The sequence below is a fragment of the Helicobacter turcicus genome, assembly GCF_019711685.1.
Classification (GTDB): Bacteria; Campylobacterota; Campylobacteria; order Campylobacterales; family Helicobacteraceae; genus Helicobacter_D; species Helicobacter_D turcicus.
Genome location: NZ_JAIGYQ010000005.1, coordinates 1 through 57,671 on the forward strand (window position 1 = coordinate 1; position 57,671 = coordinate 57,671).

Annotated in this window: 54 protein-coding genes, 2 tRNA genes, 1 other RNA gene and 2 pseudogenes (1 of these 59 running past the window's edge); 32 read left to right on the plus strand and 27 right to left on the minus strand. The window is 35.1% G+C overall.

Annotated elements, in window-relative coordinates; all coding sequences use genetic code 11:
- Positions 1–161, plus strand: a pseudogene (locus K4G57_RS09390) (sugar transferase); the annotation flags it as partial.
- 214 nt (positions 162–375) lie between these two features.
- Here the strand turns inward: K4G57_RS09390 and galE are convergent.
- Genes galE through gap form a run of 5 tightly spaced genes read right to left on the minus strand, consistent with a single transcriptional unit; the run spans position 376 to position 6,576 of the window.
- Positions 376–1,362, minus strand: coding sequence for a UDP-glucose 4-epimerase GalE (gene galE / locus K4G57_RS04335; protein WP_221532092.1), 987 nt, complete (start codon positions 1,360–1,362; stop codon positions 376–378).
- Between the two features lie 41 nt (positions 1,363–1,403).
- The gene (locus K4G57_RS04340) at positions 1,404–3,167 is read right to left on the minus strand and encodes a hypothetical protein (protein ID WP_221561810.1); all 1,764 of its coding nucleotides are present in this window, start codon (positions 3,165–3,167) and stop codon (positions 1,404–1,406) included.
- Positions 3,160–4,212: a ferrochelatase gene (gene hemH / locus K4G57_RS04345; RefSeq protein WP_236033226.1), complete on the minus strand. Its 1,053-nt coding sequence runs from the start codon at positions 4,210–4,212 to the stop codon at positions 3,160–3,162. The genes K4G57_RS04340 and hemH overlap by 8 nt, the downstream gene beginning before the upstream one ends.
- A gap of 1 nt (position 4,213) precedes the next feature.
- Positions 4,214–5,569, minus strand: a complete 1,356-nt coding sequence (locus K4G57_RS04350) for a M99 family carboxypeptidase catalytic domain-containing protein (protein ID WP_221532090.1) — start codon at positions 5,567–5,569, stop codon at positions 4,214–4,216.
- A complete protein-coding gene (gene gap / locus K4G57_RS04355) occupies positions 5,566–6,576 on the minus strand; it encodes a type I glyceraldehyde-3-phosphate dehydrogenase (protein ID WP_221532089.1) in 1,011 nt (336 codons plus the stop codon). Before gap ends, K4G57_RS04350 begins: the two co-directional genes overlap by 4 nt.
- A 112-nt stretch (positions 6,577–6,688) precedes the next feature.
- On the opposite strand from gap, the gene K4G57_RS04360 reads away from it, so the two are divergent.
- The 5 genes from K4G57_RS04360 (at position 6,689) to hypE (ending at position 9,873) form a co-directional block, all read left to right on the plus strand.
- A complete protein-coding gene (locus tag K4G57_RS04360) occupies positions 6,689–7,405 on the plus strand; it encodes a Bax inhibitor-1/YccA family protein (RefSeq protein ID WP_221532088.1) in 717 nt (238 codons plus the stop codon).
- Between the two features lie 28 nt (positions 7,406–7,433).
- A complete protein-coding gene (locus K4G57_RS04365; protein WP_221532104.1) occupies positions 7,434–7,820 on the plus strand; it encodes a thiamine-phosphate pyrophosphorylase in 387 nt (128 codons plus the stop codon).
- 10 nt (positions 7,821–7,830) lie between these two features.
- Entirely contained in the window at positions 7,831–8,478 is a 648-nt protein-coding gene (locus tag K4G57_RS04370) for an HAD family hydrolase (RefSeq protein WP_221532087.1), read from the plus strand.
- A gap of 45 nt (positions 8,479–8,523) precedes the next feature.
- Positions 8,524–8,849: RNase P RNA component class A (rnpB, locus tag K4G57_RS04375), an RNA gene on the plus strand.
- A 7-nt stretch (positions 8,850–8,856) separates the two neighbouring features.
- Positions 8,857–9,873, plus strand: a complete 1,017-nt coding sequence (gene hypE / locus K4G57_RS04380) for a hydrogenase expression/formation protein HypE (RefSeq protein ID WP_221532086.1) — start codon at positions 8,857–8,859, stop codon at positions 9,871–9,873.
- 68 nt (positions 9,874–9,941) lie between these two features.
- Here the strand turns inward: hypE and K4G57_RS04385 are convergent, their stop codons facing one another.
- From K4G57_RS04385 to rpmE, 8 genes are read right to left on the minus strand one after another with little or no spacing between them, the layout of a single operon-like run.
- The gene (locus K4G57_RS04385; RefSeq protein ID WP_221532085.1) at positions 9,942–10,151 is read right to left on the minus strand and encodes an alkylphosphonate utilization protein; all 210 of its coding nucleotides are present in this window, start codon (positions 10,149–10,151) and stop codon (positions 9,942–9,944) included.
- Positions 10,152–12,560, minus strand: coding sequence for a heavy metal translocating P-type ATPase (locus K4G57_RS04390; protein WP_221532084.1), 2,409 nt, complete (start codon positions 12,558–12,560; stop codon positions 10,152–10,154).
- A complete protein-coding gene (locus K4G57_RS04395) occupies positions 12,560–13,771 on the minus strand; it encodes an LL-diaminopimelate aminotransferase (RefSeq protein WP_221532083.1) in 1,212 nt (403 codons plus the stop codon). Before K4G57_RS04395 ends, K4G57_RS04390 begins: the two co-directional genes overlap by 1 nt.
- Before the next feature lie 13 nt (positions 13,772–13,784).
- Positions 13,785–14,630 carry a hypothetical protein gene (locus tag K4G57_RS04400; RefSeq protein ID WP_236033224.1) on the minus strand — a complete coding sequence of 282 codons (846 nt, stop codon included), beginning with the start codon at positions 14,628–14,630 and terminating at the stop codon, positions 13,785–13,787.
- Positions 14,624–15,541 carry a hypothetical protein gene (locus K4G57_RS04405; RefSeq protein WP_221532082.1) on the minus strand — a complete coding sequence of 306 codons (918 nt, stop codon included), beginning with the start codon at positions 15,539–15,541 and terminating at the stop codon, positions 14,624–14,626. Before K4G57_RS04405 ends, K4G57_RS04400 begins: the two co-directional genes overlap by 7 nt.
- The gene (locus tag K4G57_RS09310; RefSeq protein WP_221532081.1) at positions 15,528–16,214 is read right to left on the minus strand and encodes a TrmH family RNA methyltransferase; all 687 of its coding nucleotides are present in this window, start codon (positions 16,212–16,214) and stop codon (positions 15,528–15,530) included. Before K4G57_RS09310 ends, K4G57_RS04405 begins: the two co-directional genes overlap by 14 nt.
- A 33-nt stretch (positions 16,215–16,247) precedes the next feature.
- Positions 16,248–17,072: a 16S rRNA (cytidine(1402)-2'-O)-methyltransferase gene (rsmI, locus tag K4G57_RS04415; protein ID WP_221532080.1), complete on the minus strand. Its 825-nt coding sequence runs from the start codon at positions 17,070–17,072 to the stop codon at positions 16,248–16,250.
- 29 nt (positions 17,073–17,101) lie between these two features.
- Positions 17,102–17,305: a 50S ribosomal protein L31 gene (gene rpmE / locus K4G57_RS04420; protein ID WP_221532079.1), complete on the minus strand. Its 204-nt coding sequence runs from the start codon at positions 17,303–17,305 to the stop codon at positions 17,102–17,104.
- A gap of 140 nt (positions 17,306–17,445) precedes the next feature.
- Between rpmE and hisS the strand changes: the two genes are divergently transcribed.
- Positions 17,446–18,750 (plus strand): histidine--tRNA ligase, encoded by a 1,305-nt coding sequence (hisS, locus tag K4G57_RS04425; protein ID WP_236033223.1) that lies wholly within the window; start codon positions 17,446–17,448, stop codon positions 18,748–18,750.
- 98 nt (positions 18,751–18,848) lie between these two features.
- Here hisS and K4G57_RS04430 read toward each other — a convergent pair whose 3' ends face one another.
- From K4G57_RS04430 to K4G57_RS04445, 4 genes are read right to left on the minus strand one after another with little or no spacing between them, the layout of a single operon-like run.
- The gene (locus K4G57_RS04430) at positions 18,849–19,793 is read right to left on the minus strand and encodes a thiamine pyrophosphate-dependent enzyme (RefSeq protein ID WP_221532078.1); all 945 of its coding nucleotides are present in this window, start codon (positions 19,791–19,793) and stop codon (positions 18,849–18,851) included.
- 10 nt (positions 19,794–19,803) lie between these two features.
- Positions 19,804–21,021, minus strand: a complete 1,218-nt coding sequence (locus K4G57_RS04435) for a 2-oxoacid:ferredoxin oxidoreductase subunit alpha (RefSeq protein ID WP_221532077.1) — start codon at positions 21,019–21,021, stop codon at positions 19,804–19,806.
- A 2-nt stretch (positions 21,022–21,023) separates the two neighbouring features.
- Positions 21,024–21,422 (minus strand): 4Fe-4S dicluster-binding protein, encoded by a 399-nt coding sequence (locus tag K4G57_RS04440; RefSeq protein ID WP_221532076.1) that lies wholly within the window; start codon positions 21,420–21,422, stop codon positions 21,024–21,026.
- A 12-nt stretch (positions 21,423–21,434) separates the two neighbouring features.
- Positions 21,435–21,995 carry a pyruvate flavodoxin oxidoreductase subunit gamma gene (locus K4G57_RS04445; protein WP_221532075.1) on the minus strand — a complete coding sequence of 187 codons (561 nt, stop codon included), beginning with the start codon at positions 21,993–21,995 and terminating at the stop codon, positions 21,435–21,437.
- A 291-nt stretch (positions 21,996–22,286) separates the two neighbouring features.
- Here K4G57_RS04445 and K4G57_RS04450 point away from each other — a divergent pair, with 291 nt between their 5' ends.
- Positions 22,287–23,129, plus strand: a complete 843-nt coding sequence (locus tag K4G57_RS04450) for a ferritin-like domain-containing protein (RefSeq protein ID WP_221532074.1) — start codon at positions 22,287–22,289, stop codon at positions 23,127–23,129.
- A 20-nt stretch (positions 23,130–23,149) separates the two neighbouring features.
- On the opposite strand, the pseudogene K4G57_RS04455 reads toward K4G57_RS04450, so the two are convergent.
- The 9 genes and pseudogenes from K4G57_RS04455 to K4G57_RS04495 form a co-directional block, all read right to left on the minus strand.
- Positions 23,150–23,736: pseudogene (locus K4G57_RS04455) on the minus strand (anthranilate synthase component II).
- On the minus strand, positions 23,736–25,505 hold the full coding sequence (locus K4G57_RS04460) for a bifunctional chorismate-binding protein/class IV aminotransferase (RefSeq protein ID WP_221532073.1): 1,770 nt from the start codon (positions 25,503–25,505) through the stop codon (positions 23,736–23,738). The pseudogene K4G57_RS04455 and the gene K4G57_RS04460 overlap by 1 nt, the downstream one beginning before the upstream one ends.
- 43 nt (positions 25,506–25,548) lie before the next feature.
- Positions 25,549–25,625, minus strand: a tRNA-Arg gene (locus K4G57_RS04465).
- A gap of 5 nt (positions 25,626–25,630) precedes the next feature.
- Positions 25,631–25,706: transfer RNA gene (locus tag K4G57_RS04470), tRNA-Ala, on the minus strand.
- A gap of 53 nt (positions 25,707–25,759) precedes the next feature.
- Complete coding sequence (coaE, locus tag K4G57_RS04475) at positions 25,760–26,353, minus strand: dephospho-CoA kinase (protein WP_221532072.1); 594 nt, start codon at positions 26,351–26,353, stop codon at positions 25,760–25,762.
- The gene (locus K4G57_RS04480) at positions 26,350–27,153 is read right to left on the minus strand and encodes a spermine/spermidine synthase domain-containing protein (protein WP_221532071.1); all 804 of its coding nucleotides are present in this window, start codon (positions 27,151–27,153) and stop codon (positions 26,350–26,352) included. Before K4G57_RS04480 ends, coaE begins: the two co-directional genes overlap by 4 nt.
- Before the next feature lie 329 nt (positions 27,154–27,482).
- The gene (locus tag K4G57_RS04485; RefSeq protein WP_221532070.1) at positions 27,483–28,349 is read right to left on the minus strand and encodes a peptidyl-prolyl cis-trans isomerase; all 867 of its coding nucleotides are present in this window, start codon (positions 28,347–28,349) and stop codon (positions 27,483–27,485) included.
- Positions 28,350–28,404: 55 nt separating this feature from the next.
- The gene (locus K4G57_RS04490) at positions 28,405–29,757 is read right to left on the minus strand and encodes a M20/M25/M40 family metallo-hydrolase (RefSeq protein WP_221532069.1); all 1,353 of its coding nucleotides are present in this window, start codon (positions 29,755–29,757) and stop codon (positions 28,405–28,407) included.
- A complete protein-coding gene (locus K4G57_RS04495) occupies positions 29,757–30,428 on the minus strand; it encodes a 3-methyladenine DNA glycosylase (protein ID WP_221532068.1) in 672 nt (223 codons plus the stop codon). Before K4G57_RS04495 ends, K4G57_RS04490 begins: the two co-directional genes overlap by 1 nt.
- A 130-nt stretch (positions 30,429–30,558) precedes the next feature.
- Between K4G57_RS04495 and K4G57_RS04500 the strand changes: the two genes are divergently transcribed.
- From K4G57_RS04500 to K4G57_RS04580, 17 genes are all read left to right on the plus strand, one after another.
- On the plus strand, positions 30,559–31,641 hold the full coding sequence (locus K4G57_RS04500; RefSeq protein ID WP_221532067.1) for an NAD(P)-dependent alcohol dehydrogenase: 1,083 nt from the start codon (positions 30,559–30,561) through the stop codon (positions 31,639–31,641).
- Between the two features lie 9 nt (positions 31,642–31,650).
- Complete coding sequence (locus K4G57_RS04505) at positions 31,651–32,652, plus strand: LLM class flavin-dependent oxidoreductase (protein ID WP_221532066.1); 1,002 nt, start codon at positions 31,651–31,653, stop codon at positions 32,650–32,652.
- The gene (locus tag K4G57_RS04510) at positions 32,653–33,639 is read left to right on the plus strand and encodes an A/G-specific adenine glycosylase (RefSeq protein ID WP_221532065.1); all 987 of its coding nucleotides are present in this window, start codon (positions 32,653–32,655) and stop codon (positions 33,637–33,639) included. It abuts the gene before it with no gap.
- 470 nt (positions 33,640–34,109) lie between these two features.
- Positions 34,110–34,592 (plus strand): S-ribosylhomocysteine lyase, encoded by a 483-nt coding sequence (gene luxS, locus K4G57_RS04515; RefSeq protein ID WP_221532064.1) that lies wholly within the window; start codon positions 34,110–34,112, stop codon positions 34,590–34,592.
- Positions 34,592–36,592 (plus strand): NAD-dependent DNA ligase LigA, encoded by a 2,001-nt coding sequence (gene ligA, locus K4G57_RS04520; RefSeq protein ID WP_221532063.1) that lies wholly within the window; start codon positions 34,592–34,594, stop codon positions 36,590–36,592. Before luxS ends, ligA begins: the two co-directional genes overlap by 1 nt.
- Before the next feature lie 292 nt (positions 36,593–36,884).
- Positions 36,885–38,213: a hemolysin family protein gene (locus tag K4G57_RS04525; RefSeq protein WP_221532062.1), complete on the plus strand. Its 1,329-nt coding sequence runs from the start codon at positions 36,885–36,887 to the stop codon at positions 38,211–38,213.
- Positions 38,214–38,215: 2 nt separating this feature from the next.
- Entirely contained in the window at positions 38,216–38,401 is a 186-nt protein-coding gene (locus K4G57_RS04530) for a hypothetical protein (RefSeq protein WP_221532061.1), read from the plus strand.
- A gap of 9 nt (positions 38,402–38,410) precedes the next feature.
- Positions 38,411–38,905: a 5-(carboxyamino)imidazole ribonucleotide mutase gene (purE, locus tag K4G57_RS04535; protein WP_221532060.1), complete on the plus strand. Its 495-nt coding sequence runs from the start codon at positions 38,411–38,413 to the stop codon at positions 38,903–38,905.
- 8 nt (positions 38,906–38,913) lie between these two features.
- Positions 38,914–39,396 (plus strand): DUF3972 domain-containing protein, encoded by a 483-nt coding sequence (locus K4G57_RS04540; protein WP_221532059.1) that lies wholly within the window; start codon positions 38,914–38,916, stop codon positions 39,394–39,396.
- A gap of 3 nt (positions 39,397–39,399) precedes the next feature.
- On the plus strand, positions 39,400–40,425 hold the full coding sequence (locus tag K4G57_RS04545) for a damage-control phosphatase ARMT1 family protein (RefSeq protein ID WP_221532101.1): 1,026 nt from the start codon (positions 39,400–39,402) through the stop codon (positions 40,423–40,425).
- Positions 40,426–40,579: 154 nt separating this feature from the next.
- Positions 40,580–42,046, plus strand: coding sequence for a cytochrome-c oxidase, cbb3-type subunit I (gene ccoN / locus K4G57_RS04550; RefSeq protein WP_221532058.1), 1,467 nt, complete (start codon positions 40,580–40,582; stop codon positions 42,044–42,046).
- A 12-nt stretch (positions 42,047–42,058) separates the two neighbouring features.
- Positions 42,059–42,742 carry a cytochrome-c oxidase, cbb3-type subunit II gene (gene ccoO / locus K4G57_RS04555; protein ID WP_221532057.1) on the plus strand — a complete coding sequence of 228 codons (684 nt, stop codon included), beginning with the start codon at positions 42,059–42,061 and terminating at the stop codon, positions 42,740–42,742.
- Positions 42,743–42,744: 2 nt separating this feature from the next.
- Complete coding sequence (locus K4G57_RS04560) at positions 42,745–42,963, plus strand: cytochrome c oxidase, cbb3-type, CcoQ subunit (protein WP_221532056.1); 219 nt, start codon at positions 42,745–42,747, stop codon at positions 42,961–42,963.
- On the plus strand, positions 42,964–43,845 hold the full coding sequence (locus K4G57_RS04565) for a c-type cytochrome (protein WP_221532055.1): 882 nt from the start codon (positions 42,964–42,966) through the stop codon (positions 43,843–43,845).
- A 10-nt stretch (positions 43,846–43,855) separates the two neighbouring features.
- Complete coding sequence (locus K4G57_RS04570) at positions 43,856–44,065, plus strand: DUF4006 family protein (RefSeq protein ID WP_221532054.1); 210 nt, start codon at positions 43,856–43,858, stop codon at positions 44,063–44,065.
- A gap of 116 nt (positions 44,066–44,181) precedes the next feature.
- On the plus strand, positions 44,182–44,763 hold the full coding sequence (locus K4G57_RS04575; RefSeq protein ID WP_221532053.1) for a TPM domain-containing protein: 582 nt from the start codon (positions 44,182–44,184) through the stop codon (positions 44,761–44,763).
- Positions 44,763–45,245 carry a hypothetical protein gene (locus K4G57_RS04580; RefSeq protein ID WP_236033222.1) on the plus strand — a complete coding sequence of 161 codons (483 nt, stop codon included), beginning with the start codon at positions 44,763–44,765 and terminating at the stop codon, positions 45,243–45,245. The genes K4G57_RS04575 and K4G57_RS04580 overlap by 1 nt, the downstream gene beginning before the upstream one ends.
- Here K4G57_RS04580 and K4G57_RS04585 read toward each other — a convergent pair.
- A complete protein-coding gene (locus tag K4G57_RS04585) occupies positions 45,242–46,972 on the minus strand; it encodes a methyl-accepting chemotaxis protein (protein WP_221532052.1) in 1,731 nt (576 codons plus the stop codon). The two genes, K4G57_RS04580 and K4G57_RS04585, sit on opposite strands and share 4 nt — an antisense overlap.
- A gap of 232 nt (positions 46,973–47,204) precedes the next feature.
- On the opposite strand from K4G57_RS04585, the gene K4G57_RS04590 reads away from it, so the two are divergent.
- The 7 genes from K4G57_RS04590 to K4G57_RS04620 form a co-directional block, all read left to right on the plus strand.
- Entirely contained in the window at positions 47,205–47,702 is a 498-nt protein-coding gene (locus tag K4G57_RS04590; protein WP_221532051.1) for a DNA-deoxyinosine glycosylase, read from the plus strand.
- 65 nt (positions 47,703–47,767) lie between these two features.
- A complete protein-coding gene (locus K4G57_RS04595; RefSeq protein WP_221532050.1) occupies positions 47,768–49,516 on the plus strand; it encodes a saccharopine dehydrogenase family protein in 1,749 nt (582 codons plus the stop codon).
- A 64-nt stretch (positions 49,517–49,580) separates the two neighbouring features.
- Entirely contained in the window at positions 49,581–51,677 is a 2,097-nt protein-coding gene (locus tag K4G57_RS04600) for an HsdM family class I SAM-dependent methyltransferase (RefSeq protein WP_221532049.1), read from the plus strand.
- Entirely contained in the window at positions 51,678–53,186 is a 1,509-nt protein-coding gene (locus tag K4G57_RS04605) for a restriction endonuclease subunit S domain-containing protein (RefSeq protein ID WP_221532048.1), read from the plus strand.
- A gap of 3 nt (positions 53,187–53,189) precedes the next feature.
- Positions 53,190–54,668, plus strand: a complete 1,479-nt coding sequence (locus tag K4G57_RS04610; protein WP_221532047.1) for an AAA family ATPase — start codon at positions 53,190–53,192, stop codon at positions 54,666–54,668.
- Complete coding sequence (locus K4G57_RS04615; protein WP_221532046.1) at positions 54,652–55,221, plus strand: hypothetical protein; 570 nt, start codon at positions 54,652–54,654, stop codon at positions 55,219–55,221. The genes K4G57_RS04610 and K4G57_RS04615 overlap by 17 nt, the downstream gene beginning before the upstream one ends.
- 145 nt (positions 55,222–55,366) lie before the next feature.
- Positions 55,367–57,671: the 5' portion of a restriction endonuclease gene (locus K4G57_RS04620; protein WP_221532045.1), read on the plus strand. 638 nt of this gene lie beyond the right edge of the window; 2,305 of the gene's 2,943 nt are visible here — the first part of the coding sequence; the start codon lies at positions 55,367–55,369; its stop codon lies off the right edge, out of view.

Below are 57,671 nucleotides of genomic sequence, written 5' to 3' on the forward strand. Positions count from 1 at the left end.
CTGCATTAAAACTTCCTCCTTTAGAATCTTATTCTGATTATAAAGAAGCTTTAAGATTTAAAGAACATTTAAGCTATAAACTTGGCAATGCTTTTTTAAAAGCATATAAGAATGTGTGGGGGGGGGGGCATAATAAAATACATCTTTATAGATGTGCCTAGAATAAAAAGAGAATGGAGAGAAAAACAAAAGGAGAAAAAATGAAAAATTCTCAATTTGAACTTCAAAAGGCTTTGGAGGCTTGGGATTTCAAAAAAGCTTTTGAATGTATAGAAAAACCTATTTTAAAAATCTTTAAAAAATAAAGAATTTTAAAATACAAATTTTAAAATCTAAATAAATTTTACAACAACTTAAACAATGCTAAAAAGTTTTTTAGCATTGTTTTTCCCACTCATAAGCACTTTTACAGATAAGCTCTAAGTTATCGTATTTTGGATTCCATGAAGTGCATTTACGAATTTTACTTGCATCAGAAATTAAAACACTAGGATCGCCTTGCCTTCTTAGTGCGCATTCAACCTCAAAATCAATCCCACTTACTTTTTTCATCATTGCAACCACTTCTTTAACACTAAAGCCATGTCCATAGCCTACATTAAAAACATCACTCTTAGAATGCTGTAAATACTCTAAAGCAGCTAAATGGGCACTTGCAATATCATCAACATGAATAAAATCTCTAATGCAAGTTCCATCTTTGGTCGCATAATCGTCCCCATAAATAAATAGCTTATCCCTTTTTCGTGCTGCAACTTCAGCTGCAACTTTTATAAGTAAAGTTGCCTTGGGGTATCTCTGCCCTATCTTAAAGTCCATACAAGCTCCTGCTACATTAAAATACCGCAAAATACAATGCTTAAATCCAGAATGCGCCTTACTTGCAGCTCTTAAAATTTCCTCACTCATTAATTTACTTTGTCCGTAAGGATTAATAGGCTCTAAAGCACTACTTTCAGAGACAAAATCACTCTTTGGCTCTCCATAAGTTGCCGCTGTTGAAGAAAAAATAAAATACTTCACTCCACTTTTTATGCAAGAATCAATTAAATTTGTTGTATTTGCTGTGTTATTCAAATAATATTTCAAAGGATTTTGTGTGCTTTCAAAAACCTCAATACTAGCAGCAAAATGCACAACCGCATCAAATTTTTCTTCTAATAAAAGCTCTTTAACTTTAGAAAAATCACTTAAATCTTGCTTATAAAACTGAAATTCTCTAATTGTGCTTAAATCCTCAAGTGCTTTTTGGCTTCCTTTGCTAAGATTATCTAAAACACAAATTTGATGCTTAGTGTTTAAAAATTGCCTTAGGGTATGAGAGCCTATATATCCAGCTCCTCCTGTGATAAGGATTTTCATCATTGCTCCTTTAATTTAATTTTAAAAATTCTAAGATATTTTTAAATACTTAGCTTTTCTTTCTTTTGCTTAAATTCTCTTACTAACTTGCGTATATCAAAGAGAAGCTTGATATAGCCCCCCCCCCCGCCAATAAATGAAGTATTATTTGCCTTTATAAATGCTTTGCCAAGTTTATAAGTAAAACAATCTTTTTCTTTTATAGCTTCTTTATAGTCAGGATAGCTCTCTAGCTGAGGAAATTTAAGAGACTGGTTGAATTGCTTTTGATGTTTATGCACTATAACAATCGCCCACAGCACAAATGGCATTTTTATGTATCCTAGCAAAGATTTAGAATTTTTTATCATTGCGTCACCCAATTTATAAGAAAGGTGGTTATGGATTCTAAATCTTGCGGTATTCCTATCAATAACAATCGTTTTTGGAATTAAATCGTCAAAATTAACTTTTAATTTTAAATCTTTAGCAAACTTTTTAGTTTGCAATTTTTTCATTTTTAACTCCCATTCAAGATTTTGGATTTCTAAAATTTGCTTTTTTGTAGGCGGAGAATCTAACTTAGCATTTAAAGCATTAATTTGGTCTCGCAATGGTTTTAATTTTCTAGAATCTGTAATTAAACAATACTCATCAATAATTTCTTTATACACCTCTATAGGTGGAATCACAGAGTTGTGATTATATCCACTTGGAATTTCAATATTTTCATTCCTTAAAGCATTGAAATCTACAACCTCTTCATAATAATTTCCATCTGCAGATGCAAGAAAAAAAGCAACCAAATCACAAAAGGGGAGTCTTTTAGAATCTCTAACCCAAGATTGCGCTAAATGATAAAATTCTCTGCCCTCTTTTTGATTGTGATTGATTTTAACAAAAGTTTCCCCATCTAACTGAAAAAAACTATGCACTTCTACAATAGTATTCAACGCATTTGTTTCTTTCACTATGCTCTTTTTTGAATTAGAGATTTCAAGACTTGAATAATTAATCAGTTTAGCGTGAGTATCGGCAGTATGATTCCAAGTATGAATCCCTATTAAAGTGAAGCCTTGAAATGTTTGATTAAATTTTAAGATCGTCTCACCTTCCTTTAATTGATAGGTTGTTTCATAAAACACATTATTTTGTGCAATATTCTCCTCTAATGTGCCACTTATTAGCTCCATTTCTTTAGGTGTGCAGACAATAAATTTAGGATTATCATTTGAAATATGTAAGGAATTTGAAAGCTTAAAAGATTCCAAATTAGAAATAATGTTTTTACCAAATTCACACATAATTCTTTGTAACACATGCGCCCAGTCTAGACTCTTTATAAACTCATTTAACCGATAATTATCTACATATTCTTGCATATCAATACAATTAAATCCAAATTTTAATGCTAACTTTTTATGGATTGCATTAATAACTTTATCATTCCACATGTGGCAAGTTGGCAAAAGAATTACTAATATCTTTTTCTTTAAAACATGTAGCTCCTTATAATACCAATTTAGATTCCTATAAATGCAATTAAAATTAATCCTTTCTCTACCATCACCATTTCCTATTGTTTCATTAACATTGGATTCTGTAATAATTAATTCTGCATTTTCAAAAATTTCTTTGTTTCTCTCTCTTTTTAATGTATAAAAATTTTGGATATGCGTTGTCGCCCCTACTGCAAAATTAAAAAAGGATAATTGACGATTCTTATTATTTTGCAAATTAAATTTGTCAATTCCTTCTCTAATTCCTTTTTGTAACCCATTTTCTAAACGTGAATTACTGCCACCAAGCAAAACAACATTACCCATTTCTAGCCTCCTTAATAATCTCCAAAATACACTCTGCAAAATCCGCATTTGCATTCAAACAACTTGCTACACGATAATCCTCAATCCCAACCTTACGTGCAACTTCCTTGTATTGTAAAGAGAGCTCAAAATCTGTTTCAGAATTATCCATTGTGAAGGAGATAGGATAAATTAAAAGCTTCTTTCCTTGATATTTTGGCAAACAATCTTGCAAATTCGGCTCTAGCCATTTAATAGGTCCAATTTTGGATTGATACGCCACTTTGATACTTGCAAATTCTAATCCAAACTCTTTAAAAAAGGATTCCAAAATCTCCACATTTTCTAAAATTTCTTTTTGATAAGGATCGCCATTTTCTATATTTCTCTTTGGTAAGGAATGCGCAGAAAACATAAGATGAAAATCCTTAGAATTCTCCCCATTTAGCACCTCTTTAATGCGTTCTAAAATGGCTAAATTATATGCTCTTTTTTTATAATAACGTTCCACTCGCACAATTTTTGGAGTAAATGTATGCAACTTAAATGCCCTAAAAATATCTTCCATTGACGAAGCTGTTGTTGTGTAACTAAAATGGGGATACATACTAAATAATACCACCTCACTAATCCCACGCTTTTTCAAATCTTGTGCCACCTTATCTGCAAAAGGTGGTGTATAGCGCATCGCATAGGTGAAATAATACTTTGACTCTAGCACATTTAGCCTCTCACATAAAACAGATGTGTGTCCCACCAATGGCGACTTTCCGCCAATTTTTTGGTAATTACTCTGTGCTTCCTCTAGACGCTTATTGACAATAAAACTCCCTATAATAGAGCGTAGAAATGGGCTTTTAATAGGCAAAATATAAGAATCATTGAACATATTTTTTAAAAAAGTTTTTACTTCAAAGAGAGAATTTGGACCCCCCATGTTTAAAAGCACAACAGCCACTTTAGAGTTAGGAATTTTAGATTCCATATTTTCAAATCCTTTAGATTGTGTGCTTTGTGCTTCATTTTCAGATTCTAACTTTCGCCCAAATTCTAAGCCTTTATTCATTTTACTCCTTTGTGCGCATATTTAACATTCCACAAAAATTTTTACCCTCATACAGCTCCACACGGAACACTCTCCCTTGCTTATCTATTGCATAATTCTTATCAATCATATTTGGATTTAGCCTTAGATTGTGCTCACTCACAACACCCTTTTTAGAATAGCCAATCACATTTACGCGTAGCCCATCTTGTCCGCGCACTAAAAAATCCTTGCTAAACTCCAAAATATCTCCAGCCTTTACCGCAACTTCCTTATTATCAAGCTCTACTTCTAGCGATTCTAACTTACACTGCATAGGAAAAATATCTGCCTTTAAATGTGTAACTTTTTTATGCCCTATATAAAGCTCAAATCCATCTTTAACCTTCTTAACTCCACCAATAGGATGCGTAAAAGAAAAGCGATTCTTATCAGAGAGTAGTGGCACGAAGTTTAGATGTTTTTTTATACTATCTAGCTCGAGTGTGATATTATCATTAATCTTCACACTGCCAAAAGTATTCACCTTTGCTTCTACACTCTTTAAATCAAGCACAAAATTGCGCTCAAACTCAATCCCCATAATCCCCATTAATGCTTCAATGGAACTTAATTGATAAAGTGTTTTAAGAGGTAACTCTTTGATATTCTTACTTGTTTCAATTGCTAAAGCAGGTTTTAGATGTGTGATAGCAAAAAATGTCAAGGAATTTTGTTGCTCCTCATCTTTAAACTTTGTCTCTGTGTTGCGCACACCAAAAGTATGAAAATCATAATGCAAAGTCTGATTTAAACGCTCTTCAATCTCCTTAGCAATGGAATCTAAATTTCCAAAGGGAACATTATCTAACGTTTTTTGATCAATCACATAAGTTTGTCCCCACGCCCTAGGATTAAAAATAGAATTCTCCCATTTTGTGCGATAAAAGCCATGCCCATCATGCAGATTAATAACAAAATCCACTTTAGAATCCTTAATGATTCCTTTAATGCGCTCTACATTTTTAAAATCTGGGTCACCTTTAGAAATTCTAGCAAATTTGCGATTCATATCATTGTAGATTCCACGTCTAAAAGCCACAATACTATCAGGGTTTAAGTTTGGGACAACTAGCACATTACCCTTTTTTATTGTGTAAAAGTCCGCTAAGAGTGCTGGAGCAAAATATCCTCCTGGTTCATCACCATGGATTCCTCCAATTACCAATAAAGTTGCACCCTCTTCTTCTCCTTTTAGGGTATAGAGTTTAAAGGGAGTATTTTGCTTGGTGTTCTGTATGCTAACAACTATCTCTCTAGCTTCCTTACTCTCTTGTGCGCCAAGAAGCGTAATGCTTACTACAAACACACACACAATCTTTCTTATCAATCTTTTCAATCTATTTCCTTACAAATATAAAGTGCCATTTCTAAAATTCTATGCGAATATCCCCATTCATTGTCATACCAAGTCATAATCTTTGCCATATTACCACCCAAAACAAAAGTTAAATCAAGCGCAACAACTCCACTTAAATGACAATTTAGAAAATCTTGAGAAACACCATATTCTCTATCTACACCCAAGATTCCTTTTAATCTCCCTTCAGCCGCCTCGCAAAATATGGCATTAATTGCCTCTTGTGTAGTATTATTTTTAAGATTTACATTTAAATCTACCATGGACACATCTGGCACTGGCACACGCACACTATGCCCATGCAATCTCTCCTTCATCTTTGGCAGAACCAAATGTAAAGCCTTTGCAGCCCCTGTTGTTGTTGGAATTATGTTGATTGCAGCTGCGCGTGAGCGACGAAAATCTCCCTTATGATGTGCTGCATCAATGAGGTTTTGGTCATTTGTATAACTATGGATTGTTGTTAAGATTCCCTTTTCTACACCAAAATTCTCATCAAGCAACATTACAATAGGTGCTAATGCATTAGTCGTGCAACTCGCATTAGAGATGATTTTTTCACCTTTATATTCTGTATGATTCACACCTAACACAAAAGTTTTTGTATCATCCTTTGCCGGAGCAGAAAAAATTACACGCTTTGCACCTTTTTGCAAATGGGATTCTACTGCATCTTGCGTCAAAAACAAGCCACTTGCTTCAATAACTACATCTGCGCCACAAATATCAATTTCTCTAGGAGTTTTATATTGAAAAAACGGAATCTCACATCCATTAAAGATAATTTTTTTTTCATCAAAACTTCGTACGATTTTACTGCCTTGATGCACGGAATCATGCGTTAGAAGATAGCTCAAAATCTCTGGATTTGCCAAATCATTAATGCCCACAATTTCAATGCTATCTTGCATTTCACAAAGTGCCACGCGCGTAATACAGCGCCCAATTCTGCCAAAACCATTGATAAAGACTTTAATTTTTTGCATAGTCAATCTCTTTTGTTGTTGTCATTCCAAAATTGTAGCATATTTAATGTTATTCCTAATATTTTTAGGGTATAATATTACCTTATAAATTTCATTGTTAAAAGGATTTTTAATGTCTTTATATGATAGAAAACCTATGAATAGCAATTACAATGGCTATGACACCGTAGAACAAAGCACATTTTCCCAGGGCGATGTTGCATTAATTAGCTTTGTAAAACAAACTTACCAACTCTTTGCAGGCTCACTTCTAGCAGCATCTGTGGGCGCATACACTGGAATTACAGCATTTGGAAATATTGTGGCGCAATATTATATTGGTTTTGTGATTTTAGAATTTGCTTTACTTTTTGGGCTAATGTTTGCAAAATCAAAACCCGGAATCAATCTATTGCTACTTTTTGCATTTACTTTTACAACAGGTTTAACACTCACTCCAATTCTAAGTAAAATTTTAGGAATGCCCGGTGGAGCAAATATTGTTGCACAAGCCTTTTTGCTAACAACAGCAATTTTCGGTGTAATGAGCATTTTTGCGCTCCGCACAAAAAAAGACTTAGCAAGCATGGGTAAAATGTTATTTATTGCATTAATTGTCGTAGTTATTGGTTCTTTAATTAATCTTTTCTTAGGGAGTCCGATTCTACAAGTAATTATTGCGGGTGTTGGAGCAATTTTATTTAGTATTTTTATTGCTTATGACACACAAAACATTGTGCGTGGCTTGTATGATAGCCCTGTAATGGCTGCTGTTAGTCTATATCTTGATTTCTTAAATCTTTTTATCTCCTTACTACAAATTCTTGGAATTTTTAATTCAAAAGAATAACATAAGAAATGCGCAAGATTCTCAAACTCTGCGCATTCTTGATGCAAATCTAAATCGTTTGCGCGAAGGTATTCGCGTGGTAGAAGATATTTTGCGCTATGGTTTTAGCCACAAAGACTTTGCGCTTTCTTTAAAGAATCTCCGTCATCAGTGCAGAATTGCAAACTCCCTAGAGCTCCTAAACACGCGTGATTCCCTTAAAGATGTATTAAAAACTTCTACTAAGAACGAACAACAAAGAGAAAATCTAAAAGCCATTTTTATCGCAAATTTCAAACGTGCTCAAGAATCTGCACGTGTTTTAGAAGAAATTTTAAAATTAGACAACACACAAGAAAGTGAACGTTTTAAAAATATTCGCTACACACTCTATGCACTAGAAAAAGATATTTTAACAACTATTTTCACATCTTAAGAGGATTGCTATGCAAAGTCGCATTATTTTGTTTGATTTAGATGGCACACTTATTGATTCCACAGAAGCTGTATATGAGGGCTTTTGCATAGCATTTAAACATTTTCATCAAGACATTCCAACTTTTGATTCTGTAAAATCCCAAATCGGACACACACTAGAGACTATGTTTAGCACACTCGGTGTTAGAGAAGAAAAGATTCCGCAATATATTAGCGCATATAAAAAACACTATCGCCAAATTTGCAATGCGAAAACTACGCTTTTACCTAATGCAAAGGAAGCAATTTTAGAGGCACATACTTTTGCACAACTTGGCATAGTTACCACAAAAACCGGGCAGTATTCTAAAATACTCTTAGATTACATGGGTATTAGCGGTTATTTTACCTGTATTATTGGTAGAGAAAACGTTATCCACGCAAAACCTAGCGCAGAACCGATTTTAAAAGCATTAGAATTCCTCTTGCCTTTACCAAAAGAAAATATTTTTATGATTGGCGACACTCCTCTTGATATTCAAGCAGCTAACAACGCTGGAATCCAAAGCATTGCTGTAACTACAGGTTATGTAAGCTTAAAAACTCTAAAACAATATACGACAAATATTACAAATGATGCTCTAGAGGCGGTGCTTACTATTAAATCCAGCCTTTAAAACAATTTTAGTTTAAATTTTACCTAACTCTTGCTATAATCCAAAAAGGTGTAGCAAGTGGTTGCTTAAAGCTCTTAAGCCTTAAGAGGAAAGTCCGAGCTGCTTTGGGATAGGATTTCATTTAAAGAATGACTAGAGTAATCTAAGGGAAAGCGCAACAGAAAATAAACCGCCAATGGCAAGGGTGAAAAGGTGAGGTAAGAGCTTACCGGAAGCATTGCAAAATGCTTCGCATTGCAAGCCCAATCCGCAGCAAAATGGGCATGGTTAATATCCCAAAATTTTAAGCCCATTGCTAGAATTTTACTGCAAGGTAAAATGTAGATAAATAACCACATAAACAGAACTCGGCTTATAGCTGCACCTAAAGGAAAGATGATGAAACTCAACACAGAATCCATACTGCTAAGCCACGGAAGCGGAGGCGCAGAATCGCAGAATCTTATTGCAGAGCTTTTTTATCCTTTTTTAGAAAGCTGCGTAATAGGCAGTGGCGAGGATGCTGGGATAGCCCAAATACACTCCAAGGATTTTGCTGTAAGCACTGATGGTTATGTCATCTCTCCCATTTTCTTTGCTGGGGGAGATATAGGAAAACTTAGCATATGCGGAAGTTGCAATGATGTAGCTATGATGGGGGCAAAGGCGTGCTATCTAACCGCTAGTTTTATGCTAGAGGAAGGTTTTAAAATTAACGATTTATCACGTATTGTAGAATCTTTTTCTAAAACGCTAAAAGAAAGTGGCGCAAAGCTTATTTCAGCAGATACTAAAGTGCTTCCAAAAGGTGCATTAGATAAGATTTTCATCACCACAACAGCAATAGGAGAATTTTTATATCCACATCTCCATTTAAGTGCCTTCAAGATTCCAAAAGAGAGTGCGATTATCGTAAGTGGGAATATCGGCACACACGGAGCAGTGATTTACTCTAATCGTGAAGGGATTAATCTAAACACCACTTTAGAGAGTGATTGTGCTTTACTCTACCCTATTTTAGAACCATTATTTGCTTCTAATCTTACCCTTTATGCACTAAGGGACGCCACACGTGGTGGAATTGCAAGTGTACTTAATGAATGGGCTCAAGCCTCAAATATCGGAATTACCATTTTGGATTCTAGCTTGCCTATTTTGCCACAAGTGCAAGGGATTTGCGAGCTACTAGGATTTGAAGCTTATAACTTAGCCAATGAGGGAATGTGCGTTATATGCATTGCTAAAAGTGATGCACAAAAGGCACTAGAAATTCTCCACAAAAACGGAGCATCAAATGCAGCAATTATTGGCTATACCACAGATAGAAATCCAAAACGCGTAGTTTTAGAAACCAATTTTGGAGCAAAACGCTTTTTAGATTATCCTAGTGGTGAGTTACTTCCTAGAATTTGTTAGAAGTTTAGAAGCTTCTATGAAAATATGGAATCTAATTTGTGATTTCATATTTATCCCACTCAAAAACTCTAAATCTTTTTCAAAAACTCCGTTCTTAAAACAATCATGCCAATCTTATCTACTTTTGCTTCAATCTCAAAATCCTTATTTGTTAAGCGGATATTTTTTATTGTCGTTCCACGTTTTAACGTTGTAGTAGCACCCTTGACTTTCAAATCCTTAATCACACTCACGTTATCCCCAGCATTTAATTCCACTCCATTAACATTTTTTACCATCTATTCTCCTTTGATACGCAAACTATTTCCAACCACAAGCAATGAGCTAAGCGACATTGAAAGTGCTGCAATAAGAGGAATCACAAGCCCAGTCATCGCCAGTGGAATAGTAAGTGCATTATATAATAAAGACAAAGCCAAATTTTGTAGAATAAAGCGGTAAGTGCGTCGCCCAATTCTAAAAGACTCCAACACACCTTGCATACTATCATCAAGCACAACAATATCACTCACGCTAATAGCTAAATCAATACCGCCTCCCATTGCAATTCCAATATCACTTTTGCTAAGTGCAACAGAATCGTTAATCCCATCACCAGCCATTACGACAACCTTACCTTGTGCGTGGAGCTTATCAATAAAATCTGCCTTTTCCAGTGGACTTTGATTTCCATAAAATTCAGTAATTCCAAGCTCACCTGCCACACGCTCACATACCCCTAAGTGATCCCCACTTAAAAGCACACAATCAATCCCCTTTGCTTGCAATTTAGAAATCGCAATTTTTGCGTCTTGTTTAATGGAATCTTGCAAAAAAAATTGTGCAATAATTTTCGTATCTTTAGCGAAGTAAAACACACTACAATCCCTATTCTCCAAGTCTTGTGGAATCTTAACTCCATGCTCTTTTAAAAGCTCTAAATTCCCCCCTAGATACACACTGCCACTCCACTCTGCTAAGATTCCACGTGCGCTTTTTTGCGTGATTTTATCTAGTTTAATTTTAATTAAACTCTCACAACCTCCACTCTCTTTTATAAACTCCAACACTCCACGACTAACAGGATGCGCATTTTGTTCTAACATTGCCACAAGCACACCATAATCTAACCTTTCAAATTCACGCACATTTTGGACTTTTAATCTGCCCTCTGTTAGCGTTCCTGTTTTATCTAACACAAGTATATTTGCCTTTGCAATAGTCTCTAAAAAACGTGCTTCTTTAAAAAGGATTCTATGTTTTAAAGCCTCTCCTAACCCAACAAGTGAAGCAATAGGTGTAGCAAGAGCAAGTGCGCAAGGACAAGCGATGATAATCACAGAAATCATCACCATTAACGCCTTATCAAAGGATACATTTAACACATACTCCCAATATAAAAATGTCCCAAAAGCAAGCGATAAAATCACTGAAGAAAAATAACGTGTGATGAAATTTGCCATTTCTTGAATCTTAGGACGCGCATTAAGAGAATCTTCCACAAGAGAGACAATTTGCATCATTAGGGATTCTTTATAAGTTTTGCTCACGCGATACAAAAAAGGCATATCAAGTGCTAAAGAGCCAGAATAAATGGAATCTTTCGCACTTTTTTGACGCGGCAGTGCTTCACCATTAATCGCACTCTCATCGCAGAGTGCATTCTCACTTAATAAGACTCCATCTAATGCCACACGTTCTCCAGCGAAAACTTGCACCACATCACCCACGCAAACAGACTCCACACTCACTTCTTTAAATTCTTCGCTTTCACTCTTTGCCACACGCACACTAAGAGGCATTTGTGCATTTAATTTATCTAAGCTATCTACCGCACTTTTCTTACCTCGTACTTCTAAAAACTTGCCAATTAATACAAAGGTAATAATCATTGCCACAGATTCAAAATAAGTCTCTTCGCCCTTAAAACTCGCATAAATAGAATATAAATACGCTAAACTCGCCCCGCTAATTACTAACAAATCCATATTTGGAGTTTTATATTTAAACGCACTCAATGCCCCACGCCAAAATACGATTCCACTAAAGAAAAGCACTGGCGTAGCAAGAGTAAAACCAGCAAAGTTTAGAATATTGCGCATTTGTGACGTAATTCCACTAAAGTAGCCTGCATACTGCGCCACAGCAATCCACATAATATTCATCACGCAAAAAATTCCAACCACCATTTTAATATAATACTCACGCTTCTCTTTTTGTGCATAAGTCTCTTGTAGTCGCGGATCATAAGCATGTGCATCATAACCAATACTACGGATAACTTGAATAATCTCGGAAATTTTTATAGATTTCGGATCATAAAGAAGTGTTGCTTTATTGTTTGTATAGTTAATATTAACTTTAAGAATTCCAGTAGTTTTTGCTAAAATTTTTTCATTTAGCCACACACAAGCAATACAATGGATTCTTTCTAGCACTAAGGCTAATTCACAATAATTATCCTTTTGACGCACATAGCGTTCGAAAAAAGGTGTGCTATCAAAGGAATCCAAATTCTCATCTAATATCTTAGCGGGCTCAAGCGTATTTGCGCCAATCTTATTATAAAAGTCCTCCAAACCCTCTGCATATAAGAGCTTATACACGCCCTCACAACCCTTACAGCAAAAATATTCATCATGTCCATTAATATGGACCTTTAGCAGTCTCTTCTCGTCAAATTCTAAATGACAGTGGCTACATTGCATTAGGCTTCAAATTGCTTTAAAAACTTTTTTAGATTCCTACCAGCTTGGCGGATTCTATTTTCATTCTCAATAAGTGCAATGCGCACATAAGAATCTCCGTGATTTCCAAAGCCAATGCCAGGACTTACTGCAATTTTTGCTTCTTGCAAAAGACGTTTTGAAAACTCCATACTACCCAAATGCAATGCACATTTTGGAATCTTAGCCCAAATAAACATACTTGCCTTTGGCTTTTGCATCTCCCAGCCAGCCGCCCCAAAGCTATCAATCAGTACTTCCATTCTTTTTTCATACTTTTTAGCAATCTCTTGCACACACTCTTGCTCGCCATTAAGCGCAATTGTAGATGCAATTTGAATAGGAGTATAAATTCCATAATCTAGCCAAGATTTAATTTTTTGTAATGCCCCAACTAATCGTTCATTCCCAACAATACAACCAACACGCCAACCCGCCATATTATAACTTTTTGAAAGCGTATAGGACTCTACTGCAACATCTAATGCACCTTTAACCTCAAAGATAGAAGGTGCAACATAGCCATCAAAACTTAAATCCGCATAAGCAATGTCATTAATCACATAAAAACGCTCTTTTTTAGCAAGTGCTACCAAGCGCTCATAGAAATTTTTATACACCACAACAGTGGTTGGATTGTGTGGGAAATTTGTAACAACAAATTTTGGCTTTGGCATCGTATTATGCAAGGCTTTTTCCAAGTCTTCAAAATACGCATCAACGTCTAATTCATATTTATCATTCCATTGTAATCCAAAAGTTGCAACATTTGCCCCAGATAGAATAAAGGCATAATAATGAATAGGATAAGCAGGTTCTGCGACAATTGCTGTATCTCCGGGATTCGTAATTGCTTGAATTAAATGCACATAACCTTCTTTTGAACCCATTGCAATGCACACTTGAGAATCTGCATCTAATTTTATTCCATATTTTCTTTCGTAAGTATCCGCAACAGCAAGACGCAACTTATAGATTCCTTTACTTGCAGAATACCCATGATTTTTGGGCTTTTTAGCAGCTTCACAAAGTTTCTCTATGATATGATTAGGCGTAGGACCATCAGGATTTCCCATACTAAAGTCAATCACATCCTCGCCATCTTGACGCATTTTTAGTTTAATCTCATTAATCGCAGCAAACACATATTTTGGTAAGCGCTTTATGCGTTCAAACTCAATCTCTGCAAACATATTCTATCCTTTTTTATTGTAGCACAACAACTAAACCATTTTTAGTAGTTATTGGCAAATAAGTATCTGTAATTTTTATAAATTTTGTATTTTTTGGAATCGTTTTTTGGATCTCACGCATAAGTTTTGAACTGCTTACAATCTCCAAAACATTCAATTCCTCATCATAAAATATAATCTTTGGATACCACGCAATATTGTTACTAGACTTAACATCTAGTTTCTCCCCCTTATTAATACTATACCAATACTCACCCTTTAAACTTGCCTTATAGTGTGGTTCATTAAGCGACAAAGCACTTGCCTTTGGATATTTAAAATCAAAAAGCACAACATGATAACTCCATTGAGAAATACTCGTTCTCTCAATACTTTGCACACTATAACCATACTCACTTAACTTCTCTTGCAAAAGCGTGGGGTCAATGGCATATTCTGTATTCATTGAAAGCACAAATTTAAATTGCTTCTCATCAAGTAAGCTTTGCTTAACCAAAAAATAATAATATCCCATTGCTTCTAAGACATCATAAAGCGCACTCACAAAAGTTTTGGGGTCATTTTGAACAACAAAGGCAATTTCAAGTTCCATAGGCTTTTTAAAAGTGAGTTTCAAAAGCCCATTTTGCTTGAGTGTCCTAGAAATTTTATATAAATCCGGCTGTCCTTTTCCGTCCAAAAAATAGCCTTGATTATTAAAAAGGCGCTGAATAAACTTCTGATTAATCTTATAGTCCTCCACGCCTAAAAGTTGCATTACCTTGTAATCCACAGGATTTTGTAAAATTTGAGTTTGCGCAAAAAGAGAGTTTAAGGATAACACTGCAAAAAGCACAATAAAAATGCTTTTATTTACCACCCTAGTCCCCTAGTTTTAGTTTCATACTGCCCTTGTGTAACTTGCTCAAAGTTACCCTCTTTATCCACTGCAAAAAACATTTTATTAGCAGAATTAAATGCAGATTTCTCTCCCCCTGTATTTATTTCCAACATTCCATGTCCTGTGATAATAGTTTGTGGGCGCGTCAAATCCACCTCAAAGGCATTTTCCGCTATAAAAGAAGTGCGCTTTCTGCTATCTAAATACACGATTCCAACCCAAACATGATTCATTGGAACAATAGAGATTTTTTTTGCTATGGCTAACTCTTGCGATGTAGCTTCCGAATTTTGCACATTTGTTAGTGCATTAGATTCTGTATTTTTAGATTCCAATTCTTGAATGTCTTTAGAATCTTGTGGTAGAGTATTTATGGGGATTGAAGCGGAAGCATCAAGACTATCTGTTACCTCTAACACATTTGTAACGTTATTTTCTTTAGAATCTTTTTCATCGCTTACTTCTTTAGATTCTGTATTTTGCGCTTCTGCCTTTTCTTTAGTATCTGCTACAACAGAATTTCCATAGAAATTCATATATGCAAAAAATCCAATACCCAAAAGCACGACAAGTAAAGCACCCAAAAGCACACCTTTTTTGGAATCATTTGGCGTGATTGTTTCGTGCGTTACCTTGAAATTCACTATTGGTCCGACTTCTTCATCTGCACCATCATAAGTATCCCAAAACGCCTTGTATTCTTCCTCCCATGCTTTTAAGCTAATGCGATACTCACGCTCTAAAATCTGTAACAATCCGTGCGTGGTCGCTTTATCCCTTAGTTCTTTGAAGTTACGTTCTAAAATACACTGAATCTTACTTAGCGCAATGTGTGTGTTCTTTGAGATTTCCTTTGCTCCGATATTCTGTAATTTTTCAAAATCTTCCATTTACCATCCTATCTATCAAGATTGCACCTGCTGTGCTGACATTTAAAGAGTCAAACGCCCTTTTTTGCGTAATTGTTAAATTTTCGTCCATTTTCTTTAAAATCCTAGCACTAAGTCCTTCACCTTCGGCTCCTAGAAACAATGCCTTCTTACCTTGTGTGATGCCACCAAATTCTACACCATCTAAGCTCGTGCCATAAAGCTTAAAGTCTGCAAACTTCAATTCATTTACAACATCTAAAGCATTATATACAAGAGAGAAAGGCATATCTAGCATTGCTCCAGAGCTTGCACGCAAAGCTCCTTCTTGCTTAAAATCCCTTAATCCACAAAGAATAATTCCATCTACTCCTAGCACATAAGCTGTGCGAAAAAGCGCACCGATGTTGCCCACATCACTGATTCCACAAAGCACAAGCACAAAATCCATTGCCTTAAATACACTAAACTCCAATGGCACTAAGGGCTTAATCTCTAGCAAATAGCCTTGATGATTACCTCCTCTTGCTAGACTTTGGGCTTTTTTGGAATCCACATGCACTAAAGGAACATTAAGTCTTGCAAATGCGCTAAATTGCTTCTTGTTGATCTCCTTTGCAAGATACACTTGTAAGATTTTGTCGCTATGCTTTGCAAGGATATATTCTGCAACACGCCTACCATAAACAACCACTGATTCTACCCTATTTTTTCTTAAATTTTTTGCCTATTTTATCAAGCTTTGATAATAATCACTTACGCTTCCACCTTTCATTTTTGCAAGAATCTTTGCCTTAATTTTAGGTGGAATCTCCAAGGCTAAAAGTGCCTCCTCACTAAGCGTGTAATTCTCTGTACATTTTGCTTTATCTACAACCATAGCCCACTCACCCTTTAGCAAGGCTTCATTATTGGAACTTCTTAGAGTTTTTAAAACCTCTTCTAAACTTCCTTTGAAAGTGCTTTGGTATTTTTTTGTCAGCTCTTTTGCTAAAAATACTTGCCGATTTTTATCCACCTGTGTCATTAATTCCAAGCTCTCAAACAAGCGGTGTGGCGACTCATACAAGATTATCGGATAAGGACTTTTAAATACAAGAGAAAAAAATTCTGTTTTCTCTTTTAATTTATGTGGTGGGAATCCTAAAAAGCTAAATTCCTTCTCTATGATTCCACTAAATGCAACCATTAGCGTCACTGCACTGATTCCGCCTAAGACTTCAAAAGGAATATTATTTGTCTGCAAATAGCGCACAAGCTCTACCCCCGGATCGCTAATACAAGGCATTCCAGCATCACTTAAAAAACCGATATTTTGGCTAAAAAACTCTACTGCACCTTGTGCTAAAAATCTCTCTTGATTGTGCGTATGAAAGGGGTAATAAATGTAGTCCTTATGTGGTAATAAACCGCGTTCTACAAGGAGTGTAACGAGCTTTTTGCTAACTCTCGTGTCTTCACAGAGCAACACATCACATTGTTTAAGAGCTTCTAGAGTATGAAGAGTGATGTCTTGCAGGTTACCAATGGGGGTGGGTAAAAAAGTAACCATACAAGCTCATTTTGTGAGATTTCATCAAACTATTTAAGATTGTATCTTTGTTTAAATTTTTCAACTCTTCCTGCTGTATCCACAACTTTGTCTGAACCTGTGTAAAATGGGTGACAGAATGATGAAATATCAATTCTTAATTCAGGCTTTACGCTCATAACTTCAATTTCTTTTCCACTTGTAACACAAGTTACTTTACATGGAATATACTCTGGATGGATTCCTTTTTTCATCGTTTTGCCTTTTATAAAAGTAAATGTAAGAGGTAGGATTCTACCTTAAAATTGCTAAATTTAAGCATAAACTCTATTAAATATTTAAAATGTTTTTGCTAAGATTCCTACTTTTATTCTTAAAAACAATGGAGCAGACAATGGTTACACCGCGCACTTTAAGTGGATTTAAAGACAGACTCCCAAAAGAAGCTTATGCAAAATCTAAAATGTTAAAAAGTATTATGGAATCCTTTGAGAAATTTGGATTTGCACCCATTGAAACACCTCATTTAGAGTATGCGGAGATTTTAAAAAAGCAAGGAAGCGATGAGATTCAAAAGGAAATGTATCATTTCTTAGACCACGGAGGGCGAGAGGTTGCATTGCGTTTTGATTTGACTGTGCCACTAGCACGTTTTATCGCTCAACACAAAAATGAGGTAGAGTTTCCCTTTAAACGCTATTGTATTGGCAATGTATTTCGTGGAGAACGTGCGCAAAAGGGACGTTATAGAGAATTCACACAATGCGATTTTGACTTTATTGGCACAGATAGCATTGGAGCAGATGTTGAAATTTTGCAAGTGATTTACCAAACACTTTTTGATTTGGGACTTAGGGATTTTACAATCCATATTAACAACCGCAAGATTTTTAATGGATTAATGGAATCATTAAATGCGAGTGCGCATACCGAAGAAGTGTTAAGAATCATTGACAAGATTGACAAAATCGGTAAAGAAAGTGTGCTTCAAGAATTACAAGAAAAAACTCCACTCAATTTAAACTCCATAAATATACTCTTAGATTTCATCGCTAAAACACAAAATGATGACGCATTAGAACTATTGCAAGATTTGAAATCCTTTGGGAGATTAAACAACACATTAAAAAATGGAATTGATGAACTTAGCACACTTTGCAAAATCTTAGAACCACTAATTCCAGAGAAGTTTTATAAAATCAATCTTTCTATCGCAAGAGGACTTGGATACTACACTGGAATCATTTATGAAACAACGCTTGATACTTTACCATCTCTTGGTTCTGTGTGTTCTGGTGGGCGCTATGATAATCTCACACAAAATTTTTCCAAAGATTCTATGAGTGGCGTTGGAGCAAGCATTGGGCTTGATAGACTTTTAGCAGGGCTTGAAGAATTGAATTTAATTAAGAGCAACAAAAATGTTGCTGATGCACTACTTATTGCACTAAATTCTCTAGAATACGGCTATAAAATAGCACAAAATTTACGCAATCAAGGGTTAAAAATTGAAATGTATCCCGAGATCACAAAACCTAAAAAGTCCTTTAATTACGCCAATAGCAAGGGCTATAAATATGTTGTGGTTATTGGAGAAGAAGAAGAACAAAAAAACACTTACACGCTAAAGAATATGGAGAGTGGTGAGCAGTTTAACCATTTACAATTAAAAGAAATCTTACAAAAAATCAAATCCTAAAGTTCTTCATAACCTTAAGACTTACTTAGATTCCATTTTTCAAGCCAAGCCTTTGCCTTCAAAGCTTTCATTTGAAGACTTTAGCTTGTTTTGCAATACTAAACTTTTGCTTCTTCGCGTCTTTGTAAATATTCCCAATATTCATCAACGCGCTTTTGCCACTCAACAATTATATACTCATTTTCTGGCTTAAATAAATGTTTAAAACGTGCTTGCGCTCCCAAATAATCTCTGACAGGAACGACATTTTTAGGGCGATAAGTGATTCTTAACTCTCTACCATTAATGATTTCAAATAATGGAAACACCAAAGAATCCACCGCCAAGTCGCTCATCTCCACAGTCTGATTTGCTGGAAATCTCCACTCTGTCGTGCAAGCACTCATTGCGTTAATAAATGTTGGACCCTCTGTTTCAATCGCCATTTTAATTTTTTTGCTCATATCTTTCCATTTATTGGGTGCAACTTGAGCAACATAAGGTGCACCATGAGCTGCCATAATAAAAAGCAAATCTTTTTTTCTATCTTTCTTTCCATGACTTACACGCCCAGCTGGTGTTGTTGTTGTTGAAGCCCCAAGCGGAGTGGAACCGCTTCTTTGCCCACCTGTATTTGCATACACTTCGTTATCTAAGCATACATAAGTAAAGTCATGCCCTCTCTCAAAACAACCGCTGATAAATTGGAATCCAATATCATAAGTTGAGCCATCACCACCAAATGCCACAAATTTTGGCTCTCTATCACTATAGAGTCTATTTTTTCTCTTTAAAGCCTTATACATTGCCTCTGCTCCAGCAATTGCTGTGGAACTATTTTCAAAACCAATGTGAATCCAAGGCACATCCCAAGAAGTATAAGGATACACAGCTGTGCTAACTTCCAAACAGCCTGTTGAAGTCGCCACTAATAAAGGATAATCTGTTGCGTTTAGCACCTCACGCACAATCATTCCATGCGCACAACCCGGACATAAAAGGTGTGCTCCCTCAAAACGCTCACTCGCCCTTGAATATTGCTTTAAATTTTTAATCTCACTCATTTAGCACTCCTTAATTAAATCCAAGCTTTGGACCTCTAAGTCCAATGAACTGCTGTGCTGGATGCGTTAATTTACCAGCTTTTGCATTCTCTTTTAATTCTTTAATGATTTCTTGTAAATGGCTTTGTGTCAAATCCCTTCCACCAAGTCCATAGATATAATTGCTAGCCACCGGCTTATTTGTTCCACCATATAAAGCAGCCACACCTTCATTAAAGAGCATTCCCATTGCACCTGCTGGCAAACTTCTATCCAAGAAAGCAACAGCCTTTACATCTTGAAGCGCAGCACAGAATTCTTGATAAGGAAAGGGACGCAACACACGGATACTTACAACTCCTGCTTTAATTCCATTTTTTCTCGCTTCCTTGACTGCTACACGCGCAGATTCTACGGTTGTTCCAAGTGCAACGATTGCAACTTCTGCATCTTCTATATCATAAGTTTCCACAATACTATATCTGCGCCCTGTCAGCTTTGCAAACTCTTCGAATGTGCGCTCAATCACCGGTTTTGACCGCATAATTGCATTGTGTAATTGTGCTTTATGCTCAAAATGCCAATCCTCTTCAGTTTGTGATCCATAAGTTGCTGGACGCTCAAAATCTAACATTGCATTTTTCGGCTTATAATCACCAATAAATTTGTATGCTTCTGCATCACTTAGTGGGCGCACACTTTGCGCAGTATGCGAACAGATAAATCCATCTTGATGCACCATTACAGGCAATCTCACATCATAATCTTCTGCAATTTTAAATGCCATTAGATTAAAATCATACGCTTCTTGTGGATTATAAGTGCAGAGATTTACCCAACCTGCATCACGTCCTAGATACATATCAGAATGGTCTCCATTGACATTTAAAGGGCTTGCAAGCGCACGATTGACAACATTTAATACAATAGGTAAGCGCATACCAGATGCTTGATATAATACCTCTACCATTAATGCGAATCCTTGTGAGCTTGTTGCTGTTGCTACACGTCCCCCTGCTGCTGCAGCCCCTACACAGCCACTCATTGCCGCATGTTCTGATTCTACCATCACAAATTCGCCATCAATGTAACCATCAGATAGAAAAGTTGCATAATTTTGCACAATCGGCGTTGATGGTGTGATAGGATAAGCAGAAACTACATCAATTTGTGCTTGACGCATTGCGTGGCTTGCCGCCATATTTCCATCCCAAACTTCCACTTCTTGTAACTCATAAACTTCTGCCATTACTAATCCTTTTTCTTGCTTTCTTTTGTAGGCCATTTTGCAAGAGCCACTTCATTTGTTTCATAATCATTAAACATTAGCAAAGATTTTGGGTTTGTTGGACAGACATCAACACACACGCCACAGCCTTTACAATGCACATAATCCACACCACTCATTTTCTCATCTCTAACCAAAATTGAAGAATCTGGGCAATACACCCAACAAAAATAGCAGTTAATGCAATGATCTTGATTAAACACTGGCTTCTCTACACGCCAATGAGCAACACTCGCCGTATAAGAGCTATCTTCACGATATACCCTAGAATCTGCATGCTGTTCTACCATTGCATTTCCACTTTTATCAAAAGGAAATAGCACCGACCCTGCTTCAAATTCATTCCAACCTTTGTATTCCATTGCCTAACTCCTTTATTTTACTGCGTTATAGGCTTTTTTAATCACTTCCATATTCGCGTCAATCACTTTTTGTGGAAGTTTTTTACCCAACACTTTCTTAAACGATTCCAAAAAGAAATCCAACTCTAACGCACCTGAAATTTTTAAGAATGCTCCAAGCATCGGTGCATTTGGAATGGATTTTCCAAAGGCTTCTAAAGACAATCCAATGCAATCTAAAATATAAACCTCTTTATCCTTAAGTTCTGGCTTACTTGCTAAAAACTCTTCCTTGCTTAAATGCGTTGTAATAATGTATTTTGTTGTTTCTTTTGCGTTTGCGCAAATATCTGTGATATACACTAAGCCCGGGTCAATTACTAAAATATAATCTGGATTCATAAACTTTTCATGGTTTAAAATCAGATTATCATCAATTCTATTATATGCAGTCATTGCCGCACCTCTTTTTGCTGAACCATAAAATGCAAACGCTTGCACTTCTTTACCCGTGCCTGCAATCACATCAGCTAAACCTTTTGCACCGGTTACTGCGCCTTGTCCTGCACGGCTATGCCATCTAATCTCAAGCATACTGCCTCCTAAATTGATTTAATTACACTTAAATTCTAAAGAATCTGCACTAAAAAATCTCTTTTTTACACAAATTCAACAATCATTTTTTATAAATCTTATAAAATTGTGTAAAAATAACCCAAAAAACTTACCAAAGCACGCTCTTACATTCTTTTTAAAAAATTTAATCTAAACTTATTTTGTTCCTTTTAGTAACAAAAGTTTCTTAAATTTTGCTTTTTAAAGCAGATTACATTATAATTAACAAGGTTTATCAAAACAATATGGAATCACCAACTAAAGAATATTATGGAATCTAAAAACTTATTTTTGGAGATTTTTTCTGCACTAAACGCAAGAAATGCACAAGAAAAATGCCAAAGAGTGCAAGAAATTTGGAAAAGCTTTAAGCATTTTACTTTAGATTACGATTCTGAAATTTTACCCTTAGATATTCCAACATTTGCACATTTTTGCCAAATTGTTCCGCCCAAAAAAGTCCCTCAAGGTAAATATCTAAAAACAGATTTAAACGTCGCTCACTTACTCCACTCCATTGCACACATTGAGTTCTCTGCCATTGACTTAGCACTAGATTGCGCCTATCGCTTTAGAGGATTGCCCACACACTATTACCAAGACTGGCTAGAAGTCGCCCAAGAAGAAGTGAAGCACTTTTTAGCTTTAGAGAATCTTTTGCGCTCCTTAGGCTTTAAATATGGCGATTTTGGTGTGCATACTTTGCTTTTTGATACAATGAAAAATTGCAATATTTTGCTAGATAGGATCGCCCTAATCCCTCGTGGAATGGAAGCCGTAGGCTTAGATGTGAATCCTTTTTTATGCGCAAAGGTGAGTAGTAGCACACACAAAATCAAAAATGAGCTTTTAAGAGTTTTAGAAATGATTTTAAACGACGAAATTCATCATGTAAGCAAAGGCAATGTATGGTTTAACTATGTGTGCAATAAAGAAGAAATTCCACAAAAAGCACGTCCTAGCACTTATGTAGAGATTCTAAAACGTTATAATTTTTCTTTTCCTAAAGCAAATGCGCAGTTTAATGCACAAGCAAGACTTCAAGCAGGCTTTACTCAAGAGGAGCTAATGCTGCTCCAAAATGCGGCATTTGCCTCTAAAAATCCTAAATAATACGAGGTCTAGAGTACTTTTTAAGACCTTTGTAATTCTAATTTTAAAAAGTTTTTTAGAAGTTTTTTTCCACTCTCTTGCAAAATAGATTCTGGGTGAAACTGCACGCCATAGGTGTTATAACGTTTATGTTTCAATACCATTGGAATCTTTTTTGTCCCTATTGTGCTATATCCTAGCATAATACAATCACCTAATTTGCTTACATATAACGAATGATACAAGGCGACTTTAAAGGATTCTTAATGCCCTTTGTAAGCGCATTTGGAATATGATAACATAGTGCATTTTTTGCATGCATTGGAAATTCCATTTTCTCCACTCTCCCCCCAAAAGCATGTGCAATACACTGATGCCCCAAACACACTCCTAGAATCTTTTTTCTAGGCGCAAAAGCTTTAATCAACTCCACGCAAATTCCAGAATCCAAAGGCGTCCCAAAGCCCGGTGAAATCATCAAACAATCAAAGGATTCCGCAAATTCTATCGCTTCTCTTAAAGGCGCAAAATCGTTTTTCACCACGTAGACTCTCGCATTTAATTCTTTTAAATAATACTCTAAATTATAGGTGAAAGAATCATAATTATCCACTAATAATACACGCATTAAACTAGCTCCACAGGCAAAATACCTCTTAGCGCATTAAGTAAATACAGCTGGACATTTTTTAAATCACTCTTGTGCAAAACTTGCTCTTTTAAGATTCCACATTCTAACAAGACTTCGCGCAATGTCCCTCCAAGTATCCCACAAGAAATTGGCGGTGTTAAAAACGTTCCGTTTTTTAAAAGCATCACATTGCTTCTAGCTCCCTCGCAAAGCTCATTTCTCTCATTAAAATACAGCACATCAAAATACCCTTTTGGAATTTTGCGCTCTGTCCTTAACGTTGTTTTATGATAAAGTAAATCATTTTGGCTACTAAGCTGCAGGGTTGCTAGTCTAACTTTTTGACTTGTTATCGTATCTATTGGGCTTTGTGTAATGGCAAAGTCACCATTTTTATGCAAAACTAAATGCACTCTAAAAACACCATGTAAGTTTTGCAAATACGGAATCCCTTTTGCTTCTCCCCAAAGGGATTCTAACTTTGGAGAATTTAATATTAAAAAGTCTTCCAAACTAAGATCTTTTGGTGCTTCAACTTCTTTAATTGTTTCTAAGAAACATAATTTATGTGTGCTAAATCCAAGTGCTTTTGCGCTATTTAGCAATCTTTTTTTGTGTTTATGCAGCAAAAAGATTCTATTTTTATGCATTAACATTGTTTCAAACAACATAAAATTTAAAGTCGGAGTTAAAAATTGTGCCTTAAGTTGTAATTCTTCAAACTCATCTTTTACATTAGAGTCCCAAACTACTCCACTTCCCACTCCATAGCGATAAAAACTCTCATCATTTTGCTTACTTAACGTGCGAATTGGCACACTAAAAATCGTCTTTTTATCTCCAATTACACCCAAAGCACCACAATATACACCTCTTTTGTTCTGCTCTAAACTCTCAATAATACGCATTGTATGAAACTTTGGCGCACCTGTAACAGAACCACAAGGAAACACTGCGGAAAAAATGGTCCCTAAATCATGCGTATTAAGGCATGCTTTAAGCGTAGAAACCATTTGAAAAAGCGTTTTAAACTTCAAAATCTTAAGCATTTTAGGAATCCTCAAAGAACCAAGTTTAATAATTTGACTCATATCATTACGCAAAAGATCTACAATCATCAAGTTTTCACTTTGACTTTTAAAATCACTTTTTATCAACTTTTTAAGATTCTTGTCTTCTTGCTTATTTGCACCTCTTTTAATTGTGCCTTTCATCGGTTGAAATGTAATTTTCTCACCCTTAATCTTAAAAAATAGTTCTGGAGAAAATGAAATAATCTCCATAAACGCGCTTTTAAAATAACAGCAATAAGATGTTTTCTGCCTTGTAGCTAATGCTTTAAAGATTTCAAATCCACTACAATGGCTACTTAGTTGTAATTCCTGTGCAAAATTAACTTGATAAGTATTCCCCGCACTTAATTCCTCTTTAATGCGTGAGAATGCCTGCATATAGGCACTTTCGCTAAAATTTTTTTGTATGTTTGGATAAAAAAATGGTTTTTGAATAGAAAATACGGAATCATTTTTTTGTTTTATATTCTCTTGCTTAGCTTCCCATTTTTCACATTTGCTAAACAAAATAAACTCCGATAATGGCGTTTTAGATTCTAACTTATTTAAGGCTTCATAACATACATACCCTATCCAAAAACCACGCGTATCACTTTGAATTTCCCTAAAAAAATCCATAATTTCTGCACTCTTAAAACACACAAGAGTGCGCAAAGGTTTTTCATATCGGTATTTTCCATAAATACAAAACATAATGTTCCTAAGGTTTTACAAGATGAATTTAGAAGTAAAGAAGTGGTACGCCCGGAGGAATTCGAATCCCCGACCTACAGGACCGCAACCTGTTGCTCTATCCAGCTGAGCTACGGACGCACAAATGGTGGAGTGTAGGAGGATCGAACTCCTGACCTCAACGCTGCCAGCGTTGCGCTCTCCCAGCTGAGCTAACACCCCTACACCCTATTAAATAAAAGGGAGAATTATAGCAAACAAAACTAAATTAAATTTTAAAACTTTGGCAAATGTTGTTGTAAATAATATTCTAATTCTTGTTGCAGGGATTCCAAACTTCCACAATTATCAATCACATAGCTAGCCATTTTGTATTTCTGCTCTAGAGGCATTTGCGCATTAATGCGACTAAGTGCTTCTTTTTTGCTAAATCCATTGCGTTTCTTTAAACGTTCAATCTGCAATTCCTGCGTAGTAGAAATTAGCAAAGAGTTTACAATGGGATAATCACCTTGCTCAAAAAATAACGGGATATCCACAAAATACGGAATCTTTTTTTGCTCTTCTCTCTGTGCTTCTTCTAAAATTTCTGCTTTAATTTTTGGATGTAAAATCTCTTCTAACCTCTTAAGCAAATTCGTATTAGAAAAAACGATTCCACCTAATTTCTTGCGATTAATCCGACCTTGATTATCTAAAATTTCTTCACCAAAAACTGCAATAACAGAATCTTTATTTTCTTCTAACACTTTATGTGCAATAGAATCAGCACAAATAACCTGATAACCATAAAGCCTAAGCAAGGAAGCAACAGTGCTTTTGCCGCTGCCAATCCCCCCACTTAACGCGATAGCATATTTCAAACTCAATTTTTTGCCGCACCAAATAGTGCAGATTTCACAGCTTTTGGAAGCACAAATGCACTTAAATGCAAATTTGCATGATAATACTCTAAACCCTCTAGCATATCTGCGCGCTGCAACTGAATATCTGCGGTTGGATGGTAGAGTTTAGAAGCGAATATGTAGCAATCTTGCAACACTGATAATGGCGCAAAAAATGGCATTTTAATCGCAAAATCTTCTAAGGATTCCAACTGCATCCTAACTTTTTGCACATCTAGCAAAATCTGTGGGGTGCGCACTATCAAAATACCATCGTCATTTAAAAGTTTTGCATAGGAGTTTGCATTAACATTAGATTCCAAAAGCAAGATAATATCGTATTTCACGCGATATTCTTGCGCATTTTGAGCTAGAAATTCCTCACTAAGTTGTGGAATAAGTTGGAATCGCTCTGTATCCATAACCTCTTTATAGTGCGGTAAAAAGCTAATTAAGGATTCCAAAACCTTCAAATCAAACTGCAAGAAATCCACTTGCAACGCACTATGACGCAAGAATTCAAAAGCAAGCTCAAGATTGAAACCCCCAGCAATTAGCACACGCTTAGGATTCTTATGCGAACAAGCACTTAAATGCGCTAAAAACTCACTTTGCACACAAAGGAGATTCTTTAGCAACAATCCTCCATCTAGCAAAGCAATCTCGTCAAAAGCTTGAGAATTAAACAATTCTAAAGTGTGCTTTGCTCCCTTTATTTCTAGTAATTTACGTTCTATCTTATATTCTTGTTGGAATTTATCATCATAGGATTTTGTAACCCACATACTATAAGCCTTTATAATTCTTTAAGCCTTTATGGCTTTTTGGAAGCCTATTGTAACTTTAATAAATTTTTCTTTAAACTTTTGTGCCTAATCTAACACTAAATAAAAATCCTTGTCAAAAAAGAAAATTTTACCCATTTTACAACCTTTATTTTGATAGCCAAATCCCCAAAGAAGCACTTAGAAACTCGTTATTTATGCTATATTGCTCCCTTAATTGCACATTATGCAATCGTATCATTTTTAACATCTCTACTTCTAAGATTCCACTTTTTCAACCATTCAAAGAAACTCTTGTAGCTGAAATCTCCATTAATCATTATTGCCCTTTAGTTTAAGCGCACAATATCTACCTTTGCGTTTGAACGTAGTTTTTCAAAATACTCATAAATCACATAATTTTCCTTGCGTTGCATAATTTTTTGCAATGCAATATTTTTAGCATTCTCGTAAGGTAAAAGCACAGGATTATGCTTGCTCTTAATCAAAAATGTTACATACTCCTCTCCAATAGGAAAAATTGGCGTAAATCCACCCACTTTGCCTTGCGTAAAAGATGGCACAACTTGAGGGTTTAATGCTGCAATTTGTAAGACTTCATTTTCTTGTTTTACGCTAGGAGAAACAGATTTGCCATTACTTTGAATCAAGCGCTCAATTGCTGCACTATCTTTACTATAAAACTTCACAACATCAATGCTTTGAGGAATTAAAAAATCACTTTGATTAGCATTATAATACTCACGCACTTCCTTATCATCAACCATTCTTATGCTCTCTTGTGTGATACTCTGATACAACTTACGCTTTAGAATCTCCTTTTTAATACTTGCCTTATAAGCATTCCAACTTCCACCATTGCCCTCTACATATTTACGCACTTTCTCTAGTGTCGTTTTATTCTGCTTTGCAACTCTTTGGATTTCATCTTCAATCTCCAAATCACTTGCAGTAAGTTTGCGCTTTTTAATCTCTTCTTCGTGCAAACGTTCATTAATTAAACGATCCACTGCTACATCTTGTGGAATTTTTTCTTGTTGTTGCATTTTATATAACTCAACCAAAGTTACAGGATATCCATTAACAAAAAATGCGATTCCACTCACCAATGAAGGTGCTGCAAAACTTGCCACACAAACACTCAAAAGCGCGCTAGAGACAAGAAGTTTCCAATTATTTTTAAAGTCATTTTGCATTATAAATCCTAATTGAAATTTCGCGCCATTGTATCAGAATCTCTTTTGCGTTAGACTAAAATGCGTCAAATCTTCTTAGAATCTCTTTTAAAATCCTATCAAAATGCACAAAGCTTCCCACATCTAGTTTCTCTCTTAAAGAATGCGGATTTAAAATTGTTGGTCCAATGGATACGAAACTAGCTTTGGGGTATTTTTGTTTTAAGATTCCACATTCTAGCCCCGCGTGAATCTCTTTTAGCTCAACTCCTCCGCCAAATCCTTTATAAATTTCCCACACTTTTTGCACAAAAGCATTATCTTCCCTCTCCCAAGGTGCATAATAATCTTTAATCTCTACGTTAAAACCTAAATTTTTTAGCTTATTTTTTTCTTTTTCTAAATGCTCCAGCATCAACAATTTCTCATTCCCTCTACCCATTGCTACAAGAGTAAAAACAATTTTCTCTTCCTCTACACTTTGTCTTAAAATCCCAATATTGCTTGATAGAATCGGCACATTCTCGCGCATTACAAGTGCGCCGTTTTCAAGACTTAAAATTGCTTCAAGCAAAGGTTTTGCGTCAAAATATTGCTTATGCGATTCTATAATTTGAGCACTAAAATCTTTAGAATTTTTTAGAATTTTTTCGCACTCTTGTAGCTTTCCTTGTGGAATTGCGACACAAAGCTCTGCGCCAATAGGGATAGAATTACGCTTCTCTCCCCCGCTAAATTGCACAATAAGCGCACCACTCTCCACTAGCTTACTTGCTAATTTAGAACATTCAATAATTGCATTTGGAATATTCTTGTGAATCATAATTCCACTATGACCACCATCAAAGCCTTTGGATTCTAATTTATAAAACACACAATCTTGTCCAAGAGTGATAAGTGGAAACGTAATTTTACTCTCCAAATCATAACCCCCAGCACAGCCATATACTACTTCATTAATATCTTCACTATCGCAATTTAGCACATATTCTGCTTGTAAATCTAGGGCAATATTATTTGCTCCAATCATTCCAATTTCTTCATCACTAGTAAATAAACACTCAATATTCCTACACTCCTTTAAAGCAATAAGAGCACAAGCCACTGCAATACCATTATCAGCACCAAGACTAGAATCCTTTGCTTGTAGATACACTCTCCCCCTATCCTTCACAAACTCAGGCTCTACACTAAAATGCGTATTTTTAGACACATACACCATATCATAATGCCCCTGCAAACACAGCTTTGGAGCCCCCTTAATGCAATGAATATTTCCTATCTTATCACACTGCACACTTGCTCCACACTGCAATGCAAACTCCACAATCCACTCTCTTAGTGCTTCTGCATTCTTACTAGCATGCGGAATTTTACATATCTCTAAAAATAAATCTAATGCTTCAGATTTTTGCATATTTTGCTCCATCATTTTCTCCTTAAATTTTTTGCATACTCTACAATTTTTCCGTGAAATCGTGCAAAAAGTAAATTAAGCGGAATCATAAATCCATACAACGTACACACTTTAGCATAATTCTCTATCACACCTTGTATGAGCCACTCCTGCATTGCTTCATAGGACTCTAGAGTATAACCAAAACTTTTTAAAAGCTTGTAGGTATAGGCATCTGCAACCATTATTTCACGCCCTAAAGCATAGTTTAAAATAACATCAGCACTTTCAAATCCGATTCCTTTTTGCCCTAAAAGCCATTCCCTATCCACACTCTCACAAAAGTTAGGATAATCCCCAAAATCACTTAATATGTTGCAACAAAGCATTTGTAAGCGCACGGCTTTTTGACGAAAAAACCCTATATTCCTTAAGTATTCCTGCAAAAACTCTTGAGGCATTTCTGACAAGGATTCCACATTTAGCACACTTTTTGCTTTTAACACATCTAACGCAAACTCCACTTGCTCCCAACGTGTGTTTTGGACTAAAATCGCCCCCACAACCACTTCAAAACTTAACGCGTTAGGCCACCACCAATGTTTTTTATCACTAAAATTACAATTAGATTCCATTTTTGGTAAGAATTCCTTGCCTTTTAAAAATGCTAAAAGTGCAAAACTATCTGTGATTTCTACTTCCATTTCTTATTAAAATTGCCTTGCTAATTTGTATGGAATACTTTTTAAAGCATTCCTAAAATTCTATGCAATTTTAGCAACTTTTTAAAGTATTAAAGCATATAATTTCAAATCTATAACACAAAGGATTACTATGCAAGATTTTAAAAATATTCCTTTAGGGCAAAGGATTCCAGCTTTTGGTTATGCAGTAAAAGACAAGGATTCTAAATTTGAGAAATTTTCTTTTACGCGTCACCCTATGGGCGAAAAAGATATTGTGATTGAAATTTTATTTGCAGGAATCTGCCATAGTGATATTCATTCTGCTCGCAGCGAATGGCACAAAGGAATCTACCCTATGGTTCCCGGACACGAGATTGCTGGGAGAGTTGTAGCAGTTGGTAGCAAAGTTAGTAAGTTTAAAACAGGGGATTATGCTGGTGTTGGCTGTATGGTCAATAGCTGCGGAGAATGCGACGCATGCAAAAAAAGTCAAGAGCAATTTTGCCAAAATGGAAAATGTGTTTTTACCTATGATTGCGCCGATTGTTTTCACGATAATGAACCCACTTACGGGGGATATTCTAACAACATCGTAGTTAATGAACATTTCGCAGTTTGTGTGCCACAAAATGCTCCCTTAGAAAAAGTTGCTCCCTTACTATGTGCTGGAATCACAACTTATTCTCCTCTCAAATTTAGTAGAGTAAAAAAGGGCGATAAAGTCGCTGTTGCAGGATTTGGAGGACTAGGTGTAATGGCGGTAAAATACGCTTTGCAAATGGGCGCTGAAGTGTATGTCTTTGCGCGCAACAAAAATAAAGAAAAGGAAGCTCTAAATCTAGGTGTAACAAAACTTTTCGATAGCACAGAAAATATCAAAGAACGTTTTAATCTCATCATCTCCACAATTCCAACTGCTTATGATCCGATGCAATATATAAACCTCCTAAGCTTTGGTGGAGAGCTTGCCATTGTTGGACTTCCTCCAAGTGAAGTTAGCCCAAATATCAATATTACAAACTTAGTTTTTAGTGCAGGACGTAAAGTCTATGGCTCACTCATTGGTGGAATGCAAGAAACACAAGAAATGCTAGATTACTCACTAAAATACAAAATTTATCCAGAAACAGAAATCATTCGTGCAGACCAAATTGATGAAGCCTATGCAAATCTGACAAGTGGAAAGGCAAAATTCCGCTATGTCATTGATATGCAAACATTAAAATGCTAAGGAAAAGTAATGAAAAGTGGTATTTTTGAACTCGTTGAAAATTGGGAAAACAACGAAACTTCTGCCATTTCTAATGCAATAGAGTTGGTAGAATACGCAGATTCTCTCGGGTTTGATGAAGCTTGGATTGGAGAGCATCATTTTAACAGCTTCACACTCTGCCCAGCATCTATTGCATTAATAAGCCACGCACTAGCACGTACAAAACACATAAAAATTGGCTCTGCAGCGATTTTATTACCCCACTACCACCCTATCAAACTCGCAGAAGAAATTGCTACGTTAGATTTGCTAAGCAAAGGACGCTTTTTATTTGGTTTTGCACGCGGTGCATTCCCGATTTTTGATATTACAATGGGGAGCAATGTAACAAATAATCGCAAAATTATGCTAGAAAATGCAGAAATTATCCATAATTTACTTTTTAAAGACCAAGTTCAATTTGAAGGGGAATTTTTTGATATTAATAATGTTTCCATACGCCCACACCCTAAAGGATTAATCCCTTTTTTTATTGCAAGTTTAGATAAGCAAACATTAAAAGATTCTGCAATACGTGGTTATAACTTTTTAGGGGCTTTTACGCTTAGCCTTAAACATGCAAAAGAGATTTATGAGCTTTTTATGCAAAATGGAGCGACAAAATCTTTTGAGTTTATACTAACGCGCGCAATTTACATTGACGAAGATAGAAGCAAAGCAGAAGAAAAAGCATACATTGGAGCAGATATTTTCTCGCAATGTATGATCCGTGCAAATGAAGCAAATCCAACATTTGAAGCTATCATTAAAACAACAGACTATGAAGAATTTAGAGCTGAATTTTTCAATAAGGATAAGATTTTAGAAAATATGATTATTGGCACACCACAAGATTGCTTAGAACAGATTTTAGAGCTTAAAAAACAAGTGCCACTCACAACACTTTCTTTAAAATTACTTTCTTCTAAACTTGAAGATTCCAAAAAAATTCTAAAACTTTACAAAGAACATATTATTCCGCATCTTTAAATGCAAGTTAAAGAATTTCAAAATACTCTTCTTAGTTGGTATAAAGTCAAGGGACGCCACACTCTTCCTTGGCGCAATAAAACAATTCCAAACCGCGCTTATGTAGTGCTAATTAGCGAAATTATGCTACAACAAACACAAGTAAAAGTTGTGCTAGAGCGTTACTTTTTTCCATTTTTAGAAAAATTTCCAAATTTAGAAGCTCTAAGTCAGGCAAAAGAAGAAGACATTTTGCTCTCTTGGCAAGGGTTAGGTTACTACACGCGTCCTAGAAATCTGCAAAAACTTGCAAAAATCTGCGCAAAAACAGGACTACCAAGAGAAGTAGAAAGCTTAATTAAGCTTCCCGGAATTGGTGCCTACACTGCTGGAGCCATTGCCTGTTTTGGTTATGATGTAAGCGTTAGCTTTGTAGATTCTAATATCAAGCGCATTTTAATCCGCCTCTTTGCTCTAAAAAATCCTTCACAAAAGCAGTTAGAACAAAAAGCAAAAGCAATTTTAAATTTACAAGATTCTTTTAATCACAATCAAGCCTTATTGGATTTAGGCGCATTAATCTGCACCGCAAAATCTCCTAAATGCACAATTTGTCCAATTTCTAAATTTTGTCAAGGTAAGGATTTTTGGCAAACTCTTACAATCAAAACACAAAAGCGTAACCTTAAAAAATCTCTACATCTTGCAATCTGCATTAAAGATTCTAAAATCGCCCTTATCAAAAGCACACAAAAACTCTACTTTGGACTTTATAATTTTCCAGAAATTTCACATTCTATGACCCATCAGCAAATTGGAATCTTAAAACACGCTTACACAAAATATACTCTTAAGGTGCATTGCTATATTACTCAACAATCTGCCATTGCTAATTCTAAAGCAGAGTTTTTTCACACAGATAGCTTAGACTCTATTCCCCTCTCTTCCTTAGCTTTAAAAGTCATAAAACTCTTGCAAGTAAAAAATATTTTAAAATCTCCGTTGTAAATTCTAATTTTAAACTTTTGCCTTTTCTAAATATTTTTAATATGCTTCAAAGAAGGTCTTGCTTATTTAATAAAAGTTTGATTTTTAATATCGCTAAGATTCCACTTAAATCAACCCAACACAAAAACGCACTAAAGAATCTATAATGCTTCTTTTTTGGATTCTTATTGATAAAATCTGCTGTGCTAAAAGAGTTAAAATAAATACTCCATCAATACTTTTACTTCTAAAAGTCTCGCTAAATCCTCCTAAGATTGAAAATTTAATGACAATAAAACTGCTTTGTCTTAACCCTTGTGTAATCCTAAGAAATAATCTGTAATTGGCAAATAGCCTATTTAGGACTTTAAAAACCGCATTTATTCTCTTTTTTGTTACTCTTACTCTATAATTTTTGTCGCACAAATTTAACACTAAATTTTAAAAATTGTGTTAGCATTACGCTTTTATTTTTACATTAAAGGAATCCTATGCCGCTACTAGATAGCTTTAAAGTTGATCACAAGCTTATGCCAGCTCCAGCAGTTCGCCTTGCAAAAACAATGCACACACCAAAGGGAGATACAATAAGCGTATTTGATTTGCGCTTTTGTAAGCCTAATGTTGAGATTTTAAGTGAAAAAGGAATCCATACGCTAGAACATCTCTTTGCTGGTTTCATGCGTGAGCATTTAAATGGCAATTCCACAGAGATTATTGACATCTCTCCAATGGGTTGTCGCACAGGTTTTTATATGAGTTTGATTGGCAATCCAAGCGCAGAATCTGTAAAAACTGCTTGGGAGAAAAGCATGCAAGATGTGCTAAAAACAACAACAATCCCAGAAGCAAATCCTCTACAATGTGGCACTTGCACAATGCATTCACTTGATGAAGCTAAAGAAATTGCACAAAACACACTAAATAAAGGTATTGGCATAATGGACAATGAAGCACTAAAGCTTGATTTATAATGACACAAAATTCCTACTTAGAAGCAGTTGCACGCCTAAATCTTTGGGCAAAGCACTATTATGTCCTAGATGACCCAATAGCAAGCGATGAAGAATATGACCTTTTATACCACGCAGTAGTCGCCTATGAAGCAAAAAATCCGCAACTAATTGCTAAAGACTCTCCCACACAACGCGTTGGAGATAAGATTTTAGAACACTTTGACAAACACACACATCTTAAAAGAATGTGGAGTTTAGAGGATATTTTCAATTTAGAGGAATTAGAAGAGTGGATTGCGCGCACTAGCCGCGCATTAGGAAGAGATAACCTCTCCTTTGCAATTAGTCCAAAATTTGATGGTGCAAGCCTTAATCTACTCTATGAAAATGGAATCTTAACTTGCGCTGCAACAAGAGGCGATGCCTTTATTGGCGAAAATGTAACACAAAATGCACGTACAATTCCTAGCATCCCCTTAAGTATTGCGTATAAAGGACGCATTGAGATTCGAGGAGAGTGTGTGATTGCTAAAGATGATTTTGACGCATTAAATCAAATGCGCCTACAAAAAGGAGAATCTCTCTTTGCGAACCCTAGAAATTGTGCAGCAGGAAGTTTGCGTCAATTAGATTCTAAAATCACTGCAAGCAGAAGATTACAATTTATCCCTTGGGGGATAGGAGCATGCGAGATTAAAGATTTTATGAGCTCTATTAAAAGCTCCCTGACACATACGAATTTTGATAGTTTTTTTACCCTAATGCAAGGGATTTATGCATTAGGATTCCAAAAACCACCTTTTATAGAACTCTGCACTAATGCAAAAGCAGTGCAAACCGCCTATACCCACTTAATGCAAATGCGTGATTCCTATCCTATTATGCTAGATGGAATGGTGCTTTGCATTGATGCCTTTAGTGCGCAAGATTCCTTAGGTTTTACTATTAAATCTCCTCGTTTTGCCTGTGCTTATAAGTTTCCCGCCATTGAAAAAAAAGCAAAACTCTTAAGCATTACTCTTCAAGTTGGAAGAACAGGAATGATTACTCCAGTAGCAGAGCTTGAACCTGTGTTACTAGAGGGTGCAAAGATTAGCCGTGCAACCCTACACAACTTTGATGAAATCCAAAAAAAAGATATTCAAATTAATGATTATGTTGTGCTAATCCGTAGCGGTGATGTGATTCCAAAAATCATTAAATCTTTGCCCGCCTTGCGTGATGGCACACAATACCCTTGTGCGATTCCAACACAATGTCCCATTTGCAATAGTGCGCTTTTGGTGGAGGAAAAGCTTATAAAATGTCAGAATCTCAACTGCCAAGCAAGAGTAAAAAACTCCATTACACATTTTGCAAGCAAAAAAGCACTTGATATTGATGGCTTGGGAGATAAGATCGTAGAACTTTTATTTGAAAGAAAAAAAATTCAAAATATTGAAGACATTTTTACACTTCAAGCTAGTGATTTAGAGGATTTAGAGGGCTTTAAGGAAAAAAAAATCAACAATCTTATTCAAGCCATTGCAGCTACAAAAGGAGTGGAACTTTGGCGGTTTATCAATGCACTTGGGATTGAACACATTGGAGAGGGAGCTAGCAAGAAACTAGCAAATGCGTATGGGATTGAATTTTATCAAAAAAGCTATGAAGAGTTTATTGCCCTTGATGGTTTTGGTGCAGAAATGGCAGCATCTTTAGTGGAGTTTTGCGCTGTTAATCAAACAAGACTTTTACGCCTGCTAAAGCATATTGCACCAACTTGTAGCGCACAAAATCCCATACAAAACTCTAAAATTACAGGCAAAACATTTGTGATTACTGGGACACTTCCTAAAAAGCGCGAAGACTATCAAGAGTTATTAGAATCCCTAGGAGCAAAAGTCAGCAAAAGTGTATCCAAAAAAACAGATTTCCTTCTCTGTGGAGAAGATGCAGGCTCAAAACTCACAAAAGCTAGGGAACTAGGTATTAATATCATCAATGCCCAAGAATTACAAGAACTGCTAGAATCTTAAGATTCTGCTAAACATTCACTAAAACTTACTTCTATTTTAAAAATACGCAATTAACAATCATTTCTCTTGAAAATATTTTAGTGTGTAAACGTTGCTTTATACAGGGGTTAATTGTCGCTATTTTTAGTTAATAAACCTAGAATGCTTGATAATTTTATTTTCTATTTTAAAACTTGCTTTTAGAGAACTTGTAATTTAATGAGGTGTTATTGAATTTTTTAACAAAAAATTAGATTCCAAAGAAAATAATGTTAAAATAACAGAATTTTTTATTCACAAAAAGGAGTCTTTTTTGGAAATTGAGTCGTTTCTCTTGTCAATTTTCGCATTATTTTTGGTCTTACTAAATGGTTTTTTTGTTCTCTCAGAGTTTGCAATTGTCAAAATTCGTCGTTCCCGCTTAGAAGAGCTTTCAAGACGTGAAGTAAGTGGTGCAAAACTCGCCTTAAAGATTACTGGACAATTAGATTCCTATCTTTCTGCGACACAGCTTGGAATCACGCTTTCATCTCTTGGGCTTGGTTGGGTTGGAGAACCTGCAGTTGCTAGATTGCTGGAAGCTCCTTTTAAGTATTTCATCGGAGAGAATCCTGTTTTACTGCATTCTGTAAGCTTTATAGTAGCATTTAGCTTTATCACGCTTTTACATGTAGTCGTTGGAGAGATTGTGCCAAAGTCTATTGCCATTGCAAAAGCAGAAAAAGCTGTGCTACTTGTGGCTAGACCCTTGCATATTTTTTGGATTGTATTTTATCCTGTGATTAAGATTTTTGATTTTATTGCAACAATGATTCTCCATACAATACATATTAAACCCGCAAGCGAGGGAGAAGAGAGTGCACATTCTGAGGAAGAGTTAAAAATCATTGTGGGCGAGAGTTTAAAAGGAGGATATTTAGATACGATTGAAAATGAGATTATCCAAAATGCAGTGAGCTTCTCTGATACAATGGCAAAGGAGATTATGACACCTAGAAAAGATATGATTTGCCTTTATAATGATAACACTTATGAAGAAAATATGCGGATTGTAACCACTACAAAACACACCCGTTATCCTTACTGCAAGGAAGGAAAAGATAATATTATTGGAATGGTGCATTTAAGAGACTTGTTAGAGACTATGCTTAGTGAAAACCCCTCTAAAAAACTTGAAAATTTGGTGCGTGAGATGATTATCGTTCCAGAGAGTGCATCAATTTCTAATATTCTAAACCAAATGAATCGCCGTCAAATCCATACTGCACTTGTTGTAGATGAGTATGGAGGAACAGCTGGACTTCTTACAATGGAAGATATTTTAGAAGAGGTAATGGGTGATATTAGTGATGAACATGACAAAAAAAGTGATGACTGCCACAAAATTAGCGAGGATTCCTACTCTTTTGATGGAATGCTTGACTTAGAGCGCGTAGCAGATGTGCTTGGAATCACTTTTGAGGAAGACACAGAGCAAGTTACCATTGGTGGATATGTCTTTAGTCTATTAGAGCGGATGCCTGTGGTTGGCGATGTGATTAGTGATGAATATTGTGAGTATGAAGTTTTAGCAACAGAAGGAGCTAGAATTTTGCGCCTAAAGGCCACAAAAAAGCCTTTTGGATTAGAGAATGAAGAATAAGAATGCTTGATTTATTTTTAGTATTATTGCAAGTTTTATTTATCGGTTTAAAACTCGCTGGGAAAATCCAGTGGTCATGGTGGCTTGTTTTATTGCCGATGATTATTTATATTTTTTTATATATCTTTTTATTTTTTCTAGTGGGAGGATTTTTATTTGGCTTAGGAATCTCACTCACGGCATTTTAAAGGAGAAAAATGGAATTCGTAGCAATTTTAATGGGAAGCAAAAGTGATTATCCTGTAATGGAAGAGTGCATTAATGTCCTAAAAAAATTTGATGTGCCCTATGAAATAGTTATTTCCTCAGCACATAGAAGCCCAAATCGCACGAAAGAATATGTCAAAAATGCAGAAGAAAAGGGTGCGAAAGTTTTTATTGCAGCTGCTGGAATGGCTGCACATTTAGCAGGAGCTGTGGCTTCAATGACAGCAAAACCTGTAATTGGCGTGCCATTAAAAGGAGGCGTATTAGACGGATTGGATTCCTTATTATCCACCGTGCAAATGCCTTCAGGTATGCCTGTAGCAACGCTTGCACTTGGAAAAACAGGTGCTGTAAATAGTGCATATTTAGCAATGCAAATTTTAGCACTAAGCAATACAGAGCTTGGAGAAAAACTTAAAGAAGATCGCGTAATGAAAGCAAAAAACGTTGAGCTAGATTCTAGCGAAATTGAAGTTATTTTATAAGGAATATTATGGAATCTTGGGTTGGGCTAGAGGAATTTGCAAAACTAGCACACTTGGACAAAGAAAAAATCCTAGAAATGGTAGCAAGCGGAACACTAAAAAGTAAGCAAGAAAATGGAGAATTTCTAATTGACGCAAGTAGCGGAACACAAGCACTTGTGCAAAGCACGATAATCGGTAATGCTGTAATGTTGGCAAACTCCACAAATATAGCTGTGGATAATGATTTTGTAGAAAAAACTATTGGCACGATTCTAAGTTTGCACGAAAAGGTAGTAAGCTCCAAAGAAGAGACGATTTCAAGCGTAAAAAATGAGAATCAATTTCTAAAAGATGCATTATTTAATACACAAGAAGTGTATGAAGATGATAAAAAAACCATTGCAATTTTGCGTGAGCAGTTACGCGTAGCACAAGAAGAAATTGAGTTTTTAAAGCGTAAGTATCGCCTAATGTGGGGCAAGGCAATTGATGTAAAAGCAAAGGAATAGACCATTAATTTACAATATGCTTGCCTTGAATGTTTATTAAAACAAGCACGGGCTACTACAAAACTCCAAAATAGCACTTTAGAACAAAGTGTGCTAGAAGCTGTTGGATTGGTGTTTGAGAATTTGGATAATTTTCGAATATTTTTAGAGAATCCTACACATTTTTCTACTTTGAGCACTAAAGATAAGACAAAACTTCAAAAAAAACTTCGCACATTTTTTACGCAAAAAGGAATCATATTAAATGGAGATTTTGAGATTCCACCTACTCTGCTTGCAGTTTTGGTTTATGAAAAAATTGCAAAAATTCTAAAGAATTCTTCGCCCTATTTGGAGATTAAAACTAAAAGCATCGCACAAGCTAGAATCTACAAACAAGGCTTTATGCAATGTTTAGAAGAAATGTTAAAACAAAATTTAAGCGCAAAAGAGATTTTAGAATATGCTGTGCGTATTTGCGTGCTTGGCAATGTGATTGACTATGGCGCACAGTGTAGTTTTGATTTAGAGTTGGAAGCTAAAAAGATTTTAAAAGAACATTTTGCACACTTTGCTTTGGAACCTTTTATGAAAAAAATTAAAACCGCAAGACAATTAGTGTTTATCGGCGATAATGCCGGAGAAAATGAATTTGATGAGATTTTAATCGTCGCATTAAAAGCTCTGTATCCTAATTTGAAGATTTATTATTTTGTGCGTGGGGCTGAAATTATTAATGACATTACGTTAAGAGATTTGCAAAATAGTGATTCTACATTATTAACAATCAGCAAAGTCATAGATAGTGGGGTTTTAAGTCCAGGATTTATAGAGTCTCTAGCAAGTATAGAAGCAAAAGAGATTTACAGACAAGCTGATGTCATCTTGGCAAAAGGAATGGGAAATTTTGAATCTATGGAATCGTGCGCAAGAAAAGATGAAAGAGTGTTTCTGCTCTTTAAGATCAAATGCAGTGTGGTGCGTGATTATCTCAAAAAAAACCTAGGTGACTTTGTATTTTTCTCTCCATTTTTAGAACAAAATTTATAAAATTTCTGCATTTTATCGTTACAATCTGAAAATCTTAAGTTTTTTGTCAATCAAATGTTAGCTATTTTTAAGCTAGTGATTATGTGAAATTTTATAGAATTATGGAATTCTCTGTAAAAATCTTAGAGGGAAATCTTAAGAGGAAGGAGCATGTATGCAATCAAATCCTGCGTTAGAGTATGATTACTCCATTGCAAAATTATTTCTTTTTGCAACGATCGCATTTGGTATTGTTGGATTATTGTTGGGTGTTGTAATCGCTTTTCAAATGGCTTTTCCAAACCTTAATTATCTTGCTGGTGAGTTTGGGACATTTGGACGACTAAGACCTTTACACACAAATGGAATCATTTATGGATTCACACTAAGTGGTATTTGGGCGGCTTGGTATTATCTAGGACAAAGGGTTTTAAAAATCTCTTACAACGAATACCCATTCTTAAAAGCAATTGGACATTTACATTTTTGGGTTTATATTGTGCTTATGGCTTTAGCTGTGGTGAGCTTATTTGCCGGGCTTACACAATCCAAAGAATATTCTGAATTAATTTGGCCACTTGATTTACTAGTGGTTGTTGTATGGGTATTGTGGGGCATTAGTTTATTTGGCTCAATGGGTGTAAGGCGCGAACAAACGATTTATATTAGTTTGTGGTATTTTATTGCGACATTTGTAGCAATTGCTGCACTTTATATCTTCAATAATCTTTCTGTGCCAACTTACCTAATTTCAGGTGTGGGTTCTATGTGGCATTCTATCTCACTTTATGCTGGAACAAATGATGCGATGGTGCAATGGTGGTTTGGTCATAATGCTGTTGCTTTTGTTTTTACTTCTGGAATTATTGGCGTGATTTACTACTTCTTACCAAAAGAATCTGGACAACCGATTTTCTCCTACAAATTAACATTATTCTCATTTTGGGGCTTAATGTTTGTTTATATTTGGGCAGGAAGCCATCACCTTATTTACTCTACAGTACCTGATTGGATGCAAACAATGGGTTCAATTTTCTCTGTTGTATTGATTTTACCTTCTTGGGGAACAGCGGTTAATATGCTACTCACAATGAAAGGGCAATGGCATCAACTAAAGGAATCTCCACTGATTAAATTTTTAATTCTTGCTTCAACTTTCTATATGCTTTCAACACTAGAAGGTCCTATTCAATCCATTAAATCTGTTAATGCATTAGCACACTTTACAGATTGGATTATAGGACATGTTCATGATGGAGTTCTAGGTTGGGTTGGATTTACGATTATTGCGGCTTGCTACCATATGACTCCGCGTTTATTTGGTCGTGAAATTTATTCTAAGAAGTTAATGGATATTCAATTTTGGATTCAAACAACAGCAATTATTCTTTATTTCTCAAGTATGTGGATTGCAGGAATTACACAAGGTATGATGTGGAGGGCAACCGATGAGTTTGGAAGCTTGGCATATTCATTTATTGATACAGTGACTGTATTAATGCCTTATTACACAATTCGTGCAATTGGTGGAGCAATGTATTTAATTGGATTTATTATCTTTACTTATAACATTGTAATGACAATTGTAGCTAGCAAAACTCTTGAAAAAGAGCCAAGATTTGCAACACCTATGGCAGCGTAAGGGAGGGTTGTAATGTTTCATTGGTTAGAAAAAAATCCGTTTTTCTTTACGGTAGTATTTTTATTGGTATTTTCTATTGCGGGGTTGGTTGAGATTTTACCTGATTTTGCAAAGGCTTCACGCCCAACAGAAAATCTTAAACCTTATACACTATTAGAAACTGCAGGGCGTCAAATTTATATTGCAGAGAGCTGTAATGCTTGCCATTCTCAACTTGTGCGTCCATTTAAAGCAGAGACAGATCGCTATGGTGCATATAGTCTAAGTGGTGAATATGCTTATGATAGACCTTTCCTTTGGGGTTCAAAAAGAACAGGTCCAGATTTGCACCGTGTCGGTGATTATAGAACGACAGATTGGCACGAAGAGCATATGCTAAATCCAGAAGCAGTAATTCCAGGATCTATTATGCCAGCTTATGCACACTTGTATAAGAAAAATATAGATGTAGATACAGCCTATGCAGAAGCATACACACAAAAAGTCGTATTTGCAGTGCCTTATGATACGGAAAATAATCCAAAACTAGGCGACTTAGAAGCAGCTAGAGCAGAGATTTTAGCAGAAGCTAAGATTTTAGCAGAAGATATGAAAGATCCAGAAGTTAAGGCTGCGTTAGATAGAGGCGAAATTAAGCAAATTGTTGCATTAATTGCGTATCTTAATAGCTTGGGACAAAAAAGAAGGGCAAATTAATCGTGGAATATGAAACGATACGAGTAATTCAAGCGTATGCGTATTGGTTTATTACGTTACTATTGGTGGTGTTGTTATATGCTTACATTTACCACCTATACAAAAATCAAAGGGGCGGAAAAATAGACTATGAAAAATACGCAAGGCTTGCTCTAGATGATGAGCTAGATGATCGTTTAATAGAAAAGCGTAATAATCAAGACAAAAAGAAGGAGAGCTAAATGGAATGGTTTAATTTAGGCGATAGCATAAATGTGCTTGGATTAGCTGGAGCCGTGGCAATTTTAGCTTTGACTATTTTCATTGTGGGTGGTTACATCAAGAAAATGAGAGATAGCAAAGCAGACGGCGAACTAGCAGAAGGAGAATGGGACAGCATTAAAGAATTTAAAAATGATATTCCAATAGGTTGGGGTGTAACTTATCTTGTGCTTATCATTTGGGCATTATGGTATTGGTTTGTGGGATATCCTCTAAACTCTTACTCTCAAATTGGAGAATACAACGAAGAAGTAAAAGCATACAATGCAAAATTTGAAGAGAAGTGGAAAAATATTGACGCAGGAACATTGACAAAAATGGGACAAAACCTTTATTTGGTGCAATGTTCACAATGTCATGGAATCACAACAGAAGGCATAAACGGGACTGCTGCGAACTTGCTTGAATGGGGCAAAGAAGAAGGCATTATTCGCACAATGAAAGAAGGAAGTAAAGGTCTAGGCTATACACTTGGCGATATGTTGCCAATGAGCGAAACAGCTCCCGGTGTCTTAAATACAGAAGAAGATTACAGAGCGGTTGCCGCGTATGTGATGGCTGAAATTTCAGAAGCAAAAAAGACAAAATACCCTAATCTTGTCACTAAGGGAAAAGAACTTTTTAGTGCTGCAACTTGTACAGCATGCCATGGAGACGACGGCAAAGGAATGGGTGGTTTAGCACCAGATTTGAGTAAATATGGAACGCCAGCTTTTGTTGCTGAGGTGCTTGAGAAGGGTAAAAAAGGGCACATTGGTATTATGCCTTCCTTTAAAACACAGATGCTAACAGATAAGCAAAAAGAAGCTTTAGCGCATTTTATCTATTCAGAAAAGAATTAAGGAGCTGCGTATGAACGGATTATTTGGAGTGAATGGACTTTTGGGATATTTTGTGGCAGTTGTATTACTACTTTCTGTCGTGTTTTGTTTGGGTTATGCAGCAGTTATAACACAAAAAGCGCAAGCAAACAATCCCTATGTAATTGAAAATGCAAATACATTACAAATGACAAGCAAAACAAATGCGCAACATTTTAAAGATGCGCCCAAAGGAGAATAACAATGATTAAATACAACGGATTAGAAAAAATGCTTTTTATAGCACACATCATTGCGATTATCGTATCCATTTCGGTTGTTTTTATTCCCAATATGCTTCTTTTTGTTGGCTAATTAATGCTAAAATTTTTAAAAATAGGGATTCTCTCCCTATTTTTTTGCACTCTTACTTTTGCAAAATCTTATGTGCTAGAAAATCAAAATCAGCTTGTTGAAAAAACGGTGGGTTTTATAGAGATTCTGTCCAATGAAGTGTATGAAAAGACGGGTGTTTCTTTGTATGTTGTTGCTCTTGAGAATTTAGGAAATAAAAGTATTCAAGAGCAGGAACAGCTCTTTACACAAAATCTTAAAAGTCCTTATGTGCTTCTCTTTTTCACACATTTTGAAAAGAAAATTAATATTATTGCAAGCCCTGAAGCCGAGAAAATGTTTGATAAAAAAGAAGTATATTGGGATTATATTATCCCATTAATTCCCAACAAAGATGATGGGCTAACGCCACAGAGTATTTCTGCATTTTTGTTAAATGGTTTTGTAGATATTGCAGATAGGATTGCAACGTATCATAATGTAGAATTAGAGCATAGTTTTCCAAAGCAAAATAAAGGTGTGCAAATTGCAGTACGCACTTTATTATATGTCATGTTATTTGTAATATTATTGCTATTTGTGTTTGTGTATTTAAGGAGAAAATAATGAAAAATTACTGGCCATTTGGAATCTTTTTGCTTGCAATGGTGGTTGTCGGACTTATTGTTCTAACTCTCAAAGTTGCCATCTCAAACCCTGTGGAACTACAAGGAATTTGTCAGCAAAACTCCCAATACATTGATGAAAATTCCAATGAAATCGCACAAATGCGTGCTAGATTATTAAAGCAATATAATATTACATTTGAAGGTTCACAAAACCAGAATTCAAAAGACTTCCACCAGATTTTTCTGCGCATTAGCGATAAAACAAATGATAAAATCACGACAAATGCCAAAGTTGAGTTTTTCTTGACGCGCCCAAATACAACTAAAGAAGACCAGATTTTAGGAGATGGAGAACTTGTAAATGGGCTATGGCAGAGCCGATATTTTGAAGTGCAAAAGCAAGGGCGTTACCAAAGCGAAGCTTTTGTAGAAATCGGCGCGGATTCCATTTGTATTACTAAAGAATATTTTGTCCGCTAGAATTTCTTTTTGCTAATGTCCGCATATATTTCATTTGCGATATTTTGAATACTTTGTGCTACACTATTGGTATCTGTTGCGATGCTTGTATTTTCTTGATTTGCAGATTCTGTCTCTTGCATTAGCGTATAAATTTCCTCTATATTTTGCGATTGATTTTCTAAATTACCTCCAATATCGTTAATGCCTTGCGTTAGAATGTTAATGTTTGCTTCAATTTCACTAAGTGATTTGCTAGTTCTCTCTGCTAGCTTTCTCACTTCATCAGCAACCACCGCAAAGCCTCTTCCATGTTCTCCAGCTCTTGCAGCTTCTATTGCTGCGTTTAGTGCTAATAAGTTCGTCTGGTCTGCTATTTCCGCTATGATTTTTATGATATTTTTTGTATCTTCTGCCTGTTTTATGATTTCACTATTTTTTTGGTTAATATTGTGCATAGATTCGTAAATATTGTTTGTGTTTTTCACACATTTTGCTAAATGCTCTGATTGATTTTGAATCGTGGCTATTAAGTCTTGCATTCTTGTTGTAAGAGTATTAGAATTCTTTTCAAGATTATTTGCAGATTGTGAGGAATATTTTAAATTCTCCCTCATTTCATTTCCTAATAAATTAGCTGACTTCTCAACTTCTCCCGTTGCCTCTTCAATGCTTTTTGTAAAATCTAAATTTTTATAACACTCAAATAAATCTTGTATCGTGTTTAGATTCTTGCCTATTTTTTGCTCCAATGTGTTTAAGACATAATTTAAGGAATCTTTCAACGCATTTAATTGCGGATTATTAGAGTGTTTATGAATCCTTTTAGTTAAATCTCCTTGCCCGATATTCTTCGTAATCTCTAGGGATTCCTCTATTAATTGCGTATCTAGTGCTAATGACTTTTGAGTATTTACTATATTCGTGTTGATTGCCTCTGCCATTTTCCCTAGCCTATCTTTTGTTTTTAAAGAAATAGTGGGTGGCACATCTGCTTGTCTATTTAAGAATAAAAAGAATCCAAGCAAACCATCACTTAAGATTTTTATAGAATAAACAAAAGATTGTAAAATAAGAAATACAAGAGGGATAAAGACGATTAGATAAATAAAAATAGAAATTCCTATTATCCAATAAACATATTTTGTAAATTGTTGATCAATTAGCGAAACAGTAGCTTCAATATTATCAATATATACACCACTTGCAAGCCAAAATTTATTGCTACCATCTGGGATAAAATGACTATAACTTACCTTTGGTGCCTCTATCACTTGATTTGAATGATTTTTAGGCCATATATAATTGACATATCCGCCACCCTCTTTAGCTTTATTAAAAAGTTCTCTAATGAGATAAACACCATTAGAATCCTTATGGTTATAATAATCTTTGCCTACTAAGTGTTGAAAATATGCGGGATATGCTACGCTTAAATGTTCTCTATATACGAAGAAATAGCCACTTTTATCGTCTTCAAAATAAATATCTCCAAGTATTTCATTCATTTTTTTGATTTTCTCTTCATCACTACTTAAGTCCTTAATAGCCTCCGCAATAGATTTTGCTAGAGAATCCACAGATACTTTTAATTTCTCTTTGATTTGCTGCTCTAAGAGTTGCGTTGTCTCTTTATGCGTTGCATTGCGTAATATACTGCTTAATGTTAGTATTGTTATTAGAGTTAAAAGAAATGATACAGAAACTAATGCAATTAACTTTGTTTCCATTTTCATGTTTTTAAACATTTTTACTCCTTTAATGCTATTTATGTGTATTAATGATACAAAAAAATTTATTTTTAAAATATTATTTAAACTATATATTGTTTTATCATAATAAATTATGAATATTAGTAACAAAATATATTAATGTTACATTTTTATACATATAAAATTATAAAGGGCGACGACTTTTATAAAATCACGAGAACTAAATTATTTTATTATATCATTATCGCAAATGGTCTAAGGAGGTGTTATGGCTGTCGTTTTACAAATCAAAACAGGATTTGAGCCTATTTTTGACAAAGAAAGCAAGATTCTAATACTTGGGAGTTTTCCAAGCAGAATGTCATTTGAAGCGGAATTTTATTATGGAAACCCTAGAAATAGATTCTGGAAAATATTACAAGAATTTTTCAATGTGGAATTAACAAGCGTAGAATCAAAAAAGATTTTTTTGCTTCATCATCATATTGCGTTATGGGATATTGTATCTCGTGGCAGCAATATGCAAGGCAATAGAGAAAGCAGTATGGATAAAAATTTATTACCCACTGAAATCTCTCCCATTGATACATTATTAGCCAAAACAAAAATTAAAACAATCCTATGCAACGGCAAGAAAGCTTACTTACTTTTTTGCGAATATTATCCGCATTTAAAAAATATAGCAAAATGTCTCCCATCTACAAGCCCTGCAAATGTTAAATTTGATAGTCAGCCGTGGAAAATAGAACTATCACAGATTAAATAATTTTAGAATACATTTTTAAAGCAAAGTTTTGTAAAATTAAAGCATTTTACTTCAAAGGGATTGCAATGGCAACGATTTTACAAATTGGAGCAGGTGGCGTTGGGGGCGTGGTAGCGCACAAAATGGCGATGAATAGAGATGTGTTTTCAAAAATAATATTAGCCTCACGCACTCTAAGCAAATGTAGAGCCATAGCAGATTCTATCCGCGCTAAGGGCTTGGGCGAGATAGAAATAGATGAAGTCAATGCCGATAATGTGGAATCTGTGGTGGCTTTGATAGAAAAATACCGCCCAAAGCTTGTGGTAAATGTCGCCCTGCCCTATCAAGACTTAACCATTATGGAAGCGTGCTTGCGCACACGCACACATTATTTAGACACTGCAAATTATGAGCATCCAGATTCTGCGCATTTTGAATACAAAGAGCAATGGGCATATGACACACGCTACAAAGAAGCTGGAATCTTCGCGCTTTTAGGCAGTGGCTTTGACCCGGGCGTTACAAATGTGTTTTGCGCCTATGCACAAAAGCACTATTTTGATGCAATTTATTCTATTGATATTTTAGATTGCAACGCAGGAGACCATGGATACGCGTTTGCAACAAACTTTAATCCAGAAATTAATTTGCGAGAGGTGAGCAGCAAGGCGCGGTATTGGGTGGCGCGTTCGGCTTGTGGCGACTTTTTAGGGAGTGCAGCAGATACTTCGTTACAACGTATGTCTAATACACCTCATTCGCTTACCTCGCACAACCCTAAAAATTCATCTACAACCTTAGAACACGAGGCGCAAAGTTTGGAATCCCAAACAGATTCTGCCACTTCCCTCGTTTCACAAACCGATTTGAATCTCAATCCCGACTTGCAACAAGATACCATTTACCGCAAATTTGAGAGAGAGGAGAAGCATTTCAAATTAGAATCTAATACGCAAAATTTAAGTAACGAATCTTATGCTGGTGGGCAGTGGCGCGACATTGCGCCTTTGGCTTTAATGAAAGAATGGGATTACCCAGAAGTGGGCGTGAAAAACAGCTATCTCCTCTACCACGAAGAGCTAGAATCGCTTATCCGCAATATTAAGGGTTTAAAAAGAATCCGCTTTTTTATGACCTTTGGGGAAAGCTATCTCACACATATGAAAGTTTTAGAAAATATCGGCTTTTTGCGCATTGATGAAGTAAGCCATAAGAGTGGCAAAATCGTGCCTATTGAAGTGCTAAAGACGCTTTTGCCAGACCCTGCAAGCTTAGCTTCTCGCACGAAAGGCAAGACAAATATCGGCTGCTATATGCGCGGGATAAAAGATGGCAAGGAGCGCACAATTTATATTTATAATGTGTGTGAGCATGAAAAATGTTTTAAAGAAGTCAATGCGCAAGGTGTAAGCTATACTACAGGCGTGCCTGCGATGATTGGGGCGAAGCTTATCGTAGAGGGTAAATGGGGCGTGGGTGCAAAAAATTCATCTCTTGCGCAAGATACTAGAATTTTAGAATCTTATAACGCCGAGCGTTTGGAGATAAATAAAGATATGCCAAAAGGCGGGGAGTATCAAGGGATTGATAATGCGCTAGAGTTGCAAAAACAGAGGGGCAGACAAGCGTCTATCGCACAAATGAGCGACAAGCTCTCCGATTTATCGCTACAAGCTGAATTTCAAGGAAGTGGCGTGTGGAATATGGAGCAAAACGACCCCGACCCCTTTATGTGCGAGCTAAACAAGCAAGGACTGCCCTATGTGGTGCTAGAGATAGAATCTAGCGGGGATTTTAAAGTGCTAGAAGATGGGAGGAAGTTAGGGGAATAATTCAATAAAGCATAAGAGCAATGTGGTTAGAATACCAATAAATAAAGGATTGGATAGACTAAAAATGAGTTTTGTAGAGAGTAAAAATAAGTTTGATAGAGAAAACACCCATAAAGATTCTTTTAGTGCATTTTTACCAGAGCATTTGACAAACAATAAACAAGTAAAATGGCTCAAAAATAACGGCGATAAAAATGAGCAGTATTATAAATGGCAGTTTCTTTATGGCATTGTAGATTGTGGAATGTTTGCCAAAGATTACATCGGCACAGAAATTCATCTCCCTAAGGGTAACAAATCTTCTGCTCCACTTAAGATTGATGCAGTGATTTTTGATGATAAAGCTTGGTTTAGCAAATATGAGGATTATCATAAAAACAATAATTTAGAATCTTTGCAATGGCTAAAAGAGCATATTTTAGCTGTAATAGAGTTTAAAAAAGAACATGCAAAAAATATCGCAGAAGTCTATGATAAGCAACTCAAGGCTTATATGAAAGAGTGTGAGAATCCTTTTTGTTTGGGGATTTTATATGATACCGAACGACTTTACCTCTTTAAAAAGCAAGGTAATAAATTTTTGCGTTATTCTCAAGAGTTTAATCAAAAAGGAGAATATTCTAAAATAAGTGATTTAACTCTACATATGCCAGACCCTTATTTTAATCTCCCTGATTTTGAACACTTAAGGAATTTCCAAAATCCTAAGCCTATTTTGCGAGATAAAAGAACATTAGAAGAGCTAGATACAATTTCGGGTTTGCATTCAACAACTCTAAATCAAGCAATGTATAATATACTCTATACTTTAGACAAAGTAGGCTTAGTCAATCAAAAAGGATATTTAATCCTAATCCAAATTTTAGCCCTAAAAATTTATGATGAGAAGCACAATTCGCCTTTGCTGTTTTATATTTTAGGATTGGAGGAAAATTATCAAAAAATATCTGATAATACTATACAAGCTTTTATTAAGAGGATTGAGAATCTTATAGAAAATGCAAGTGGCAACTATCGTAAAATTTTGAAAAGTAAAGAGCTAGATTTCAAAAATGAAAATCATCTCAAAGTGCTTATTTGTGTAGTAAAAGAATTTCAAGACTATTCTTTTGTAAAATCTTATAAAAGTGATTTATATCAGCTTATCTTTCATCGCTTTGCTCAACCTTTTGCTAAAGATTCCAATGCGCAATTTCTTACACCTCTGCCTCTCATTGATTTTTTGGTGAATGTTGTTAATCCTAGAAATGGTGAGAGCGTGATAGACCCAACCGTTGGTATTGCGGATTTTCTCTCTGTCTCTTATGTTAATTCTAACTCAAAACTTAATGATAATAATATTTTTGGTATAGATATTGATGAGCAAATGATTAGCCTAGCTACACTTAATATGCTACTAAATGGTGATGGTAATGCGACTTTAGAGCGAAGTGGGGATTTAGGCTCTATTGCAAATAAATTTAATACAGACAATAAGCTTTTAACACTAGATTCTAATACAAATAAAAATGGCACTTGGGATAATAGAGCCGATGATTTGGAACTTAAAAAGTTTGATGTCGTGCTAACTAACCCACCTTTTGGCGAGAAACGCGCTTTTACACCAGCAAATGAGCAAGAGAAGAAGATTATACAATGCTATGAGACTTGGGGATTTTATAAGGACAAAATAGATTTGGGTGTGGTGTTTTTAGAAAACGCATATAGAATCTTAAAGGATAATGGACGTTTTGGTATTGTGCTTAGCAATTCAATCGTAAGCATTGACACACATAAGCAAACAAGACAATGGCTTATGGAAAAATGCCGAATTGTAGCTATTTTTGACCTTCCCGCAAACACTTTTGCAGAAACAGGCGTCAATGTTTCTATGATAGTGGCTTATAAGCCTAAAAGTGATGAGTTAGAAAAGCTTAAAAGAGATGGATATAATATCTTTATAAAAAACATAGAAAATATAGGTTATGAGGTAAAAACCATTGATCGCATAAAAAACTTTGTAAAAGTGTATAAGATAGACCCTATAACCTTTGAGATAGAGCTTGATACACAAGGTAGGGCAAAACTTAATGAGGATTTTACTCAAACTTTAAGTGAATTTAAATCTTGGTGTGCTTTGCAAGAAGAATCTTTGCAAAATATCTTTATCAAAGAAAAATAAATGGCTTATATTGATGTTCCCAAAGAGATAAACTCTAAAGAAGTTTTAGAAAATGAGTGTAATCTCTCCGCTTCAAGTTACAAACACTTAGATACTAAAAGAGCAAAAACGAGCTTATCAAAAAAGTATGAAAATTTATTACAAGACTTTTATTCGCTTGATGGATACGCCTTTTCATCAAATATTTTTACTTCAAATCCAAACCAAGCTTTGCCACTCATACAAATTTCAAATGTCAATCAAAGCGATTTTTATCTTTCAAAGCAGTTTAATAGATTTATCCCAAACATTAATGCTAAGGAAAAGTTTTTACTTGATAAACCCTGTGTGCTTCTTTCCCTTACAGGTGGAGAGAATCAAGATAATATCAGTGCATTTTGCGAAGGGAATGAAAAATTTTTACTCAACCAAAGAGTGTCAGCATATTTCCATAAAACTAACAAAACTCACTTTCTTTATTTATTTTTGGCTTTTACAAAACATAATTTTTTTAAATCACAGATGCAAGGCAAAGGAGGGGTGCAAAAAAATATTATCTCAAGCGATAAAGAAAAGCTTTATGTTCCAAAAATTACTGATAATAAAGTTTTAGAATTTATAGAAATACTTACACAATCTATTATTATAAAAGAAAAGTTAATTAAAGAGAGGCATACTAGGATTCTAAATATTATAGAATCTGAACTTTTAAATAATCAAAAGCCAAATGCTTTTTGTTATACTTATCCAACTTTTAAAGAACTCCAAGAATCAGGACGATTGGATACAGGGATATATTGTGAGGAGTTTAAAAAACTTGATTTTTTAATAAAAAATTATAAAAACGGTGTGTTTTATATTGATGAAAAAAAGATTAAAAGCGGTAGCACTCCTAAGACACGATTTATAGGTAAAGAAGAATTTTTACTCTATCAATGGATAAGTCCTAGCCATTGTAGTGATTATGGCACTATTAAAGAAGTAGAGCGCATTAATTTTATAGGTAAGCCAAATTTAACGCAAGATTGCATTTTGCTTATCAATCGTGGGCAAGGATATGATTGTGGTAAAAGTATATTTTATTCTTTTATGGACTCTAAAAAAGGACAACATAATCAGGGAATGTATAGAGTTTTTGATTACCCAGAGTTTCAAATGCTTTTTATGCTTTGTTTTTTAAATGCTAAATTTATGCGAACATATTGTTCTTATCTTTCTCTTGGTTCTAAGATGAAAGAACTTAAAATAGAACATTTTTTGCAAATACCCTTTCCAAATTTCCCCAAAAATCTACAAGAACAAATCGCACTCTTGTATCATAATCCTAACACAAAGCTAGATTATAAGAATCTCAACCTAGAAAACTTTAAAATCCAAGATGAAGCTTTTTGCAAAAATGCAGGAATTTATGAGTTAGATAAAAGTATTAAATACCTTAAAAATATCCTTAATTCTTGCATTGATAATATTGTAAATGATAGAGAAGTAAAGATTGACTTTGGGCAGATAGATACTACACAAGAAAGGTAGCTTATGAAAATTCACATTAAAAATATCGGTATGCTTGATGAAGCAGAATTTGAAGTGGGAGATTTAACGCTCATTTGTGGTGAAAATAACACAGGTAAAACTTATGCGACTTATAGTTTGTATGGGTATTTGGATTTTATAGGGGATAATCCAAAACCCTTTCTTTTTGAATTGCTACTTTTTGTTATGAATGCATATTCAGACTCTATGGAAATTCAAGATGATAAAATGCAAATCAGTATTGAAAATTTTAAAAATGTTTTAATACATTTATCAGAAATTTTAAGAAAAAATTTTAAAAACACTTTATTAGAAGTTTTAGCGGGAAAGGAAGAAGATGTTGAAAATAGTGTGTTTGAAGATGATTTATTGTTAAAATTTTCTAGTTTTATCCAAAGTGCAAACAACGAAGAGAATTTGAAAAAAGTTTCTGATTTTTTTAAATATTCACCCACATTTGAACTCTACGAGATTAATAATAAAACAATTATTTTTAATTATGAAAAGAGCAAAAAGCGATTTGATGAAAGAATGCAATATAATGTAGATGCTAAAAGACAAAAATTTTGGCTTCTTCTTATTGGTTATATTTTTAGCAGACTCTATCCAATACCATTTATTTTAAGCACTGAGCGCACAGGTGCTACAATGTTTCAAAAAGAATTAGATGTTAATAAAAATGAAATTGTGGAGCAAATTTCAAGAGCCAATGGTAAGAATATTGAGGAAACGGTATTTAATGTTTTAAACGCTAGGTATTCCCGCTATCCAAAACCTGTGAAAGATAATATTTATTTTGTGCGTGAGCTTGATGAGGTGGCTAAACAAACAAGTTTCATCAAAAAAAGTGAAAAAGAAAATCCTTTATATAAAGAAATTATAGAATTGCTCTGCCAAGTCGTGGGTGGGAAATATATTGTAAGCCCAGAGGGGATAGAGTTTGCACCCGGCGCAAAACAGAGAGTTATGAAAGGAAAAATTTTAGTGCAAAGGGCTTCTAGTTCGGTGCGCTCCCTTTTAATGCTTAATTATTATGTTTTGCATAGGGCGCAAATTGGAGATATTCTAATGATTGATGAACCAGAACTAAATTTGCACCCCAAAAATCAAATTCTTGTCGCAAGACTACTTGCCCTACTTGTAAATGCAGGAATCAAGGTATTTATCACAACACATAGTGATTATATTGTGCGCGAATTGAGTAATTGCATTATGCTAAAAAATCTTTCTGTTGAGCAGATTGAGAAGTTTAAAAAACAAGGATACAGCAAGGAATATGGCTTAGAATCTAAAAAAGTTAAGGCGTATTTAGCAGAAAACATTAAGAGAAAAAATACTTTAAAGGTGGTGAAAATCACACAAGAACAAGGCATTTTTATGGAAACCTTTGATGAGCCTATTGATACGCAGAATGAGAATCAAGGATTGATTTTTGAGGAGGTCATAAGAAGCAAAGGGGATAGCAATGACAATAACAAATAAAGTCTTGCAAGATTTTTATGAGAAAATCCATAAAGATTTAAAACCTGCGAAAAATGGAAATTGTTTTGTTATTAAAGAACAAGAATCAAAAAGCGCAATTAAACAAATTTCTTTAGCTTTTAAAAATTCTCAAGATGTTATATTGCTTCAACAAAAGGCGGGAGAATGTCCAGCTATTACAAATCTTTTTCAAGAAAAACCCATACTAAATTCTTGTGATTTTATTGTTTTGATGTGTAAAAATAAAGATTTACATATACTTTTTTGTGAGATAAAATCAAGCAATAATGAAGAAAATCGTAAAAAAGCCTTGAAGCAAATAGTTAGCTCAAAAATATTCTTAGAATATTTATATAAAAATTATTTAGAACATTTTGAGACTAAAAATTTTAAAATTCCTTTAGAGAAGGCAAAGAATATTTATATTTATCCTGCTTCAATACCACAAAAGAAAGCAACATTTGCCTCACAAAATTTAATATTTAAAACTCTTGAAATAGATTCAAAAGGTGTAGCAACAATAAAAAACGCTTATGAATTTTTTGGAGCTTAAACTTGCCAAATCTCCTCCTCTACACCACGCAAGATAAAAGCTAAAAAAATATGCAAAAGCATATTATCAAACACTGCAGAGCTTTTAGCACTTAAGTGAGCCATTTTGCTATAATCTCCTTTCATTTTAGGCAAGGAGAGCTAGAGTGATTTTTGAAAGACAGGACTATCAACAAGAATGTATCAATAATATTATTTCTGTTTTAGAGGATTTTGATTTTGACGCACACAATGCAGAAAATCTCAAAACTTGCTTAGACAAATTCTATGCCACGCACACTATGCCTATAAAGAATCTAAGCAATAAGCTAAATCTTGATATCCTCATGGAGACAGGCACGGGCAAGACTTTCACTTATCTTAACCTTATTTTTGAACTTCACAGCAAGTTTAAACAAAACAAATTTATCATTTTTGTCCCAAGAAAAGCGATTTTAGAATCTGTGAAGCAAAACATCAAACTCACCAAAGATTATTTTTACACACAATACCATAAGCACCTTAAAGCCTATGTGTATAGCGATACAAAGAGCCAAGAAGCTATCATCAATCATTACATTAAAAATACCGATGAACTCTCTGTGTTAATCCTCACAAATAGCGCAATTGATAAAAAGGACAACATTTTAAACAAAAGCCATGAAGCACTTTTTAATACAGAAAGCATTTTTACAAATATCGCTAATCTAAAGCCAATTAGCATTATTGATGAGCCTCATCTACTAAAAGGCAATGCATTTAACACATATTTTTCACAAATTAATGCCTTGTATTTTCGCTTTGGTGCGACCTTCCCCAAGTATAAGGAAATAAAGAAAAAGGAACACGTATTAAGCAATATGGTGTATTGCCTTGATTCCATAAATGCGTTTAACAATTACCTAGTCAAACAAATCCGCACACACACAATCATTCAAGACAACAACACCCCTTATCTTATAAAAGGCAACAACAAGGAAAAGTATGGGATTTTTTCTTATTTTGTTAATGGCATTGAGAAGCAAAAAAGAATTAACAAAAATCAAGATTTGGGGGATTTAGATTCCAAGTTTAGAGGTATTTGCCTAATAAACGTCGATAAAGATAAAGCCTATCTTAGCAATGGAGAGACAATCCAAGCAAAAAAGAGCTATGTTTTGCAAGAAGATGAGATTTCGCGCTTAATGGCAAAAGCCATTGATTTGCATTTTGAAAAAGAAGTGGAGTTATTCCAAAAGAGCATTAAGGCTCTAAGCTTGTTTTTTATCCCTAGTATTGAGGATTTTAGGGGTGAAAATCCTTTTATCAAAAACGCATTTGAGAGAATCTACAAGCAAAAGCGAGAGCAAGTTTTAAAGCAGAATCTCCCGCAAGAGTATAGGACTTATCTCAACCAAGATTTTGACAAAGACCAAGTTTTACGCGTTCATCAAGGCTACTTTAGCGGTGATAGCCAAAAAAACGCAAAAACAAAAGAAAGTGGTAAAGAAAACATTGAAGCAAATGATATTAAAATGATTTTAGAAGAGAAGGAAAAGTTACTTTCTTTTCAAACGCCTCTGCGATTTATCTTTAGCGTATGGGCATTGCAAGAGGGGTGGGATAACCCAAATATCTTCACACTTACAAAACTAGCAAATTCTACTAGCGAGACTAGCAGACACCAGCAAGTAGGCAGAGGCTTAAGGCTTTGTGTGAATAATGAGGGCAAACGCATTACACATTCCTTTGTAGATTATGATGATAGTGCGTTTTTTGATATCAATTATTTGGATATGGTTGTAAGCAGTGAAGAGAGAGGCTTTATTGAAAGATTGCAAAAGGAGATTGAAGACTCTAGTTTTTCTTTGAGTGGCGATATTTTAACTGAAGAATTTTTAGAACATTTAGGCTTAGATAAGCGTCAAATTAATAGATTATTGATAAGGCTAGAAGATTTAGGTTGTTTAGAATTTGACAAACAAAGCAACTCTTATAAAATCATCGCCCAAATTTATGAAGCCATGAAAAATGAGAACATCAAAGTGCTTTTAGGAGAGCAGTATATGGAGATTCTAGAAGCATTTAAACCAAGAGAGAATAGGCATGATTATTTAACAGACGCGAACAAAACTAATGAGAAAATAAACATTAGACAAAGCCTTGCACAAGAGTTTAAAGAGCTATGGCATAGCATTAATAAACAAGCAAAAATCGTCTATGAAAATATCAACCAAACCCATTTGGTAGAATCTATCATAGAATCTTTTAACGCGAAATCTATCCACAAAGAGTATATCTCCTATGAGAAAAAAGTCTATGATAGTAAAAACAATAGAATCATCACAGAAAAATTAGAGAACATAGCAGCAAAAGAGTATGCACATACTTTGCATAAAAACTTGCCACAATTACTCATTGAGTTTGCTAAGGCAAACCAAAAGCGCCATGAGGAATTGCCCTTAAGTTTCTTACTAAAGCTTTATAATCACC

What these genes read in the sequence shown, in the direction of transcription:
- galE (WP_221532092.1), bottom strand. Translation starts at nt 1,362, where the DNA reads ATGAAAATCCTTATCACAGGAGGAGCTGGATATATAGGCTCTCATACC.
- K4G57_RS04340 (WP_221561810.1), bottom strand. Translation starts at nt 3,167, where the DNA reads ATGGGTAATGTTGTTTTGCTTGGTGGCAGTAATTCACGTTTAGAAAAT.
- hemH (WP_236033226.1), bottom strand. Translation starts at nt 4,212, where the DNA reads ATGAATAAAGGCTTAGAATTTGGGCGAAAGTTAGAATCTGAAAATGAA.
- gap (WP_221532089.1), bottom strand. Translation starts at nt 6,576, where the DNA reads ATGCAAAAAATTAAAGTCTTTATCAATGGTTTTGGCAGAATTGGGCGC.
- K4G57_RS04360 (WP_221532088.1), top strand. Translation starts at nt 6,689, where the DNA reads ATGTCTTTATATGATAGAAAACCTATGAATAGCAATTACAATGGCTAT.
- K4G57_RS04370 (WP_221532087.1), top strand. Translation starts at nt 7,831, where the DNA reads ATGCAAAGTCGCATTATTTTGTTTGATTTAGATGGCACACTTATTGAT.
- hypE (WP_221532086.1), top strand. Translation starts at nt 8,857, where the DNA reads ATGAAACTCAACACAGAATCCATACTGCTAAGCCACGGAAGCGGAGGC.
- K4G57_RS04385 (WP_221532085.1), bottom strand. Translation starts at nt 10,151, where the DNA reads ATGGTAAAAAATGTTAATGGAGTGGAATTAAATGCTGGGGATAACGTG.
- K4G57_RS04390 (WP_221532084.1), bottom strand. Translation starts at nt 12,560, where the DNA reads ATGCAATGTAGCCACTGTCATTTAGAATTTGACGAGAAGAGACTGCTA.
- K4G57_RS04395 (WP_221532083.1), bottom strand. Translation starts at nt 13,771, where the DNA reads ATGTTTGCAGAGATTGAGTTTGAACGCATAAAGCGCTTACCAAAATAT.
- K4G57_RS04405 (WP_221532082.1), bottom strand. Translation starts at nt 15,541, where the DNA reads ATGGAAGATTTTGAAAAATTACAGAATATCGGAGCAAAGGAAATCTCA.
- rsmI (WP_221532080.1), bottom strand. Translation starts at nt 17,072, where the DNA reads ATGGTTACTTTTTTACCCACCCCCATTGGTAACCTGCAAGACATCACT.
- rpmE (WP_221532079.1), bottom strand. Translation starts at nt 17,305, where the DNA reads ATGAAAAAAGGAATCCATCCAGAGTATATTCCATGTAAAGTAACTTGT.
- hisS (WP_236033223.1), top strand. Translation starts at nt 17,446, where the DNA reads ATGGTTACACCGCGCACTTTAAGTGGATTTAAAGACAGACTCCCAAAA.
- K4G57_RS04430 (WP_221532078.1), bottom strand. Translation starts at nt 19,793, where the DNA reads ATGAGTGAGATTAAAAATTTAAAGCAATATTCAAGGGCGAGTGAGCGT.
- K4G57_RS04435 (WP_221532077.1), bottom strand. Translation starts at nt 21,021, where the DNA reads ATGGCAGAAGTTTATGAGTTACAAGAAGTGGAAGTTTGGGATGGAAAT.
- K4G57_RS04440 (WP_221532076.1), bottom strand. Translation starts at nt 21,422, where the DNA reads ATGGAATACAAAGGTTGGAATGAATTTGAAGCAGGGTCGGTGCTATTT.
- K4G57_RS04445 (WP_221532075.1), bottom strand. Translation starts at nt 21,995, where the DNA reads ATGCTTGAGATTAGATGGCATAGCCGTGCAGGACAAGGCGCAGTAACC.
- K4G57_RS04450 (WP_221532074.1), top strand. Translation starts at nt 22,287, where the DNA reads ATGGAATCTAAAAACTTATTTTTGGAGATTTTTTCTGCACTAAACGCA.
- K4G57_RS04460 (WP_221532073.1), bottom strand. Translation starts at nt 25,505, where the DNA reads ATGTTTTGTATTTATGGAAAATACCGATATGAAAAACCTTTGCGCACT.
- K4G57_RS04480 (WP_221532071.1), bottom strand. Translation starts at nt 27,153, where the DNA reads ATGTGGGTTACAAAATCCTATGATGATAAATTCCAACAAGAATATAAG.
- K4G57_RS04485 (WP_221532070.1), bottom strand. Translation starts at nt 28,349, where the DNA reads ATGCAAAATGACTTTAAAAATAATTGGAAACTTCTTGTCTCTAGCGCG.
- K4G57_RS04490 (WP_221532069.1), bottom strand. Translation starts at nt 29,757, where the DNA reads ATGGAGCAAAATATGCAAAAATCTGAAGCATTAGATTTATTTTTAGAG.
- K4G57_RS04495 (WP_221532068.1), bottom strand. Translation starts at nt 30,428, where the DNA reads ATGGAAGTAGAAATCACAGATAGTTTTGCACTTTTAGCATTTTTAAAA.
- K4G57_RS04500 (WP_221532067.1), top strand. Translation starts at nt 30,559, where the DNA reads ATGCAAGATTTTAAAAATATTCCTTTAGGGCAAAGGATTCCAGCTTTT.
- K4G57_RS04505 (WP_221532066.1), top strand. Translation starts at nt 31,651, where the DNA reads ATGAAAAGTGGTATTTTTGAACTCGTTGAAAATTGGGAAAACAACGAA.
- K4G57_RS04510 (WP_221532065.1), top strand. Translation starts at nt 32,653, where the DNA reads ATGCAAGTTAAAGAATTTCAAAATACTCTTCTTAGTTGGTATAAAGTC.
- luxS (WP_221532064.1), top strand. Translation starts at nt 34,110, where the DNA reads ATGCCGCTACTAGATAGCTTTAAAGTTGATCACAAGCTTATGCCAGCT.
- ligA (WP_221532063.1), top strand. Translation starts at nt 34,592, where the DNA reads ATGACACAAAATTCCTACTTAGAAGCAGTTGCACGCCTAAATCTTTGG.
- K4G57_RS04530 (WP_221532061.1), top strand. Translation starts at nt 38,216, where the DNA reads ATGCTTGATTTATTTTTAGTATTATTGCAAGTTTTATTTATCGGTTTA.
- purE (WP_221532060.1), top strand. Translation starts at nt 38,411, where the DNA reads ATGGAATTCGTAGCAATTTTAATGGGAAGCAAAAGTGATTATCCTGTA.
- K4G57_RS04540 (WP_221532059.1), top strand. Translation starts at nt 38,914, where the DNA reads ATGGAATCTTGGGTTGGGCTAGAGGAATTTGCAAAACTAGCACACTTG.
- ccoN (WP_221532058.1), top strand. Translation starts at nt 40,580, where the DNA reads ATGCAATCAAATCCTGCGTTAGAGTATGATTACTCCATTGCAAAATTA.
- ccoO (WP_221532057.1), top strand. Translation starts at nt 42,059, where the DNA reads ATGTTTCATTGGTTAGAAAAAAATCCGTTTTTCTTTACGGTAGTATTT.
- K4G57_RS04565 (WP_221532055.1), top strand. Translation starts at nt 42,964, where the DNA reads ATGGAATGGTTTAATTTAGGCGATAGCATAAATGTGCTTGGATTAGCT.
- K4G57_RS04570 (WP_221532054.1), top strand. Translation starts at nt 43,856, where the DNA reads ATGAACGGATTATTTGGAGTGAATGGACTTTTGGGATATTTTGTGGCA.
- K4G57_RS04575 (WP_221532053.1), top strand. Translation starts at nt 44,182, where the DNA reads ATGCTAAAATTTTTAAAAATAGGGATTCTCTCCCTATTTTTTTGCACT.
- K4G57_RS04580 (WP_236033222.1), top strand. Translation starts at nt 44,763, where the DNA reads ATGAAAAATTACTGGCCATTTGGAATCTTTTTGCTTGCAATGGTGGTT.
- K4G57_RS04585 (WP_221532052.1), bottom strand. Translation starts at nt 46,972, where the DNA reads ATGTTTAAAAACATGAAAATGGAAACAAAGTTAATTGCATTAGTTTCT.
- K4G57_RS04590 (WP_221532051.1), top strand. Translation starts at nt 47,205, where the DNA reads ATGGCTGTCGTTTTACAAATCAAAACAGGATTTGAGCCTATTTTTGAC.
- K4G57_RS04595 (WP_221532050.1), top strand. Translation starts at nt 47,768, where the DNA reads ATGGCAACGATTTTACAAATTGGAGCAGGTGGCGTTGGGGGCGTGGTA.
- K4G57_RS04600 (WP_221532049.1), top strand. Translation starts at nt 49,581, where the DNA reads ATGAGTTTTGTAGAGAGTAAAAATAAGTTTGATAGAGAAAACACCCAT.
- K4G57_RS04605 (WP_221532048.1), top strand. Translation starts at nt 51,678, where the DNA reads ATGGCTTATATTGATGTTCCCAAAGAGATAAACTCTAAAGAAGTTTTA.
- K4G57_RS04610 (WP_221532047.1), top strand. Translation starts at nt 53,190, where the DNA reads ATGAAAATTCACATTAAAAATATCGGTATGCTTGATGAAGCAGAATTT.
- K4G57_RS04615 (WP_221532046.1), top strand. Translation starts at nt 54,652, where the DNA reads ATGACAATAACAAATAAAGTCTTGCAAGATTTTTATGAGAAAATCCAT.